The sequence below is a fragment of the Paenibacillus silvae genome, from assembly GCF_014639235.1.
Classification (GTDB): Bacteria; Bacillota; Bacilli; order Paenibacillales; family Paenibacillaceae; genus Paenibacillus; species Paenibacillus silvae.
Window position 1 is genome coordinate 1 of record NZ_BMFU01000009.1, and the last position, 57,671, is coordinate 57,671.

Sequence of the window (57,671 nt, forward strand, 5' to 3'; positions counted from 1 at the left end):
TGAGTCCCCTGATCATGCATCCCGCGCCTGCCCTCACCCGTTAGATTCGCCTCAACGCCCGGTTGAGTCCCCTGATCATGCATCCCGCGCCTGCCCTCACCCGTTAGATTCGTCCCAACGCCCGTTTGAGCCTCCTGATCATGCATCCCGCGCCTGCCCTCACCCGTTAGATTCGTCTCAACACCCGCCTGAGTTACCTGATCATTCTGATCACTCGTTCCACTTCCAGCCTGCATCTTTCCCGAAGCTTCTGCTGCGTCCCAGATGACTGCTTTGCCGCCGCCGTAGGGCAGACCTGCCATCGCATTTTTGTAGGTCATGCCCTTGGCCAGCTTAATTGCGTCACGAATGGCTTCCTCTTCGGATGTGTAGCTCCAGCAGCGGCATCCTCCCAAAGCCGGGCCAAGGGCTGTGTTGTGAATAGCGATAATTGCTTTGAGTCCACTGGAGGGATCATAGCAAAAGACAAGCTCCTCCATGCCCTCCCGCTCCATTTCCCGCCATATCTGCAAGGTAACCGCCTCCTTTAGGTGATCCTCCGGTCAACAACGCACTACACATACCGATCTTCTGCTTATCTCCTGCAAAGACGAGCATTGGCACGACATGTTCTCCTGAAACAACATAGCTCAACATTTTTTATTCTCATCGTTTTTCGCATATTGGATGTAGTTAAATACAGCATATTCAAGCTGCTTCTTATACGACCCTGGGACCTGAGCCGGGTTGAACATCCGCACAAACAATTCTATAATGGCAGTTCCGGCTTCCGTCAGTTCGGACAGAGGTCTGAAAATTCAGATTAGACCGTTTAAAAAGACGACATAACGTCCAATGATGGTGATAGAGGCCATTGCCTGAGCGATTAATAACGTTTCCATTAAACATCGTTCCATAACAGGTCTAAATAAAAGCTCGCCATGCAGCATGTAACAAAGGGCCTGATGTTCCCGTAAAAGGCCAGGAAAGAGGGATGTACCTTGCTTAAAATATTGTTATTTATTTTTCTGATTCAGATTGTATATGTATCGGCCTATACGCTTCGCATGATTCTGACGCTGAAAGGCCAGAAATACATCGCAGCCCTGATTAGCATGGGGGAGATTGTGATCTACGTGCTCGGTCTGAATCTTGTGCTTAACTATTTGAAACAACCGGAGGCGCTCATTGTTTACGCAGTAGGATATGGACTCGGGGTGCTGCTGGGCGCGTGGATTGAGGAGAAGATTGCACTCGGATATGTTACCGTCAAAGTCATCTGCAACCAGATGGATGGCAATGTCGCCAATTCGTTGCGGGACAAAGGATACGGCGTTACGGCTTGGGTAGGTAGTGGAAGAGACGGGGATCGGCTGGTGATGGAAATTTTGGCGAAACGCAAAAACCAGAAGCTGCTCTACCAGACCATTCTCGCGCTTGATCCAAAGGCATTTGTCATTACTGTCGAGCCGAAGCAGTTCCACGGGGGCTTCTGGACACGGTCGATTAAAAAGTAAAATGGAGCAGGTCTGCATTATATGCGGTCCTGTTCTTTTCAATTCATTTTTCCGCACACGCCTTGGACCTCGCATTGTTCCCTGATTCCTCCCGCAATCCTTGCATTACAAGTTAACTTCGGTCGATACCAGGTTGCTTGGGGCACAAAATCTGGACTTTCCCGCATTCATCCACAGATGTGATGTCAGGATTATTGTTGTAATCGCTTCCAACATGTACATTGTGAATATGTCATTTGCGACATGACATGCCGCAGAGGGACAGGCAGGATAAACCAACATTAACTTATCAGGAGGAATGCATTCGATGAAAAGAACAGTACGAAGCTTATGCAGCACGGCTCTGGCCCTTACACTGGGCTTCACCTTATTATCCGCACCTGCAGGTGTGCAGGCAGCGGGCAATGCAGATTACAATCTGACTGGCTTCTCTCAAGGCAATACGGGTGGAGGTGTAATCAGTGAGTCCAACACGGCTGTGTACAAAAAAGTGTATAATGCCACCGACCTGGCGCTGGCTTTGAAAAAGAACTCCGGTGTCAAGGTCGTCGAAATTATGAATGACCTCAATCTGGGATGGAACGAGATTCCAAGTGCTGCGCAGACCTCGCCTTTTGCCAAGCATAACGATGCGCTGACACATCCTGTATTAAAGCAGACGGGTGTCAGCAAAATTACGGTGGACGGCTTCAATGGCCTAACCATTTTTTCCGCGAACGGGTCCAAAATCAAACACGCTGCCATTTCCGTAAAACGCAGCTCCAATGTCATCATTCGCAATCTGGAGTTCGATGAGCTGTGGGAGTGGGATGAGTCCACCAAAGGAGACTATGACAAAAACGATTGGGATTACATTACACTTGAGGAAAGCAGCGGCGTATGGATTGACCACTGCACCTTCAATAAAGCCTACGACGGACTTGTGGATTCGAAAAAAGGAACCAGTGGCGTGACCATCTCTTGGTCCACCTTCAAAGGGGATGACGGCAGCTCGAACAGCTGGGTTACCCGCCAGATTAATGAAATGGAAGCAAACAAGGCTTCCTATCCAATGTACAACTACCTGCGCAGCAGTGCGGTCGGTTTAAGCAAAGAAGATATTATTGCCATCGCTGGATCGCAGAAAAAAGGGCATCTCGTCGGTGCGACCAGTCTGGAGTCGGCTAACGCCAATCTGTCGATCACACTGCATCACAACCTGTATAAAGACATTCAGGACCGGATGCCGCGACTGCGGGGCGGTAATGCACATGCCTACAACATCATCATGGATGCCACAAATGCCCGTGCAGCTCAAACACGTATTACAAGTGGTATGGCAGCAGCCATTGCTTCCAAAGGTTACAAATTCGGGATTACCAGCAACGGGGCTATTTCCACTGAAAGCGGTGCTGTGCTGGTTGAAAAATCGGTGATCAAGGATGTGCAGTACCCGGTGCGCAACAATCAGACGGATCCGACCAACGCTACGTACACAGGTAAAATTAGGGTAGCAGATACGATCTACTCGCTGGATGGAAGCTCCTTCCGTGGCAGCAGTGATACGGCGGGAAGCCCACTGGCTCCTGTTCCGGCTGCAATCAAACCGTTTTCATGGAACGGATTCTCCACACTTCCTTACAGCTATCAGCTGGATGATCCATCTACACTGAATGCACGCCTGACTGCTTCCAATGGTGCCGGGGCAGGAAAGCTGTCCTGGTCCAAGGATAACTGGCTGAAGACGAGCTATTAATTGGATCATACAGTAAGATAAAATAGACGAAAAAGCGAGCGACCCCGCAGCATGATCCGGGATCGCTCGCTTTCAATTGTACTTGCTCTATGCATGCTGCCTTGCCCGTAAGTCTAATTCCGGGCGGCTTCATGCTCCTCACCATCAAAATGTAAGTTCATTAGGGTTTCGTTTAAGTCAACACTTGAGATTTGGGCCCGGGCGCCACACTCACCGAATCACGATAGATGATGTTGCCCTTCACATGGACACGGCCGAAGCTGCGGCTTGGGTTATCAATCTTTTTGAGCATGGACTGAACCGCTGTACGAGCCATCTGTTCGATATCCACTTCAACCGTCGTGAGCTTGGGTTCGGACAGCATGGCATAAATATCGTTGTCGAATCCGACAACCGAACACTGAGTCGGCACGTGAATCCCCATTGAAGTCAGCTTCTGCACAAGCAGATGAGCGACCTGGTCACAGTTGCAGACAAATGCCGTTGGTAGCTGCTCCGGCAGATCGATTTCGATGAATGTTCCCCGATCATCCCGATCATTAAGCACAAGATCAGGATTCATCGGCATCCGGTGTTCCAGCAAGGACTTGTAATATCCGAGGAAACGGTCCTGAATGCTGCTGGTGGAATACAGATTTCCAACGTAAGCGATGCTGCGGTGCCCCTGCTGAATCAGATAGTTTGTCAGTTCATATGCGGCGTAGAAGTTGTCGGTTACGACAGAATCAATATCCGCATGCTCATCGTAGAAGTCGAGAAACATCTTAGGAACGTCCATGGATTGCACAAGTTCGATATAAGCCTTGCTAATCTGTCCAAGGACAATGAAACCATCCACTTTGCTGTCGCTGTAGAGCTTGGGCAGGGCCAGTTCCTCTTCGTCCTCACTATTCAGAATATGCAGGATACCATAGTATCCTTGATCCTCGAGATGCTTGGTGATGCGCTGGAATACACGTACATAGAACGACTGCGTTGGCCCCGTGAATCGTTCCGGGATAATTACGCCAACATTATGGGTTAAGCCTTCCTTCATTGAACGGGCTGTAGCGTTATAGCGATAACCCATCTGGACGGCAAGCTGTTTAATCTTTTCCTTTAATTCGCCACTGACGCCTTCTTTGTCATTCAATGCTTTTGAGACGGTCACACTGCTGACCCCGAGCCTGTCGGCGATATCCCGCATGGTGATATTATTTTTCAGCTTTGGTCGCCTCCTTCAAGCCGGTTTAAGTACAATGTGATGACATTATGATGAGTGCTTCTTTCAGCATAATAACAATCCATTTTAGTATACATCTTAACCCAATGGGAATAAAGCCATTCTGGGTTGCTTCGCTATTTTATAAAGTGCCTGGAAGCAGGGCACAGTTAGTTGATGTCAGGTCAATTGCTGCTGCAGCAACTGTTCATTCTGCTCAATCAACTCCCCGCGCTGGAGGGCACAATCGAGAGAGCGATAAGGGTCAGCCGGAGTATTAAATGTGTAATCCACCAGCTGCTCCAGCGTAGTTGTTGCCACATGACAGCGTGTATCACTGGATGCATAGTAGATAAAGACTTCACCCTTTTCATTCACTATAGCCCCGTTGCAAAAAATGACATTGGACACATCACCCACGCGTTCGTCATCATAAGGAGCAATGAAATGGCCACCCGGCTTTGCAATGATACGTGCCGGATCATTCAAATCGGTCGCGAAGGTATACAGCACGTACCTTAGTCCGGCAGCCGTGTTCCGTACACCGTGGGCAATATGAATCCAGCCGCGGTCTGTTTTCAGCGGGGCAGGTCCCTGACCATTTTTCACCTCATAAACCGTATGGTATTTCCGCTCATCTATAATGATCTCTTCTGAAATAACCGGATTCAGGATATCCTCGCACAAACCAAAGGCGATACCGCCGCCGCTTCCAGTGGAGATAAAGCCATCCTGCGGACGTGTATAGAAAGCGTATTTGCCATCGACAAACTCGGGATGCAGCACCACATTCCGCTGCTGAGGGGAGTTTGTTGTGATGTTCGGTAGACGCTCCCAACGGGTCAGGTCACGTGTCCGAACCAGACCCGCCTGTGCAACAGCACTGGAGGTGTCGAAGTCAGGAGCCTCCGGGTCTTTGCGTTCCGAACAGTAGATGCCATAGATCCAGCCATCCTCATGCTGAACCAGACGCATATCATATTGATTGGTTTCCTCTGCATCGATATCGTCCCAGACAAGCGGTTTACCGATAAAGCGGAAGCCGTCTATGCCATTGTCACTCTCGGCGAGTGCAAAGAATGATTTTCGATCCAATCCTTCCGTACGCACAACCATGATGTATTTTCCGTTGAAATAGATGGCTCCGGGGTTGAGCGCTGCGTTAATGCCCAGACGCTCCATGAAATGCGGATTCGTTGCTTCGTTTAGATCAAATCTCCAATGCAGTGGCACATGATGACGTGTAATGACCGGATACCGGTAACGCTGATATACGCCGTTGTAGAAGGAAGATTGCACCTCATTTTTCCGTGACAAAAGCTGCTCCTGCTGTTCCAGTAACGTTTTATATTTCGGGTGAATCATGCTTTATCCCATCCTCTCCATGAGTTCAATGCAAAACCGGCTGTTATGGTACGGACATTTCCACGGACCGGCTATTTCGTGCTGATCAGGCATACCATTTTCATCGACAGCCCAGTGCCATTCACCGCCTGCACGGGGATCAACGATGTGCTCAAGCGTGTATCTCCACAGTCGTTCAACCCTTTCCAAAAACACGGCATCACCCGTGCGCTGATAGGCGTTATAGAAACCAACCATTGCTTCCGCCTGAACCCACCAGATGCGTGTGGTATCCACATGCGTGCCTTCCTGTTCATTCATGAGTGAACCATCCGCCTGCACGGCTGTGTGCAGAATGTTATAGGCGATATCCGTGACCATTGCGCTGTATTGTGGATGATGTTCAAGCCCGAGCACACGGAGTGCATCATCGATCAGCCAGCTGGCTTCAATGTCATGTCCAAATGATCGCAGATCAATAATGGACTCCCACCTTTTGTTGAAAAATACCCCGAGGAACTTCGTGTTTTTGTCATATACCCGTTCATACAGAATCCCGAGCAGGCGTTCAAGCGCTGCCTTCACTTGCGGGTCCGGCCACACCCTGTACAGGGTGGTGTAGGCTTCGAGTACGTGGATGTGCGTATTCATCGTATAATCCGCGATCACCCCGTTTTCGCTCAGCATTTCATTAGGCTGTTCAGTCCAGTACCGATCAAATTGCTCTTTGTAAGCGGGCAGTGCCGCGTTAAGGCCTTTATCCTCGATCATTCCAAAAAGCGTTTTCGCAAGCTCCAGAGCCGAAGTATCACGGGTTGCGCGGTAGTACTCGCTGAGCGCATACACACCAAATGACTGCGTATATACATGTTTGCTTGTATCCAGCGGTTTACCGTGGCTATCTACCATCCAGTACATCCCGCCATGTTCTCTGTCCATGACGTGATCGGTGAGGAAACGATAGGCATGTTCAGCATGGTCCCGCCAGATTTCTTCTCCGGTCACCCGGTAAGCCGCAGCAAAAGACCAGAGTTGTCTTGCTGTGGCGATCCCGCCTTTGGGTGCCTGACGATGAATCTGCAGATCCTGATCTACCCAGCCATAGAAACCCCCATGGTCTTCGTCCTTCAGACTGGACCAGAACGGCAATATCTTTGTTTTCCAATGCTCCGCGATTTCCGATTGAAGCTGAACCATCCTTTGTGTCATTCAGAGCGCTCCTTCAGCCATGCAAAATAAAAATTGTTTGTGTAGGTTAAAATTAGGTTATCGTTAACTTTGCTATTAAATAATAATTCTATCAAACTACCTTGTCAATGAAGGGTCTCTTGACTGATTTTTCAAATTTAGAAATAATTCAATTGACAGGTAAGCGCTACCATAATAAAATCTAACTCGTAACCTTAACGATAACTTAACGAGATCAAGAAAGGGGTCGAAACAAATGAAAAAAAGTAAAGGTTGGATGCTGCTGCTGACGATGCTGCTCATCACTTCGCTGCTTGCTGCGTGTTCATCGGGAGGCGGGTCTTCGCAGGCGGGAGAAGAGATTAGCACAGACCCGGCGGATATCAAGGGGGAAATTACCGTTTTGACGCAGCGTACAGATATTGTGGATACCGTATTTAAGGATTACGCGGCCGAATTCAACAAGGAGTACCCGGATGTTAAAGTGAATTTTCAGGCTTTGGCTGATTATGAGGGTCAAGTAAAAATTCGAATGAGCACTAAAGACTACGGCGACGTGCTGATGATTCCAACAAGTGTTCCGATTGCCGATATCCCGGACTTTTTCGAGCCGCTGGGCACGTACGATGAGCTGAAAGACAAATACACTGCCATTGAAGAACGGATGGTGGATGGTCAGGTGTACGGCATACCAACCGTCATCACATTCTCAGGCATTATTTATAACAAACAAGTCTTCAAAGATGCGGGGATCACCGAGCTTCCCAAGACACCAGAGCAATTCCAGGCAGCACTTCAGAAAATAAAAGACAACACCAAGGCAATTCCGTTATATACGAACTATGCTTCCGGCTGGGCGCTTACCCAATGGGAGGCAGACCTGCCAACGGTTGCGGGGAGTGTAGATTATGTCAACGTGGATCAACCGAATACGGATGAAAACTTTGTACCAGGGAAGCCGCACTACGAGCTGTATAAAGTACTCTATGATGCAGCCAAAAACGGCCTGATCGAGAAAGATCCAACAACAACAGACTGGGAAAGCTCCAAGGCGGATCTGGCCAATGGCAAAATTGCAACGATGGCGCTTGGATCATGGGCAATCACACAGATTCAAGGCATGACAGATACACCGGACAATATTGGTTTCTTACCATTCCCGACCAATGCCAGCGATGTCATCGTACCGCTGTCTGCTGATTACAACATCGGAATGAATGTGAACAGCGAGAACAAACCTGCAGCGAAAGCCTGGATCAACTGGTTTCTGGCGAAATCCAACTATGCTGTTGAGCAGGGTGGAGGCATGAGTGCAGACAAGAGCGCAGAACTTCCTCCAATTCTGGATCAGTACAAGGATGTAACCTTCTCTACCTTGACTCCGGCTAAAGAGGGGCAAGAGGGCTTGATGGACAAAATCGACAACGAAGGCGAGATTGGTCTCTGGCAGCCTGACTTCAAGAAACGCATTATTGAAGCAGCGATCGGTAATCGGAGTGAATCATACGATGACATCATGAAAGACCTTAATGATAAATGGGTAAAAGCGCGTGCGGAAATCACGAAATAAAAGAAAAAACGAGAGCTCTTACAGCAGAGGCAAGCAGCAGATGTGAGCAGATGTAATGCGGGTGCCGGTAGTTGTCGGGTTTTAGGGCCGGGTTCGCAGCGTGTTAAGCCATTAGCAAATCAGTAATTAACTTTGGCAAGGACACCTGTTAAACATGGGTATTCACTTGGCCCACCCGCGATTACATCCGCGCATCCAATATGGAGCGTTTATACACAAGGCGGTTGAACCGCTTGGAGGTGTGGAGAGCATGAAATACTTGAGAATTTCAAACTGGAGTTACTCAGCACAACGCATATTTATTATCTGTGCCTTCTCGATGATTCCGCTGGCACTGCTATTTACGTTTGCATATTTGCCAGTGATCAACATGTTCAAATACAGCTTTACCGATTGGAATGGATACAGCAAAAGGTTCGATTATGTCGGATTTGAGAATTACACGCGGATTTTCAGTGATCCCGAATACTTCAAAGTGTTTATCGTCAGCTTGTATTATTTTGTTGCCACCTTTGTGCAGATGGGCCTGGCCCTCTATTTTGCCACGATTCTTAGCTTCAAAATCCGGGGCAAAAACTTTTTCAAAGGCATCCTGTTCTTTCCTTACCTGCTGAATGGCGTAGCCATCGGGTTTATTTTCCTCTTTTTCTTCAAACCGGACGGTACACTTGATACGCTGATGCAGGCTTTTGGACTTGGACAGTATACCCAGCTTTGGCTCGGAAACCCGAATATCATAAACGTATCCCTTGCGGGTGCATCCGTTTGGAGATATATGGGCTTTAACTTCATCATCTTCCTCGGTGCGATTTCTTCCATTCCTAAGGATGTATACGAAGCTTCCGATATAGACGGCGCCAACCGCTGGCAGCAATTCCGGCATATTATTCTGCCAAGCATTACCCGCATTCTGCAGCTTAACCTGATCCTGGCTATAAGCGGCGCCATCAGTGCGTTCGATATTCCATATATTATGACGGACGGCTCCAACGGCAGTATGACCTTTGTCATTCAGACGGTTCACCTTGCATTTAAATACGGCAAATTGGGACTCGCATCAGCGATGGCTGTTGTGCTGCTCCTGATCGTTATTCTTGTGACGCTTGTGCAGCGTGTCAGCATGAAAGGAGAGGAATGAACGTGAACCAATTCAAATATACCATCGCCAGCGTAATGAAGTATGCTTCTCTGATTCTGGCAGCGTTCATTGCACTTTTGCCCATCGTGGTGATCCTGTTTGCATCTCTGAAGACCAATGCCGAGTATGCCAATAGCAGTCCGCTTGCCCCACCGGCCAACTGGCTTAATTTTGCGAATTATGCCAAGGCGTTTGTGGATGGCAACATGCTCGTCGGTTTCAAAAACACCATTATTATTCTGATCATATCCATCGTTGGTGCAACGTTGACAGGTTCTATGATTGCTTATGTACTGGATCGCTTCAAGTTCAATGGCAAAAAAATCATGGTTGCCGCTTTCCTGCTGGCGACCCTGATTCCGAGTGTAACCACACAAGTTGCGACCTTCCAGATTATTAACGCGCTCGACCTGTTCAATACACGATGGGCAGCCATCGTCATGTATCTGGGAACCGATATTATCGCGGTGTACATCTTCCTGCAATTTCTCGGTTCGATCTCCAGTGCGCTTGACGAATCGGCCATGCTGGACGGTGCTTCATACTTCACGATCTACTGGAAAATTATATTGCCTTTGCTGAAACCGGCGATTGTCACAGTCATTATCGTTAAAGGTGTAAACATCTACAACGACTTCTACACGCCTTTCCTTTATATGCCCAAGACTGATCTACAGGTAATATCCACTGCCTTGTTCAAGTTCAAAGGTCCCTTCGGATCACAGTGGGAGGTTATCAGCGCCGGGATTATGATTGCCATTATTCCAACGATGATTATCTTCCTGTTGCTTCAGAAGTACATCTATAACGGCTTTGCTCAAGGCTCCGTGAAATAAACTCTTGAAATCATTCAATATCTAAAGAAGCGAAGTAAACATCACTGTTAAAGGGGAAATGAGATATGACTGTTGCAGAAACGAAACAGGTACACATTGTTGGAGAGGCCTTGCCCAACATGCCTTGGGAGGATAAGCCGGAAGGAACGGAAGGCCCGGTGTGGAGACACTCGGCTAACCCGGTCATTCCACGCAACCCTGTGAAGGGCGTTGGGCGTATTTTCAATAGTGCCGTCGTTCCATATGAGGGGAAATTCATCGGTGTATTCCGCGCCGAGACGGTCAATGGCCGTCCGCACCTGCACATGGGCTCTAGTGAAGATGGATTGTCATGGACGATTGAAGAAGAACGCATCGCTTTTGTAGATGAACAAGGCGAACCGTTTATGCCAAACTATGCGTATGATCCACGTCTCGTGAAAATTGAAGACACCTATTATATTATCTGGTGTACCGATTTTTACGGTGCCGCACTGGGCCTGGCTAAGACTGAGGATTTCAAAACGTTTGTCCGTCTTGAGAATCCGATGCTGCCATTCAACCGCAATGGCGTATTGTTTCCACGTAAAATTAACGATAACTATGTGATGCTGTCCAGACCAAGCGATAGCGGACATACCCCGTTCGGAGACATTTTCCTGAGTGAAAGCCCGGATCTGGTGTATTGGGGCAAACATCGTCATGTGATGAGCAAAGGCGGTCAAGGCTGGTGGCAATCCGTGAAAATTGGCGGTGGACCCGCTCCGATTGAGACGTCCGAAGGATGGTTGATGTTCTACCATGGTGTCACCGGGACGTGCAACGGTTTTGTCTACAGCATGGGTGCGGTGATTCTGGATCTCGATGAGCCTTCCAAAGTAAAATACCGTTCATCCAATTTTGTGCTGACGCCGGAGAAATGGTATGAGGAACAGGGCTTTGTGGATAATGTTGTTTTCCCTTGCGCCACTCTGCATGATGCCGATACGGGACGCATTGCCATCTATTATGGAGCAGCCGATACCTACGTCGGTGTAGCCTACACAACGGTTGAAGAGATCGTCAATTACGTTAAAGAGACGAATGAAGTGATCGCAGGAGACCGCGAGAACGGCAAACGATAATGAGCTTCTGCAACAGGAAAGATAGATAGCGTATGAATTTGAAATGCAGAGGATCATGCAGGAAATATGCTTATATTCTCATGGAAAGCCCGCCTCTCAGGAAAATCCTCGGAGGACGGGCTTTTTTTGCTATTTAATGGGCATGCATATGATGTCGATTTTTGTTGACAAAAGGGAAGCAGATTCATATTCTTAATGAATATGAGAATCATTATCATGGTCGTCATAGCCAAGTGAAGAATGAGAGAAAAGGGGTTTATGTCCATGTCAGTTCATCAACGCAAACGTTCTACCCTGATGATGGTGGCAGCACTGCTGCTGCTGTTATTTATCGTGGGTTGCAGTAATAAAGAGAGCGGTTCGGCATCATCCTCCGCATCTGGAGATCAGGCGGCTTCGGCGAAGTCGATTACGATGTCATGGCCGCGGGATATCGGTACGATGAATCCGCATACGTACAATCCGTCCCAATTGTTTGCTCAATCCATGATCTACGAGCCGCTGGTCAGTTATCAGAAGGATGGTAAGCTGGAGCCGGCACTGGCTGAGTCTTGGACCATCTCTAATGACGGCAAAGTATATACATTCAAGCTGCGCCAAGGGGTGAAATTTTCCGACGGCACACCGTTTAATGCCGAAATTGTGAAAAAGAATTTTGATGCCGTGATGAAAAATAAAAAAACACACAGCTGGCTTGGGATCGTCGGTGTGCTGGACAAAACCGAGGTGGTAGATGATCATACGTTCCGCATGACACTTACGGAGCCGTATTATCCTGTACTTCAAGACTTGTCCGTTGTTCGTCCGTTCCGTTTCCTGGGCGCGGCCGGATTCCCGGATGATGGGGATACGTCCAAAGGCATCAAAGAGCCGGTAGGTACGGGCCCGTGGATGCTGGCTGATTATAAGCAGGACGAGTATGCTGTTTTCAAACGCAACCCGAATTACTGGGGAACGGCGCCAGCGTTTGATCAGATTACCGTGAAAATCATTCCTGATGCAGAGACACGTGTGCTTGCTTTTGAAAAGGGCGATCTGGATTTGATCTACGGTGAAGGTGTAATCAGCTTGGATGCGTTCCAGCAGCTTCGTGACAACGATAAATATGTAAGCGAGCTGTCTGACCCTGTAGGTACACGTGATTTGCTGCTCAACTCCTCCAATCCGAAGCTGTCTGATGTAAGAGTACGGAAGGCACTTCAACAGGGCTTCAACAAAAAAGCGATGGTGGAAGGCGTCACGCTGGGTCTGGAGGAACCGGCCGATACAGCGTTGTCCAAAAACTATCCATATACCAATGTGGATCTGAAACCGATTGAATACAACGTGGAGCAATCCAAAGCGTTGCTGGATGAAGCAGGCTGGAAGCTGCCGGCAGGCGGAACCGTGCGTGAGAAAGACGGACAGAAGCTGGAATTTGAATTAATTTTTGATAAAACCGATCCGATTCAAAAAGCGATGGGCGAAACCATTCAGGCCGAATGGAGCGAGCTGGGCGTTAAAGTAAACCTTACCGGACTTGAATTGACAGTGCAGATCAAACGTCTGAAGGCCAATGATTTCGACCTGTACTTCTGGTACAATTACGGGGCTCCATATGACCCGCATTCCTTCATTAACGTTGTGGCAAGCCCCGGGTTCGGGATTTCCGAGACACTTAGCGCTTTGCCGATGAAAAAGGAACTGGACGCCGAGGTGCATGCAGCACTATCCTCTACAGACGAGAAGAAACGTCAGGAACTGTATACATCCATTCTGACGACATTACAGGAGCAATCGGCGATTGTACCGATCTCTTATGTGAAGAAAACAGCGGTTTACCAGAAGAAAATTGCCAAATTTGTCTTCCCGGCGAATCGCGATGAGAATCCATTTGTAGGCATGCAGTTAAGCAATCCGTAGAATCATAGTCTTGAAGAATATATTAATGAACACGTAACACATCAGGCAGCAAGAGCTTGTGTGGCAGGGGAAAAGGGAGGAAGGTTTGGTGATCGGTTATATTGGTAAACGAATGATCGCGATCATTCCTATCGTTTTTATCGCTACACTTGTCACTTTCGGACTGATTCATATTTCACCGGTTGATCCAGCCGAGGCATATCTGACAGCAGCTCATATCTATCCAACGCCAGAGCTGCTGGCAGAGAAGCGGCATGAATTTGGTCTGGATCGGCCTTTGCTCACTCAGTATGTGGATACGTTGAAGAGAATAGCCCAGCTGGATTTTGGTACCTCGTATCTCACGAATAAACCTGTTATCGATGAGGTCAAGGATAAGTTTCCGGCCACGGCAGAGCTGGCCTTGTGGAGCATTCTGTTCTCTACACTGGTGAGCATCCCTTTGGGGATTCTGGCGGCGGTATATAAAAATAGCTGGATTGACGTGGTCAGTCGCATCATCTCCTATGTTGGAGCGTCCATTCCGCAGTTCTGGCTCGGATATCTGCTTATTTTCTTTTTTGCAGTCAAACTGGACTGGCTGCCCGTTGAAGGGCGCGGCTCTTGGGAGAATCTGGTGCTGCCTACATTAACGCTTTCTATGGTCATGATTGCCCTGTATACCCGGATGCTGCGGACCAGTGTCCTGGAACAATTACAGGAAGCATACGTGCAGTACGCAAGAACACGCGGTGTACGTGAACGGGTCATCATGCTGAAGCATGTGCTCAAAATTGCAATCACTCCATTTATTACAGGAATGGGCATGACCATGGGCAGGCTGTTAACGGGAACGATTATCGTGGAACAGGTTTTTTCGTGGCCGGGCTTCGGACGTTATTTTGTGGAAGCGATATTTAACCGGGATATTCCCGTAATCCAATGTTATGTCTTTATTTCGGCATGTCTGTTCATCGTATGTAATCTGATCGTTGATCTGGTACAGCTGTATATGGACCCGCGGATTTCAGCGAAAGGACGGGCAGAGCATTGATGAACCGATGGCGTACAATGTTTCGAGGGCAAAAAATGATTTGGATTTGCTCTGCGATTATCATTCTTTTCTTCCTCCTTGCATTACTGGCTCCATGGATTGCGCCGCATGATCCTGTGAAGGTCAATTTGCTGCAGAAGCTGAAGGCTCCATCAGCAGAGCACTGGCTCGGCACAGATCATCTGGGAAGGGACAATCTCTCCAGACTTCTCTATGGAGCGCGGATTTCCCTTGGATTTGCAACGATGATCTTCCTGTCGTCTTTGGTTATCGGGCTGATCGTTGGATCGATCTCCGGTTATCTGGGCGGCTGGATTGACAATGTGCTGATGCGCTTGTGTGAAGGCATACTGGCATTTCCGCAGCTGGTGCTGGTGCTGGGCATCGTGGGGATTTTCGGTCCGGGTCTGATGCAGGTGCTGCTTGCGCTCATGATGGTGCAGTGGGTGCATTATGCACGCATATGCCGCAACATGGTCGTCAGCCTGAAGGAACGGAATTTTATTGCAGCGGCTCGAATCAGCGGGTCCTCCACCTGGACTATTATTCGCAAACATATCATTCCGAATGTGCAGCGTCCCATCGTGGTCATGGGTACACTGGAGATGGGATGGGCGATTATGGATATCTCCGCATTATCCTTCCTAGGACTTGGTATTCAGCCGCCAAATGCGGAGTGGGGAGCCATGATACACGAAGGTACAAGCTATATTCGCAGTCATCCGGAACTGATGATCTATCCGGGTGCGGCCATCCTGCTCGTTGTAATGGCGTTTAACCTTTTGGGGGAGGCATTATCCGACCGTTACGGTGTTTCCAGAAAGTAAGGGCTTGGTAGCAAAGAGAAGATAAGCTGAACAAGGGGGAACGTGACAATGGACGAGGCGGAGGTTGTACTTGAAGTTCGTGATCTGCAGGTGAAGCTCAAGACAGCAAAGGGATCGGTCCCGTTACTGGACCCTGTTCAGTTGACTTTGAAAAAGGGTCAGGTCTTTGGCCTTGTTGGCGAGAGCGGCTGCGGCAAAACGGTGACATGCAACGCGCTGCTGCGTTTGCTTCATCCGCGCAGGATGCAAGTATCCGGCAGTGTTCGTCTGAACGGACGGGAGCTTGGCATGTTGTCCGATGAGCAGATGCGGCACATCCGGGGCAAGGATATCGGATTTATTATGCAGAATCCGATGAATGCTTTTACCCCTGTGTATACGATCGGCTCGCAGTTTATTGAAACGCTGCGAGCCCATACGAAGCTGTCCAAAGCGGAGGCGCGGGAACAAGCTATTGCTGCGCTGGCCGATATGAATCTGCCTGATCCGGCGAAGCTGATGAAACGTTATCCATTCCAGCTCAGCGGCGGTCAGCTGCAGCGGGTGATGATTGCCGTATCGATGTGTCTGCGACCTGCTTTGGTCATTGCCGATGAGCCCACGACAGCACTGGATGTCGTGAATCAATTGAATGTGCTGAAGGAACTGGATCGGCTTCGCCAGGAGCACGGCACGTCTATTTTGCTCATCTCGCACGATCTGGGCGTCATCTCCCAGATGGCAGATGAAGTAGCCGTCATGCAGAAGGGTCGGATCATCGAGCAGGCAGACGTGTATCAATTGTTTGATCATCCGCAGCATGAGTATACTCGAATGCTGCTCAATGCTAGGCCAAGTATGACTCTTAGGCATTGAGAAGCTACGGACGGGAAGGATTAGATCTGGTTATTTTGCAAAAGGGAACTGGATGAGTTCCATAAAAATGAAGGAAGGAGGGTGACCAACCGAATGTTACAAGTACATGAAGTAAGTCATCGCTATGGCAAGCGGAGCTGGTTGGAGCGTTCGGGATCACGCCCTCCTGTTCTGGCAGATGTGTCACTTACAATTGAACAAGGCGTATGTCTTGGACTGCTCGGAACAAGCGGGGCAGGCAAGAGCACCTTGGGCAAGATTATTTTGGGGCTGGAACGACCAAGCCAGGGTCAGGTGTTATTCCAAGGTCAGGACATCTACCGAGCCGACAAAAAGGTGCTGCAGCGATTGCGTCGTGATCTGCAGGTCGTCTTTCAGGATTGTTACTCGGCTGTGAATCCGATGATGACAGCAGCGCAGATCATTGGCGAGCCGCTGGATAATTACGAGCGCCTGTCTGCGAAGGAACAGCAGCGCACCATTGAAAAGCTGCTCATCCAGGTTGGGCTCACACCGCAGGACGCGAGCAAGCTTCCCCAACAGTTCAGCGGCGGTCAGCTGCAGCGGGTCAACATCGCCAGAGCTATCGCGCTCAAGCCGAAGTTAATTGTGCTGGATGAGTCGATCAGTAGCCTTGATATGGTGCACCAGACACAAATTCTGTCCCTGCTGGCAGAGCTGCGAGCATCGTATGGGCTATCCTACCTGTTTATCACCCATGACATCCGTGCCGCACTGACAATCTGCGACAGCATCGCCGTTATGGATCAGGGAAGGCTGGTCTATACCGGCGATGCCACGGATTCCATCTTGGAGTCGGGTCAGCCTGCTGTCCGGCAGTTGGTATCCTCCATTTTGCCAGACCATCCTTCGGGCCGGATTATGTTTAACGGATAGAGAGAAATGCAGTAAACCTGCGAGTGTGGAAACAAGATTACACCAATGATCAAAAAGTAGCAGAATTCAAGACTCAGGCCAAGGCGGGAAATAACAGCTTGGCCTTTTTGATATATGATCTTTGTGGTATGAGATGATTTGATATGTTATAAGTTGTTCGTGATTCTGTTAATTCGCAGGAGTATCATTCATCATTGTGGTCGTTTGTCTTGTCAGATGTGCATGCTGATAGGATGATGCAATCACTTCTACATAACTATCATACCCAACGACAAGGTAATGCTTCAGATCAAGCCGATTCCGGGGATCAAATAGCTTTCCTTTTTGGTCTAAAATGGGTGAATTCATCACCTGATAAAAGCCTGGGTCGGGAGGATAGCCGTTTGTCTCCCAGAAGCTGAGAATATCCTCGGAGTAAGGAATGCCTGCAACCTGCTCTGCATGCAGATCGAAGAAATTGATTGTGATGCATCGCATTTCAGCAACGGTGCCAAAAGTGAGCTCTACTTCTCGGTATTGATCCAGAGGCAAGTCCACGCGTGTTTGTACATCTATATGTAAAGTGGCACCGCCCGATTCAGTATAAGTGGCCTTCAGATCGGTTGTGGAGACGCGGAAATCTACTTTTTCAGGCATTAGTATAATGCTCATGGTCGTTCCTCCTGTAGATATTCAGGTTGATAGATTTTATCAAGTATTAAGAAGCCGCAGACTTTATTCGTCAATTATACCATGATCTTTAAAAGGGAACGAAAAGAGATGAATGCATTTGTATGAGGAGTCTTGTCATTGCAAGAGCATGTTTGGAACGAGGCTTTGTCCCACGGTAAGAAACACTACTTGCAGCCCACCTACCCACAACGTATGATGAATAGAAATCCTGTACGGAACGGTTAGATAGAAGGGAGGGTAAGGTTATGAAGAACAGCGGGAAAACAGAGAGCTGGGTGACCTCCGAAGGCATACTAGATGAACAGCAGATCATAGGGAGGCAGAAGCTATACCAAGGGTTGAACGGAAGGCATGTGGAGCGGTTTACTGCTCAATCCGGTCAGACGTATATTTTCAAACCATTGACGAATCCTGCCCAGTATGGACGGGAACGCTGGATGTACGAGCATGTGATGCCGCAATTACCTCCGGTGTATCCGCAGCTCATCGCGGCTTCGGATCAGGAAGCCGCTTCAGAGCAGAGCTGGATGATCTACGAGGATATGGGCCAGCTGGAGCACTTCTTATGCGAATCGACCATGATGCTTGCTGCTGCTCACATGGCGGAGTGGCATACGCTGCCCATTACAGCGTGGCAACAACTGCCGCGGGTGGGTCATAAGCCAGCCATTCGAGATATGCTGCATGAACTGGAGAGGCACAGGTCAGCGATAGCTGAGCTGTTAACCAAGCTACATGTGACCTGGTCTGCATCGGACTGGGACAGGCTCATCACGCTGCTTCTCACAGCAGAGGAAGAGCTGCCGCTGGTGCTGTGCCATGGTGATTTGCACCCCGGCAACGTGGCAGAAGTGGAGGGCAGGCTGGTTATTCTCGACTGGGAGCATGCTCACCTGAATACGCCATTGTGGGACGTATACCATCTGCTCGACCTGTCACATCCGCTCTTCCCTCGTACGATGACGCCCGAGCTGCGTGCACGGGTCATGAAGGTGTATCTGGACAAGCTGGAGAGCCTTGGCGTGCAGGTTGAACGGGTTTCTTTTGCAAAATGGTACGATGCTTATACGATTGTATTCTCACTCTGGATGCTGCGTCTGATCGACGGTGATCTGAGGAATCCGGACTGTATATGGCCGCAGGAGCAGCTGCGCAATCAATGGCATGAGACGGCTGCGACGCTGGAGCAGTGCATAAAGCATATGAACGGGTATTAGAAATGAAAAGGTGCAAATGAAGAATGGAAGTAAGGGGTGACAGGTTTGCATAAAGTTGGACTGGTGATGCGTAAAATTCAATTCACAGAGGCTCAGGGACCGCGGGTGTTTGCGGATCGACTGAAGCAGATCGGTCTGGAGCTGGGCGTGGACATCGTGTTCATTTCGCCGGAGCGGCATGTCAGCGGTTACGATTGGCTGCCGGGGTACGAGCATGAGAAGGGTGATCTGGTGAACTATGATATCGTGCTGGACCAGATTCATAGTCAACATATCGAGCATGTGATCTATACGGTGTCGGGATTTACGTTTTTGAAAATGTTTCTGCCAAAGAGTGTGCTGTTTCCGCACAGCTTCCCCGACCCGGCACTGACGGGGTATGAGATGATGAAGCCCTTCTATACGATGGTGGATAAAGCGATTGTGCAGACGGAGTTTTTGAAAAGAGAGCTGGGGCGCAATTTCGGTGTGCATGACGTGAACGTCATTCCGATTGGCTTTAATGAAGAGCTGGCGCATCGCCATTATGACCCGAGTCAGGTCGTGCATAATCGCGTGCTCTGGATCGGGCGGGATGAGGCGAACCGCCGTCCCGACCTGGTGCTGGAATATGCCCGTCAGAACCCGGACAAGGAAGTGTATATGGTGTTTGGCGGTGTGCGTTATAAGGAGAGCATGAAAAAGTATGACATCCCGCATAACGTCAAGCTGAAGTTTGCACTGACCCAGGATGAGATATTTGCGCTGATGAACTCAGCCAAGGTGTACTGGAGCTGCTCGGCGTTTGATACGTTTGCGATGCCGCTGACGGAAGCGATGGCGATGGGGAAAATGGTCGTGAAGCCAGAGCATCCGTGCTACGGCCACATAAAGTCCACGCATGCCTTTGCCGGCAATGAGCATAACTGGTTTGAACTGCTGAACATGGCTGCGGCTGCGCCTCGCAGTGTATCGGAAGACAACCGTGAGTATGCGTTTGGGGCCTTTTCGCGAACCGTGATGAAGGAAGGGTATCGGAACTTTTTTGCAGAATGGTTGAAGTAAGCAGTTGAACTTTCCATTTGTGAGGAGGAGAACGTTATGGAAGTACTCATCTTGTGGACGCTAGGGATGTGGGGAGTCCAGCTGTTAATCGAATGGGTCGTGTATCGGTTGCAGGGACGCCGAATGACGTGGCTTCAGTCGATCCTGCCATGTCTGACGCTGCTTGGCGGGGCTGTTGTTATTATGATCAGCATGGATATGGATAGCTGGAACGGAATTGGCTATGCACTGCTTGGTTTTACCTTGGGTACATCGGGGCTTCTGACGTTGATTACGGTAGCGGTTACAGCTCTGGTGCTGCGGCGGCGTGGAAGGCATTAGACTTCAGGCCGAGATGTAGCCGAGCACTGCGCGCGCGTGGAGCTGCTCGGCAACGGGTCGCGGCTGCTTGACACAAGGGAAAGGGGCATGTGATGAACAGCATAGTTTTGGAACATTGGTCTGCCGAGCAGCGTGAGCTGCCTGGCATGAATTGCATTGCTTTTGCAGATGGAACAGTCATTATTTTAGATATCCGTAAATACGATGATCCGAACAGCGGTGAGCGAACCGTGTACTGTTCTCCCCTGTGTGATACCACGGTGGAGAGCGTGGAGAAGTACACCCCCGATTGCTGGACGATGGTGGATGCATGGACGAGTGTTGATTATCAAGGCGGGAAAATCGTTGGCGGGGACGGGGCTATGGGGAATGAAGGCTTCATTGCCTGTACTGATGCAGAAGACCGTTTAGTGTGGGGCGTGTTTTTCGAGGATACGAATCCGATTAAACAAATAAGTGTGAACGGCACTACATTAATCGCGATCAATGAACATGGAGAGCTGTGTATTGAGATTAACCTGCATAATATGGTCGATATCAAGATATCCTGTTTGCGGTAATTCCAGCTTACGCTTATCCCCGGATTTTCTCCATTGAAAAAGGGAAGCAAAAATATCTGGGGATACCAGCGATTGGAAGGGTGTTCTGTCATCGAAGTGTCCATGTAAACCATCTTTAGTTCAATTTATATAGTAGTATGAATGTGGGGATGCTTATGAAGGATTTCCATGATAGACGTGGGCATGGGTACATCCGGTGGTTGCAGAGAAACAGTCCGCTGTGCTATATTAACAGTACTTATGACAAAGGGAGGTGAAGACAGGTGAATCACAACATGCTTAACAACCGTATTAGCCAGCTGCCAATTGCTATGGCTGGCATTGTTCACACTTTTCCGAACAACGGGAGAAGTCTGTCCAATTTTGAATATACGGAAATTAACATGTGTGAGAAGATGCCTGCCTTGACCTCATTCGGACGATAAGCATATTTGCTTTATTGCTTTCTGAAGGGCCGCGGAGCTAACCTCCTGCGGCTCTTTTTGTGTTGCGGTCAGGCTCTTCCAACTATAGGAGGAACCTTATTATGATGATCATTAGCGCGCAACAGCTGAAACAATATCACGGAGCACATCTGGTGCTGGACGGCATTACATTTGAAATTATGGAAGGGGATAAGGTTGCCCTCATCGGCCGCAACGGAAGCGGCAAAACAACCTTGATGCGTCTCATGGCCCGGTTAAGCCAGCCGGATGAAGGCCAGTTAATGCTGAAAAAAGACACAAGAGTCGGATATGTAGCGCAAGTTCCCGAAGGGCTGGATGACCATACTGTACTGGATGTACTGGGACTTGGATTTCAGGAGCTGATCGCTTGTCGTACACAGATGAAGGAACTGGAACAGCAGATGTCTGATCCGGCCTGTGCGGCCGATCCGGAGCAGCTGGAGCGTCTGCTCAAACGGTATGCCGCGCTGCAGGAGCGATTCGAGCGCGAAGGCGGTTATGAGATGGATGCACGGATTGACCAGGTCGCGGACGGACTGGATATTGCGAAGACTCATTATAGCTGGCGTTTCGGCTCTCTATCCGGTGGTGAGCAGACTCGGGTGGTGCTGGCTTCACAGCTCATTGTGAGTCCAGATCTGCTGCTGCTGGATGAGCCAACAAACCATCTGGATCTGGAGCGGGTGGAGTGGCTGGAAGGTTTTTTACGTGAATACAACGGCACGGTTGTTCTCATCTCGCATGACCGCTATTTCCTGGATCGGGTGGTGACACGCACGCTGGAGCTGGAGGATGGGGAGGCCGAAACCGCTGCAGGTGGATATACCGAATATATGAAGGTGAAGGAGCAGCGGCTGCTGAAGCAGTTTGAGGAATTCAAGGAGCAGCAGAAGGTTATCAAAAAAATGAAGGAAACGATTCGCCAGCTGGAGGAATGGGGCCGTGTTGGCGGCAATGAAAAGTTTTTCCGGCGGGCGGCCTCCATGCGTAAAGCGCTGGAGCGGATGGAGCAGGTGAAGCGACCTGTGCTGGAGCGCCGTCATGCGGATTTTGATGTGCGTCCTACAGATCGCACGGGTAAACGTGTGGCGGTGCTGGAGGATGTGGAGAAGCGGTACGGCGACCGGGATATTTTACGAGGTGTATCTGCTCTGCTGGAATATGGCGACAAAACGGCTTTGATCGGCCGCAACGGTTCGGGTAAAACAACGTTGTTCAGACTATTGCTCGGTGAGGAGCAGCCTGATGCAGGCAAGCTGGAGTGGGGTGCACGTGCAGATGTCGGTTATCTTGCCCAACAGGAGGAGCCGTTGAACCCCAAGCTCAGCGTGCTGGAGCACTTCCGTCTGGAAGCAGGTGTGGAGGAAGGAGAGGCGCGTGGCATATTGGCTCGATATCTGTTCTATGGTGCAGATGTTTTTCGCTCGGTCGGACAGCTGTCCGGGGGAGAGTGGACCCGTCTGAGGCTGGCGCTGCTGGTGCAGCGCAAACCGAATGTACTTTTACTGGATGAGCCGACCAACCATCTCGATATTGCTTCAAGAGAGGCGCTGGAGGATTCGCTTGCTGATTTTGAAGGGACTGTGCTTGCGATCTCGCATGATCGTTACTTTGTGAATCGCCTTGCTTCCCGAGTATGGGAGCTGGAGGAGGGTCAGCTGACAACGTACCTTGGGGATTACGAGGCGTATCGGGAGAAGAAGCTTGAATTGCAGAATCGAGTAGCGAAAGATATATCACGGGATCGGGGAACAAGCGAAGTCGGAAATGGATCGAAAACCGGGAGAAGGACTGAGGGGACAGACGGGAGCAGAACGGCGCAGGAGTCTGGACCGAAAGCAGGGGGCCGCGGACGGGGAAACGTATATGCAGGCGAAGAGACTGCCCTGGGGCAATTTCAAGTTCATGCTGAGCATGATGCTGGACAGGTAAAAACGGATCAAGGGAACGACAACGGAAGTAGCAACAGGAGTGGCAGTCGCAACCGAGACAGCAGCAGAAATGGGCAACAAGGATCTGTACAAAAGTTGGAGCAGGCGATGGCTCGAATAGAAGTTCAGATTCAGGAGCTTGATCGGCAGCTTGAGGCGTTAGCCAATGATTCGGCAGCTCTGGAGCAAACGTGGAACGAGCGAGAGCAGTTATCCGCAGCGTACGATGAGCTGTTAGCTCAATGGGCCGAGATGTGAGAATAACTACAAGCGCAGCACAACGGTTGCACGTCAAAAGCATGAATGATTTAGGGTAACTAGAGGAAAAGGACTTAAAGAACGTATAGGATTGTCTCACCATTGATATGCACTTGGTATGCATGGATGGATATGAGGCAGTCCCTTTTTTTGTGTTTCGGTAGATTGTTTCAAATGCCGAATAAGGTCTGTGGCAATCGTTAGCGCGGCTGGAGCATACGATAGAAAATTCCATGTTTCTTTTTACATGTCATAGCGAATAGTGTAACTTTTTTCCTCCTCATGCGTTTAATACGTTTGTGTGTATTGAAACGGCTCACCTACGAGCTCGCAGAGAGGGAGGAGACAGCAATCTATTATTCATTGACGTATCGCAGCTGGTCGGAGGATAAGCAGGCAGAGACGGGTGTACTGGAACAGACTTCGGTTACACGGGATGAATTGTTCATGCGCAAGCTGGTGGACGCAACTCTGATGAAAAACAAATTATGGGCCCATCTGTCCAATGAATGTCAGGATCGGCGGGAGCACGCCATCTATGTGACAGCTTATGATCAGCAGATGCCGGAAGGGCACGGTGCTGCTATTGCGGATGCGGCGCTGGGCATGTGTAAAATGTCCTCCATGTACAGCCCGGAGTATATGCTGTGGAATGGGCGATCCTTTGAGGAACTGGAGCTGATGGAGTCCGCTGGCTACACGATGGAGCTGGCTGAGCAGCTCCTGGACCATTACATGGTTCGGGCGGGCAGGACGTATGAGATTCTGTATTCCGTGCTGGATACGGATCGCAAGAAAGTGCTGTTTTTCGTGAAAGAGGTGGATCTGTAATGAAGGAAGAAGAGATGCAAAAGTCTTTATCTATACAGGAGGCTGGAGTGGCTGAAAACATCAACGAGAATAAATCCTCCTCCCATTCAGGAGTTGAATCCATGCAGGGATTCGAGCCTGTACCGGGATTGAAGCATGAAACGGGGACTGATTCTACGCCCGGCTCTGAGCCAGCGACGGTATCTGTTTCCCCAGAAGGTTCGAAATCAGCATCAGGTTCTAAACCGGGCTCCAAGGCCAAGCTGGTGGCCTTCTCGCTTATGCTTGCTGTGCCTGCGGTGATTGCAGGATGTGGCAGTAATGACGAATGTGATCCTCAGTATGATGAAGGATGCGAGTACGATTCCAGCAGTGGTCATTACTATTATGGCGGATACGGCGGATCATCCTATCGCAGCAGCAAGGACGGCAGCAGTTCATATAAAAGCTCTTCCAAATCCAAATCGAGCGGTTTCGGCAGCTTTTTCCGCAGCTCGGGAGGTTAATTGCATGGGGCAAGGGGAAATCAGCACCAGTCTACAATGGGGCAGAAGGAGGATGGCTGCATGAGAACCGTTTTCCCGCTTCCATTCAGTCACGATGAGGTTTTCTCAGGGGAAGCCGGAGAGAAGATTCCGTATCATCGCATGTATGGCAAGCAGTATTGTGTGCCATCACTGACGGTTTATACACCGGAGGAGCTGAATGAACTGCGTACTGCGGCCGAGGCAGTGGACGCTATTTACAGTAAAGTCATGCGTTTTATCCAGCGATATATGCCGGATTCGTTTCTGGAGGGACCGCTTGGCATTCATCCGGGGCTGATTGCGGCAGCTCGGTTGGAGAGCGTTGCAGGCGGGATTACTCGTCAGGACTGGATCATAAGTGAAGCTGGTTTGAAGTGTATTGAAAATAATACCGATACGCCTACGGGCATACCCGAATCAGCGGCACTTGAAAGCCTTCTGATCGGACTCGCGGCCGACCAGACATGGACTGCACCCTCGGCTCATATGGATGAGCGTATTCGGGAATGCTTCCGCTCCTGGCTAACGTTCTATGCCGAGCAGGGTCTGGAGGGGCCGGTTACATTTACTTCATATGGCGAGCATGTTGAGGATCGAACCAATACCATCTACTTGATGGAGCGTTGTCGTGAAGCCGGATATGATGTGCTGTATGCACCGCTTGAGGAGCTTGAGATTGTACCGAGAGAAGGACTGTATCATCAGGGACGCGAAATCCGTCTTTTATATCGTCTGTATCCGCTGGAATATCTGATTGGGGATCGGGACGAGACGACGGGTGTGGACATTGGTGCTGCATTGATTGAGCTGGTACATGAAGGAAAGCTGGGGCTGATGAATCCGGTGCAGCATGTTCTGATGCAGAGCAAAGGCTTTATGGCCGCGATCTGGTCGCTGTATGAGCGGAATGAGCAGACGCCCGAGTACTGCGGGTTTACGCTTTTTGATGAGACTGAGATGCAGGTGATCTCGCGCTATCTGCTGCCAACGTACTTTACTGCGGCGCCGTTTGAGCAGAGCGCTGTGCCTTATGCAGCCAAGAGCTATTGGGGACGCGAGGGGCGCGGAACTCTTTTGCTGGATCAGGAAGAAGTTCTGGGAACGATGGAGATGAACACGGAAATTCAGTTGCAGTCTGCAACGCAGGATAAAGATGAAAAAGACGATGCAGATGAAGAGATTGAAGCGTATTATGCGAATCAACCCAAGGTATATCAGCAGCTGGTGCCGATGGAGCAGGCGTCAATTCAGACGGAGGATGGTCCATACAGCGGTTATCTGTTGACGGGTGTATTTGTAATTGGAGGACGGTTCGCTGGCATGCTGCCGCGGGTCGGAGAGAAGGTCACTGGTGACATGGCCTATTATTGCGCAGCAACGGTGCGTGAAGGGATGAATGATGAGGAGGAGAAGGAATGGAGAAGCTGGGATTAAACCTGTTAAATGTAGCGCTAGGTATGGGGATTTTACTGGTGGTGCTGGTGTGTGGGTACTTTGCTTTCAGCAAATTGACCCGGTATAACGATAGTGAGCAAATTGCAAAAGGCAATGAAGCGGCAGGTATGTATATGGGCAGCAAGCTGCTGGGACTGTGTATTATTGTGGGGATGGTATCCTTCTCGACGCATGCGTGGCTGGATATGCTGCTGTGGTCAGCACTGGGTATTATTATTCTGTGCCTGGTCTATATTATATTTGATTTCCTGACGCCGAAGATGCGGGTGTGTGAGGAAATTGCGCGTGGTAATATGGCGGTGGCACAGCTGCTTCGATCCATCATCATCGGTGTTTCCATCGTCATCGGTACGTTTTTGATGTAAAATAAACCCTGACGTTTTGCATAGATATATCCGTTGAATGAACTTGCTGATGTACATTCGATCGATAATTGTTTAACGGATGTAGAACGAATTTTATATGGAAGAAGGAGCGCGGCAGCATGAGAAGAGTCATCATTGATACGGATACGGCAGGAGACGATACAATTGCGATCCTGACGGCATTGCATCACTTTCAGGTGGAGGGCATCACGATTACTGGCGGCAACGTGCAGTTTGACCAGGAGGTTGAAAATGCACTGTACACCGTACAGGTTGCCGGACACGGCGGCAAGGTCCCGGTATACAAAGGCTGCGAACGGCCGCTCATGGCCTATGGTCAGGCCCAGCACCGCACGGTCGAAGATGTGCACGGCGATGACGGCATGGGCGGTGCACATTTCCCGAAAGCCGATCAGCGCCCCGAGAGCGGGCATGCGGTTGATTTTATTATTGATAAGGTGCATGCAAACCCGGGGGCGATTGAACTGCTGGCGATTGCACCGCTAACCAACATTGCGATGGCGATTCAGAAAGATCCAACGATTATCCCTGAGATTGCCCATCTGTACATTATGGGTGGAACGAACAATGCGCTGGGTAATATCACTCCGGCAGCGGAGTACAACTTCTATGTGGACCCGGAGGCTGCCAAAATTGTTCTGCATGCAGGCATCCCCACTACGATGGTTGGCTGGGAGATGTGTACCCAATACTCAGTGATGGATGATGATGATCATGCCGAGATTGCAGCGCTGGGCACATCGGGTGCGGACTTTTTCACGGCAATCAATAAGGTGGTTATGCAGTTTAACAAATCCGTACATAAACTGAACGGAACAACTCACCCGGATACACTGCTGATGGCCGTGGCGGCTGATGAGTCGCTCATGACCAAGTCCGGACATTATTATGTCGATGTGGAAGCGGCTGGAGAACTGACTCGTGGATACAGTGTGGTTGATATCAACGGACGTTTCGGCAAAGCGCCGAATGTACGGGTGTGCGAGGCGATTGATCGACCGAAGTTCAAGTCCATGCTGCTGGATGTGCTATCTACGATTAAGTAATCCAGGTTGCGTAAATGATGAGTGTGACAGTAGCTCGGCAGAGCTACTCGGTGAAATTTAAATAAACATCCATTATGCAAAAGGATGTACTGTTCTAATCCGTACCTTTAACCAGGTGCGGATTTTTATTTTGCCTATTTTCAAACGAACTACTTCATCTGTCGTAGTAACTGTGCTATACTCAATCTACTACGACAGATGGAGTAATGAGGGGGAATACCTTTTGTGATCAGCAGTGATGTCATACGTGGCTATAATGATACGCTCATTCTTTACATGCTGCTTGAAGGTGAATCGTATGGATACGAGATATCCAAGAACATTCGGCAGCTAACAGACGAAAAGTATGTCATGAAGGAGACTACACTTTATTCAGCCTTCACCCGTTTGGAGAAAAACGGTTATATCGAATCCTTTTATCAGGATGAAAGTAGTCTGGGCAAACGCCGCACCTATTACCGGATCACGCCAGCTGGCCTGGGCTATTACAGGGAGAAGTGTGAGGAATGGAAGGTTACGCAAGAGGTTGTTAATCTGTTTATCAGGGAGCTGTGACGGGATATGGAGACAATTATGGTGTATCTGGACAATATGTTTGCGGGGTTACCAAGAACTCCTGAGGTGGAGCGTATGAAGCAGGAGCTTCTTTCAGGTATGGAGGATAAGTATCTGGAGTTAAAGCAGGAGGGCAGATCGGAGAACGAAGCGGTTGGCATTGTTATCTCCGAATTTGGCAACATTGAGGAATTGATGGCGGAGCTTGGTATTCAGCCGGATGATATGCAGGAGATTGTGCCGACGCTGACGGAGGAAGAGGCTCATGCCTATATTGCGGCCAAGCGAAGTGCAGGCTTCTGGACAGGGCTGGGTGTGTGGCTGTCTGCAATAGGTGTAGCCTTTATGATTTTGATAAATACACTGTTCGAGAGCTTGGGGAGTTCCACAGAGCAAGACTCACTCGGCATTGGATCTGTGCTGGGGATGAGCGGGCTGTTCGTGCTGGTTGCTATTGCGGTGGGCATGTTTATCTACAGCGGTATGAAACTGGGCCGGTTCGATTATATCGAAAAAGAGTTTCAGCTTCCCCGTACCCTTCTCATGACTCTTCAGCGGAGCAAGGCTAGTTTTGCACTGACGTATCGGGTTGCCCTCATTACGGGCGTATGCTTGTGTATCCTGTCTCCTGTATTTGTTTTTGCAGGCGCTTATTTGAATGATACGTATGCAGTTTATGGAACGTCTGCTCTCTTGGCTACGGCGGGTATTGGTGTGTTTTTGTTTATCTATTACGGTAATATTCAGGGTGCATATACTAAACTGCTGGAGTATCAGCATCTGAATGCAGCCAAGAGGGAGGAGGCACGAGTAGAACGAGCTGTCGGAGCGATTGTGTGGCCGCTGGCGACAGCGTTCTTTCTGTTTACTGGTTTCGTGTATCAACGCTGGGATATCAACTGGGCCATCTTCCCGATTGTCGGCATTCTCTCCGGCAGCTTCAGCAATGTGTACCACCTTGTGAAGGATAAAAAATCATCCTGATTTTTGTATCATATTACGGCTTCGGAAATGGTTGAAGCATGCGCTGACCCGCCTTATGAAATACGATAAGGCGGGTTTTATGTATAATACGTCCAAAAACGTAGCTGTGAGTATGTGTTACGCCTTCAAAAACGAGCGAAGGCCTGCAGTAACGAGGTCATGGTCCTCCTCATCAGGCAATGCCGGATATCTTGATGGTACCGACCTGTCCTGCCCGCGGCAAAGGGTGGATTTTATCGCATGTTATAAGAGAAGCGAGGCTGTCTCATTTGGAGGCGCCATAATTGCTGTGGTAAAGTAAGAGGATCATGATGCAGGGTGCGCTTCGCTTGAACTTATAAGTGCAGCTTAAAGCAGGCAGGAGGGAAGGGCAATGCTGTTTTACTTTGTCGCGCTGCTGGTTACGCTGGTGGACCAGGGTACCAAAATTGCGGTTCGAATGTATATGGAGGTTGGCGAGGTGATGCGGCTTGGTGATTCGGGGATGCAGCTGCAGCATTATGAAAATAGCGGTATGGCGGGAAGCATGTTTCAAGGTAATGCACGTCTATTTGGAATAATCGCTGTATTGTTTATCGCAGGCATGCTCTATTATCGGCGCAAAGGCGAGATACGGGGATTCTGGATGCAGGCAGGGGCAGGCTTTATGGTCGGCGGTGCTCTCGGCAACGCGATAGATCGGTTTGTTTATGCACGGGTGACGGATTTTCTGGTGTTTCCGTCGGGACGAGGCATATTGAATCTGGCAGATGTGGCCATTAACATCGGTGTGGTGCTGCTGATCATCGGCATGTTGATTCGTGTATATCAAGGATATCGGGAGAAGCGTATGCGTAATGCGTTACCGAAAGCATAATTATTGTATAAAGAACCATGAGTGTGGAAGTTCTGCTATGGCACGGGATGAGTTCGTTATTGATTAACAACTCAAACTGTGCTATTTTGAATTCGGTTAGTTTAATCAATAAACTAAGTGGAGCTTTGCTAAAAAAATAGTAAATTCAAAGGGAAAGCTTTGCAAGCGCTTCAATGATTAGAACAGCATACACAGACGAATCCGGCATCGAGTATATCCCGTCATCCAGAATACGGGCGTGAGATGGTGGTTTCTTTTACATGCAGAAAGAGGGGATTTCGGAAGGTGCAGCGGCAAATCAGACCTTTTAACTCACTTCGTAATCAGATCTTTGTCGGTTTTGTGATGGTGATGCTCGTAGTTCTGCTCATCGCAGGTATTTCGGCGTATGACCGTGTAGCGTCTCTGCTGAAAAGCAATGCCGAGAAGCATATCCAGCAGACGGCCGTACAGGCCAGCGGCAGGCTGGACGCGCTTATTGCGCAGGTCAATTCTTTAACGGCCCAGGTTGCAGATGATACCTATCTTCAGCGCTTGTTATATGAGGAGAAGCAGGGGAAAAAGGCCACCTTTAATCAGCGGCAGGCACTCCTGCAGATCGCGGGCAGCTATCAATCTTTCATTAATGGTGCACAGAGCATGGAAATTTACACGACGAATTACAGCCGGATATTTCCGATGGATGACCGTTCATTAAGTCACAGGCTGGATCGAGACTGGATTGCTCAAGCCGATGAAGGCAAAGGGCGACTGGTATGGGCCGGCTCCGATCCCGATGATCCAAGCATTCTTCTGGCCATTCGGCGAATAAACTTGCTGGATCGTTCTTTTGAGCATGGCGGTTATGTAGTTGTGCGTATGCAGCGCAGTTTTTTTCAACTCAATGATTTAGAGAGTTCGGACGGCTCTCAGGATTCAATCATGCTGCTGGACGGCGGCGGAGAGGTTGTGACCTCCAATCTGGATGTGCACCTTGACCCTCAAGCCGTAATGGATAGTGAGTCTGTCGTGCAGAACGGCAAGGAGTCGTATATCGTGGTGAAGCAGCGATCCGAGCTAACGGGCTGGACGCTTGCCGTGCTGACTCCGCTGCGGGAAACGACCGAAGGGGTGTCCATCCTGAGAACGGCTTTATTTGTATCGGGCATAATCGGCGTTGTGCTTTTTCTGGTGATGTCCTTTTTTCTGTCTACGATGATTACTCGTCCGTTAATTCGCCTGATGCGGGCAATGCGGGGAGCACAGCCGGGGGCGATGAGGCCCAATCTCATGGTTAGCTCCACTTCGGAGATCAATGAGCTGAATGAGGTGTATAACCAGATGGTCTACAGGCAAAATGAGCTGGCACAGGTGGTGCATGACAAGGAAGTCATGCAATCCCGCGCAGAGCTGAAGGCGCTGCAATCGCAGATTAACCCTCATTTTCTGTTCAATACACTGGAAGCCTTCTATTGGTCACTGGAGGACAAGGGGGAGGAGGAAATGGCTCGAATGGTTATCGCGATGTCCCGATTGTTTCGTTATATCATCACCAGCCCGCATCAGGATGAATGGGTGACGATTGCGGACGAGCTTGAGCATGTAGAGCGGTATCTGAACATTATGCAGATGCGGCTTGGCAACAGGATGCAATGGGAGATCCGGCTGAGTGAAGAGCTGCGCACAGTACCGATGCCCAAGCTGCTGATCCAGCCACTGGTGGAAAATGCCGTGTTGTACGGTGTGGAGAGCACCCTGAAGCCAGGAAAGATAGAGATCAACGTGTATCCGTCATCCATCACAGGTCTGGTATGTGTGGAGGTGCGTGATGATGGGCCAGGTATAGAGGCAGAGCGTCTCCAGACGATCCAGCAAGCATTAAAGGGCGGTGATCCGCTGGCCCCTGGCAGAGGGACCGGTGTAGGGCTGGTCAACGTCCATCAGCGTCTTCAATTGTACTTTGGCGGCAGCCCGCTTGGTGATTATGCAAGACTTGCGGTAGACAGTGAAGCGGGAGCCGGAACGGTAATTCGTTTTTATATTCCAAGGGGATCGGAGGCTTCATATGATTCATGAAAAAACGATTCTGATTGTGGACGACGAACCTCGCACAAGAGAAGGCATCCGTAAAACACTGGAGGCATGGTATGCCGGAAAGAACCGGATACAGACAGCGGCTAGCGGTGTTGAGGCCAGAGAATGGCTCGCGAGCCAGCCTGCCGACCTGCTGATCACGGATGTGCGTATGCCGGAATTTTCCGGCTTGTCCCTGGTGGAAGCGATTCAGCATTTTCCTAGTAAACCTGCGGTTCTCATTATGTCAGGGTATGCGGACTTCACGTATGCACAGCAGGCGATCAAACTGGGCGTGGTGGATTATTTGTTGAAACCTATTGAGAAGCAGCAACTGCTCCAGACGGTAGAAAAAGCACTTCATGTTCATGAGCAGCAGCGGCGCATCCAGGCCATGCAGGAGATCGTTGATCCCAAGCTGGTGGATATCCGGGAGCGGAGGGATCAGCAGGGTGATACCCCGATTGGAGAAGCCTTGTCCTATATTGAGGCACATCTGGGCGAGCCCATAACGATGCGGGAGCTTGCCGACTCCGTGCACCTGAACTCCAGTTATTTTAGCGTATTGTTCAAAGAGCAGGTTGGGTTGAATTTCAGCGAATATCTGATGCGCAAACGTGTTCAGCGGGCAAAGGAATTACTGGTGCAGACTGCCTTGCCTATATCGGAAATTGCCGGGAGAGTGGGCTACCAGACGGATAAGTATTTTATCAAAGTGTTCAAAAGCCTGGAGGGCATCAGTCCAAGCAAATACCGCCATACCGTAAATGAGAAGAGTTAGTAAGCGTATATGCATGATATAGAAAAAACCTCTTAAAATAGTGGAGTTTTACCAAATCATCCTATCCTTATGAGGTAGGAGAGCCCGTGCTACAATTTTATTAAAGCGGTTACAACAACCGTAATTCCACTATTGGGGGTTGGAAATATGAATAAAAAGACACTGGCCATGCTGCTGTCATGGACACTGATTCTGGCTGTCATTTTGTCCGGATGTAACAGTGCAGGTTCTGGTACAGGCAGCGAATCCGGCAGTAATGCAAGTGGTGGTGACCAAGGCGCAGACGGCAAGGTTACGTTGAAATTCATGCATCTCTGGCCTGCTGGCAGTTCGGCACAACAGAACAAGCTGGTCAATGATATTATCCAGCAGTATCAGACCGATAACCCAAATGTGACGATCAAGCAGGAAGTGCTGGAGAATGAACAATACAAGAACAAGTTGAAGATTCTGTCTGCTTCCAATGAACTTCCGGATGTCGGTGTAACCTGGGCTGCGGGCTTCCTTGAGCCTTACGTAAAGGGTAATCTGTTTGCACCGCTGGATGAGCTCCTGAATGGTTCGCTGGGCGAGAAGTTTATTGCGGGCACAACGGAGGCTTATGCAGTTGACGGGAAAACGTATGCGCTCCCAATCGAGCTGAACATCTCTCCGATCTATTACAATAAGGCGATTTTTGCAAGATATAATTTGCAGCCGCCAGCCACCTATGATGAATTCCTGAATGTGGTAAAGACGCTGACCGACAATGGTGAAGTGCCGATTGCACTGGGCAATAAGGACCGCTGGACCGGCTCACTCTGGTATATGTATCTGGCAAATCGTGTAGGCGGGGATGCGTTGGAGAAAGCCATTAACGGCTCCGGCAAGTTCGATGATCCGGCTCTGACGCAGGCTGCGGCTGAAGTGCAGAAGCTGGTGGATATGAATGCATTTAACAAAGGCTTTAACGGCTTGTCCAATGATGAGGGTAAATCTGAATTCATGAACGAAAAGGCTGCTATGTACCTGATGGGAACATGGGAATTGCCGAACTTTACAACGAATCCCGACATTCCGCAGGAGTTCAAGGATAAGGTTGGATTTTTCAAATTCCCGACGATTGACGGCGGCAAGGGTGATATCAATAGCTGGGTCGGTGGACCAGGTGTAGGCCTGTTTGCGGCTCAGAACTCGAAAGTGAAGGACGAGGCACAGAAATTTATTCAATACTTTGTGGAAAAATGGGGCGAAAGCTCGGTTACCGAGGCAGGGGTCATTCCCGCAACCAAAGTCGATACCGCTGCCGTACAGCTGCCACAGCTTTATATTGATCTGCTCAATGAGCTGAACCAGGCGAGCAGCTTGACGCTCTTTGCCGATGTGCAGATGAAGCCGGCTGCTGCTCAGGCGCATCTCGATATGATTCAGGCGTTGTTTGGCAAAGCAGTCACACCGGAGGACTTTGTGAAGAATCATCAGGCGGCCATCGACAAGGGCAACTAATATGCCCTGCTGCTTATACTGATGGCTAATACACACCTCACCTGCACCATCTGAATGCTTGAACGCTCGAAGGGAGGACCCAGTCTTGGACAAAGTCATGTCGAACCGTCTGGTGGCTGCGCTGTATGTGCTTCCTGCACTGCTTTTGCTGCTGGTTCTGGTCTACATCCCGATTGTGCTTACCGGATATTACGGTTTGATGCAGTGGGACGGGATCGGGGCAATGACGTTTATTGGTCTGGACAATTACACCGCACTGCTGCAGGATGGCACGTTCTGGCAGAGTGCAAATCATACCTTTTTGTTAGCCTTGTTCTCTGCGCTGAGTCTCATCGGATATTTGATGATTGCACTGGTGCTATCAGGCAAGATCAAGGGTGCCAATTTTTTTCGCAAAATATATCTCATTCCGATGCTGTTATCTTCCGTTGCTATCGCTCAGTTATGGCTCAAAATCTACCATCCCAGTAACGGTGTACTGAACACGTTTCTGGAAGCAATCGGTTTCAGCAATCCGCCAGCCTGGCTGGCGGAGCCATCACTGGTGCTGTATGCCCTGTTCGTACCGATTCTGTGGCAGTATGCAGGTTTTTATATTTTGATCTATTATGCTGCACTCAAAAATATCCCGGAATCACTCATTGAGGCTGCCCGCATTGATGGTGCGAACCCGTGGCAGATTGCATTCCGCATCAAGCTGCCGCTGATTACGGAAGTGATCAAGGTGACCGTGGTGCTGGCTGTGGTCGGCTCGCTGAAATATTTTGATCTGATCTATGTCATGACAGATGGTGGTCCGAATGGTTCCAGTGAAGTGATGGCCTCCTACATGTATCGTCAAGCATTTCGCAGTTTTGACTTTGGATACGGCAGCGCAGTAGGTTTCTTCCTGCTGTTGATCTGTCTGGTCGTGACCTGGCTGCTTCGCAAGGCCACAGCCTCCAAGGATACGATTCAATATTCCTGACGCATACGCAAAACGAAAGGAGGTCATCCCGTTGAAGACGGAGCCAGCTGTTCGGCTGCCAGTGGGCCCGCAGGCAGGTCATAGCCCTGTATGGACGAAAAGACTAGGATATGTCCTGCTCTATGTGCTGCTGTCCCTGGTAGCTTTGCTTCAAATCCTGCCATTAGTGTGGCTGATGTTATTTTCGCTCAAAAATAATCAGGAAGTATTCGACATGGCACCTTTTGCGCTTCCGGCTACGCCGCGTTGGGAGAACTATGTCAAGGTATGGACGGAAGGCAATATCAGCTTGTATTTTTTTAACAGTGTATGGATTACGGTGGTTTCTGTCGTGTTTACAGTGCTGTTTGCCAGTCTCGTCACGTTTGCCATTACACGGATGCGCTGGAAGGGACGTTCGCTGGTGCTCGGATTATTCATGGTGGGACTGATGATTCCAGTGCATTCCACTCTGATCCCGCTGTTCAGCCTGTTTTTGAAGCTGCATCTTACAGACCATCCGTTATCGGTCATTCTCTCTTACATTGCATTTAATATGCCGATCACGATTATGATCCTGCTCGGGTTCTATTATGCACTTCCGAGAGAGGTGGAAGAGGCGGCGGTGATGGATGGATGTTCTGTCAATCGGATATTCTTCCGGATCGTGCTGCCGATGACCGCTTCCGTGCTTGCTACGACAGCGATCATTAATATGATCTATGACTGGAATGAATTTATTTTCGTTAACACCTTCATTAGCTCAGATACGTATAAAACGCTGACGGTCGGGGTGCAAAACTTTATTGGACAGTATACAACCGATTGGGGTGCGATTGGTGCTACGCTGATGATCAGCATCCTGCCTATTCTGATCGCGTTTCTGGTATTGAGTGAACGAATTGTCGAAGGCATCGCGGCCGGTTCGGTTAAAGGATGATTGCCTGCCAGTGCTTTTGTTATTTTAAAATGTAACAGATTTAATGCCCTTCCATTAATCACGTAGTATGCGTGGTGGAAGGGCTTTGTTATGTCTTGGAGTCGTCACAGAGCACTATGCGGAACTGGTAGACGGACAGGTTTTATGAAAACGGTATAATACCTATTTCTGGAATTTCAAAAAACTTTCAATTATTTTCGTAAAACTACTGCATTTTCAAACCACCTGTGCTAACATACCCTATGAAATCAAGCCCACGTTGGAAAGGTGAGAAAATGACAGCAATATCCTCCACCAAAGAGTCCCTCCGTTCAGATGCCAAGGATTTGAAATTAATTCGGCTGACCTGGCCTATATTCCTGGAACTCTTCTTGTTTATGTTGATGGGGAGCGTAGATACGCTCATGCTTAGTTCTGTATCGGATAATGCCGTCTCCGGGGTGGGTGCGGCCAACCAGATTATCTCGATTGCAATTCTTGTACTCGAAGTCATTGGACATGGTGCTGCGATTGTTGTAGCCCAATATATCGGTTCGAAAAAGCTGACAGAAGCAGCACAGGTTACAGGCAATGCCATCACGCTTAACCTGGCGGTTGGATTGATCCTGAGTGTGATATTCCTGGTGTTTGGCGGACATTTGCTGTCGCTTTTAAATATACAAGGTGAAATTTATGATTATGCTCGTTCCTATATCAGCATTGTCGGGGGCGGAATTTTTTTGCAGGCCCTCATTAATGCACTGGCTGCAACGATTCGTACACACGGCTATACCAAGGAAACGATGTATGTGTCTGTATTTATGAATGTGATTCACGTTGTTGGCAACTATGCTCTGATCTTTGGACATTTCGGCCTGCCGAAGCTGGGTGTGGAAGGGGCAGCGATCTCGACGGTGGGAAGCCGTTTCATCTGCCTGCTGATCTTCTTCTGGCTGCTGTATCGGGTAAGTGAGGTTCGTGTAGATTTCGAATATTATATCAAGCTGTCCAAACATTTTATTGGCAAAATACTGCGAATCGGTATTCCGTCTGCGATGGAATCGATGGTTTATCACTCCTGCCAGCTCGTATTTACGCTGTACGTGACTTATCTGGGTGCAGAAGCGATGGCAACGAAGCAATATGCAGGTAACATTTCAAGCTACATTTATCTGTTCAGTATGGCCATTGGCATGGGAACGTCTATCATTGTTGGACGGCTAGTAGGTGCGCGCCGTAAGGATGATGCGTATAAACGTGTCTTTGACAGTGTAAAATGGGCCCTTCTGGCCACGATTGTGATTGACTTGATCATTATTATTTTCCGCGTGCCGTTGATGGGCATTTTCACAGATAATCCGGAGATTATTCGGCTGGGCGCCCAGGTACTGCTGCTCAGTCTGTTGCTTGAAACCGGGCGTACCTGCAACATTGTCATCATCGGTTCGCTGCGTGCGGCAGGGGATGCGAAGTTCCCGGTATACATGGGGCTGATTTCCATGGTGTGCATGAGTCTGCCTCTTGGATATTTGCTGGTATTCCAGTTGAATCTGGGACTCGCAGGTGTATGGCTTGCCATTGCGGCGGACGAGTGGACGCGTGCGGTCATTATGTACTTCCGCTGGAAGAGCCGCGCTTGGGAGAAGCATGAACTGGTGGAGCATGATGAGGATGAGGCGGGTGCACAGCCGGTTCCGGCTGTCTGACGTGCTGTCACTTGCGCGTGAAGCCAGTTCACAATAGATATAGTAGAATCATCCTTAGAGTTAAGCAGAACCAGTCAAGGACAGTTATTGTCCCTGACTGGTTCTGCTTTTTTATTTTTCGCAAAAATGATCAAAACGGCTCGTTTGTGAACACGTATAGTAAGGATATGGAAGGGGGGACATCCTCAATTGAGCCGATATCAGGAGATGATTCAGCACAGCTTGTTCTACATCGAGAACCATCTGCACGAAGAAATTGGACTGGAGGACGTGGCTTCTCAGGCCTTGTTATCGCCGTACCATTATCACCGGGTATTCCGGGAAGAGGTGGGTATGACGGTGGTTGATTACATTCGCCATCGGCGGATGAGCCTGGCGTCTATCGCACTTCGCTCCACAGATGCAGGTATATTGGACATTTCACTTGCCTGTGGCTTTGAAAGTCAGGAAGCGTTCACTCGTGCCTTTCGCAAAATGTATGGCATGCCGCCTGGACGTTTTCGCAAATTATTTGATCTGAAACTATTCACTGGAAAAACCAGAGGAGGAGAAATAGAGATGAATGCTGCAGCAGCAATCAAAGGTTGGATGTTAACGGGGAGTCACCCGCAAAACTATGAGATGGGTATTGATCCTGCCGAGGTACATCAAGGGAAGGCCTCGGGGTATTTGAAGGCCGTTACACCGATGGAGCCGAATGAGTTTGCGACGATGATGCAGCAGTTCCGGGCAGATAAATATGTAGGTAAACGGATGAAGCTGTCCGGGTTTGTCAAAACCGATCATGTGGATGCATTCTGCGGACTATGGATGCGTGTGGATAACCACGTACATGATGTGCTGCAGTTTGATAATATGCACGACAGGCCGATCACGGGTACACAGCCCTGGAATCAGTACAGCATTGTGCTGGATGTACCGGCAGAGAGTGCGGTGATCTCGTTTGGGGTGATCCTGAATGGCAAAGGAAAAGTATGGGTGGACAGTTTCCGCTTCGAGGAAGTGGATCTGAACACACCTGTGACCCATATGGAGACGGAATATGAGATGTCGGACGAGCCGTTAAATCTATCGTTTGAGGAATAGGAAATCAAATGGTGCGCGGGTTATTTTTAAACGGAAGAAGGGATGGGAATTATGGTATAATGCTGGTGAAGAATGGAGCTGATGATGTGTGACGGAACTGCTTGATCCACGGGTAGATTTTGTGTTCAAACGCATTTTTGGAAGTGAGCAAAATAAAGATGTTTTGTTGGCTTTTCTGAACAGCACGTTTATTGAAACTGGCGAAGCTCCCTTGACGGAGATTACGGTTATTAACACTTACACGGATAAAGATAGTCCAGAGGATAAACAGTCGATTCTGGATATTAAGGCGAAGACGGTGGAGGGCAAGCTCATTAATATTGAGATGCAGTTGTTCAACCCGTACCATATGGAGAAGCGCACGCTGTTCTATTGGAGCGAGATGTATTTCCACCAGATTAAAAAAGGTGAAAACTACAACCTGCTTAAAAAGTGCGTAACTATTAACATTTTGAATTATTCCTGTTTGGATAATGAACGTTACCACAATGTATTTCATTTGCGGGAAGACCATACAGGGATTAGTCTGACGGACGACATCGAAATCCATGTGATGGAGTTAACGAAGCTGGAGCAGCACGCTGTTCCGCTGGAACAAGGCGGGCTTGTGAATTGGCTGTTATTCCTGAAAGGGATCGACACATCAAACTGGGAGGTGCTGGCGATGAATGAACCGATGTTAAAGAAAGCGATGGATACGCTGGAGTTTCTGAGTCATGATGCTGCCACCCGCATGGCGTATGATGCCCGGATGAAGGCGTTGAGCGATGAAAAGTCGATGATTGAGGGCGCGCGGGCAGAAGGCTTACGGGAAGGTAAAATGGAAGGTAAAAAGGAAGGCTTACGGGAAGGCAAAGAAGAAATGGCTCGTGAGTTGCTAGCCCTTGGTGTGGACATGTCGGCCATTGTGAAGGCCTCGGGCCTTTCCGAAGAGGAAATCCGGAAGTTGCTGCCGTAGTTTAATTTATTGAGGATCAGAATAACATGGGCCAATCCATCTGTGGAATGGCTCTTTTTGCTGTCTTTGGGGTATAAAAAGAAAAAGGGCAGCGTACCTGCTGCGAGATATCCAGAGGCTAATGAAACGACTAAAGTTTCATGGCGTAATATTCGCGATCTTGTTAACATAAACCCATAACTTATGACAGAGAAAAAAAGGATGAATCCGATGAATAGAAAAGTGCTTGTTGTAGATGACGAATCCAGCATCGTCAGTGCCATTGCATATGCCCTTCGGCGTGAAGGGTATGAAGTGGAGACGGCAAACGATGGTGAAGAAGCTTTAGTCAAGGTAGCCTCGTTTCATCCGCAGGTTATGATTCTGGATGTTATGATGCCGAAGCTGGATGGATATGGCGTCTGCCGCAGGCTGGAGGATCGGGAGGATATCGGCATTATTTTGCTGACCGTCAAAAATGAACTCGTTGATAAAATTGTCGGCCTTGAAATGGGTGCGGATGACTATATGACCAAGCCATTTGAAATCCGCGAGCTTCTGGCCCGCGTAAAGGCGCTAATGCGTCGTGTAGAGAAAAAGAGCCAGCCGCCGCAGGACAATACCCAAAGTCAGGCTATTGTGAACGGGGCACTGCGTATTCATGTCGCACACCGTACGGTGATGGTGGGTGAAGAGAAGCTGGATTTAACACCGAAGGAATTCGACCTGCTGACCATTCTGATGTCCAATCCGGAACGGGTGTACACACGAGATGATCTTCTTGATCGGGTATGGGGCATGGAGTACGCGGGCGGCACACGGACAGTAGATATTCATATCCAGCGATTGCGCAAAAAAATCGGGGATACCGACCAGCAAATGCTGCAAACGGTATACGGCATTGGGTACAAGGCTGCCGCCACTGAAACAGGCGGGCATCTATGAGAGTCAGCATTAAGCTGAAGTTCAGTGTATTCCTGGCGGCGCTGCTTATTCTCACCGTAGTTGTTCTGAGCTCCCTCGTGCTGCGAGGGATTGAACTGAATCAGCAATCACAGGTTGAAGGCATTCTGGCGCAGCAGACGCGGCTGGTTAATCTGAATGTTCGCCAAGCGTATTATACAGAGGCGGTGCGTCTGGAGCCGGAAGTGTTCCTGCAGCAGAATGGGCGCAGATTGGCGAAGGCTCTTGCCGACTCGACGGGTCTGCCTATTGCATTGTATGACATGAGCGGCAAACAGGTAGGAGCATCCTTTGCTCCGGGTGAAAGCGAACTTCTACAGGAAACACTGAATTATGCATTACAAAATAAAATAGCCTACCATGAGCAAGGGGATACCCTGCTTTATGCCGCGCCGCTGGATGGTCCCGAAGGACAGATTGGTGCGGTGTGGATTCAATACTCTGTGCAGAGTTATCAGGAATTCTACGCACGCATCCTTCAGCTGTTTATATGGGCAGGCATTGCTGTTGTTGCACTCAGCTTCATTCTGGGTTATCTATTCTTCAACCGTTTTGCTGTAGCGATTACCCGGTTGAAAAAATCAGCGGCCTCCATTCAAGAAGGGAACTATATTACCGAATCCCCGGTCAAACGTAAGGATGAACTGGGAGAGCTGGGCCAAGGCATTTATTATATGAGCACGTCCATTCGGCAGAATATTACGGCGATGCATGCCGAGCAGCAGAAGCTGGAGCAGGCGATTGAGAAGCTGCAGGCACTGGAGCAGCAGCAGAAACAATATATCGGCAATATCAGCCATGAGTTCAAGACACCACTGACCTCCATTAAGGCATATGTGGAGCTGCTGAACATGTACAAGGATGATCCCCAGCTGCTGGATGATGCCACGAATAACATCGGGAAAGAAACCGAGCGGTTATATGAAATGGTAGAGAAGGTGCTGCATCTGTCTGCGCTTGAAAAGTATGATTTCGAGAATCAGGCAGAGGACGTGGAGATCGGCGCATTGCTGGAGGATGCTTGCGGGCGAATGCGAGGTAAGGTGGAGAAGTTTGCATTAAATATGGAGCTGCATCTGGAGCCTGCCGTCATTCACAGTGACCGGGAGAGTCTGATGCACATTTTCATCAACCTGCTGGACAACGCGATCAAATATAACGTACCGGGAGGCATCATCCGGGTCGAAAACGAATTGCGGATGAACGAGCGACAGGTGGTCATTCGCATCTATAACTCAGGTACGCCAATTCCCGAAGAGGCACAGAAGAAGATTTTCGAACCCTTTTACACTGTCAACAAAGATCGAGCCCGCAAAACAGGCGGAACCGGACTCGGTCTGTCCCTCGTCAAGCAGTTTGTTGAGAAGCAGGGTGGAACAATTACACTGTTGCCCACTGACCAACAGCATCAAGAAGGCGTAACATTCCAACTCATATTTCCACTTGTAAATTAAGATAGAGATACAAGTTTACAAGTTGGAAACAAGTCTGAATAACTTTGGAAGTATGCCAGCCTTATGATTGGTCTATACACATTAGAAATCAAGGGGGACCATGACATGATAAATTGGAGGAAAGCGGCATTTGGTGCACTGGGAGCAGCCGTCCTGCTGACAACCGTTGCTTGTGGAAACACAACAGAGCCATCTGGCAATACACAAGGTGCGAAACCAGCTACGGATATTACCGTGAAAGACAACACCAATACGTCTGTATACCAGAATTTCAAGCTTGAGAAAATAGATAAACTGCCCAATATGCGGGGAGTTGCTTGGTTAAGCGGGGACTCCATCGTTACAGATAAAGAAAATACGTCCATGAAACCCGTTAGCGTCGAGGGGGAGGAACGGTATCCACATAACCTGTACATGTATGATCTGACGAAAGGCACAGATACACCGCTCAAAGAGAGCGAGGTCAATCTGGGAGCGCCGCAGGTTTCGCCGGATGGGCAGCACCTTTTCTACTGGGAGACAGAGGAAACGACAGGCTGGCCTTTCATTCTGGACTTGCAAAGTGGAGAAGCGATAGCGGCTGGCAAACAGGATGGATTCATTCAGGAGGGAGCATGGCTGGACAATGAACATGTCGTTTTTTCGAATATGAAAGGAGAACTGGTCTCGGCTGCACTGGACGGCACAACAAAAGTATTGGTAGAGACGGGCAATTTTAATGTGCGCAGCATCAAGGTGTCAAACAACGTGATCTATTACATCACAGGAGAAGACGGACAGCTGAATGCCTATGACGCCAAAACAGGTGAAGTTAGACAGGTGCTCAAAAGCGTAGAGTGGGTCATTCCTTCAAACGACGGAACAAGGCTTGCGATTGTAAAAAGAACAGCGGATACCAAACGGGCGCTGGTGCTCACCGATCTGGAAGGCAATGAAAAGGCCACACTTGCCAGAGGCACGCAAATTTTTGGCACAAGCTGGTCAGGCGACGACTCCAAAATCGCTTATACGATTCAATCCGATAACAACAACGAAAAGGGATTATTCGTATCCAACACGGAATCTGCAGAGCAATTCCAGCTCTCCGCTGATATGGATGAAGTGGCTGATGCATTAGCCTGGAGCCCGCAGGGGAACAAAATTTTGCTATCCCAATCCGTGATGGAAAATGAAAAGGTGCACTTTGTAACCTCAATCATTACTATTTCTGAATAGGGACCCGAATATAGAGATAGTGGCGGGATAGAAGGGCTGTTCCATATCTTTCATGCCTTTCTATACATTTATATTGACTAAGTCCTTGCGCTTCCGATAAACTAGTATGCAGGAATATATAGTCGAATGGTGGACAGCAGTTCGAGACGGTGTTTCGAGCGGCTGTTTCTTTTCTTTTTTTGCAAGCCAGGGCGCAACGTAGGAGGCTCGCCGGAGGAACCGGCCAACAACATGGAAGAGGAACAGGTGATATACATGTGTAACAGCGCGTATCGCGTGCTTTTATATTATAAGTTCGTGAAGATTGAAGACCCCGAGACGTTTACGCAGGAGCATCTGCAATACTGTAAGGACCTAGGGGTGAAGGGCCGTATTCTGATCGCCTCTGAAGGCATCAACGGTACGGTTTCAGGAACACCTGAACAGACGGAGCAGTATATGAAGGACATGCATGCCAATCCGCTGTTTAAGGACATGGTGTTCAAGATTGATGATGTGGAAGAGCATGCGTTCAAAAAAATCTTTGTACGTCACAAAGCAGAGCTCGTGACGTTCCGCGTAGACGAAGAGCTTGATCCGAATGAGATCAGCGGTAAGCGCCTTTCGCCGAAGGAGTTCCACGAGCATCTACAGCGTGATGATGTCATCGTCATTGATGGTCGCAACGACTATGAATACGAGATTGGTCATTTCCGTGGAGCCATTCGTCCAGATGTAGAATCATTCCGTGAGTTTCCAGAATGGATTCGAGAGAATCTCGGCGATATGAAGGACAAGAAGATCATTACGTACTGCACGGGCGGTATTCGTTGCGAGAAGCTGACCGGCTTTATGATCAAGGAAGGTTTCCAGGATGTTGCCCAACTGGAAGGCGGAATTGTAACTTACGGGAAAGACCCTGAGGTACAGGGACGTCTGTTTGATGGCAAATGTTACGTATTTGACGAGCGCATCTCGGTGCCAATCAACCGTACGGATGAGGATATTGTCATCGCCAGCTGTTATCACTGTGGCACGACACATGACCGATATATTAACTGTCCGACCTGCAACCTGCAGCATGTCTGCTGTGAGGCTTGTGAAGAGACGCATAACCGCTTTTGCTCGGATGCTTGCCGGGAGGCAGCGCCCGTACACGCATAAGCAGGAGAGCAGGTGCTGAATGTGAAGCGTGAAGAAGAACGTACAACGCGTGAACGGATTTTGTTTATGCTGAAGCAGCAAGGAACGATGACGGCCCGCGAGATCACAGCGGAGCTGGGGCTGACGGGTATGGCGATTCGTCGCCATCTGACAGCGCTGGAGCAGGATGGCTGGATTGAGGTGCGAGAAGCCCGGGCAACCGCAGGGCGCCCATCCTCGGTATATCATCTGACCGATCGCGGGGACGGTTATTTTCCGAAGTCGTACTCCTCTCTGACACTGGAGCTACTGGAAGAATTGTCTGATACGGCAGGCAGTGGTGTCGTGGATGCTCTCTTCGAGGGTCGCCGTGACAAGCTGCTTCGCAGCGGCTTGCCGCAGATGGAAGGCCATGACCTTGCCGGACGTGTGGAGGAACTGGCACGTATCCAGAATGCCAATGGTTATATGGCAGATGCGTCCAGAGAAGAGGATGGCACCTATGTCATCACTGAGCTGAACTGTCCGATCGTACAAGTTGCGAGTGTATATAAACAGGCCTGCCGCTGTGAGCTGGAACTGTTTCGCACGCTGCTGCAGGCAGATGTAGAGCGCACCGAATGCTACGCCGATGGCGGCAAGAAGTGCAAGTATCAGATTCGCGAAGCTTCGAGGAACTGAATGAGACGAGTGGACGTTTGAATATATGACATAAAGAGATGGTCTCTATTTGTGGAGGCTGTCTTTTTTTGTTACGGAATTACGTTTTTGCGAGTGAATAAATCGGAATTGCGTATTTAAATTGGACTATACGTGTTATAATAGTGCTCACATCCAAGTGCAATTCGTTCGCTGGTAGTTCTTTTTGAAATGAATAACCTAATCTAAATCAGTTGAACTATATACATTTACACAGAAACGGAGAGGACAGAAAAAACTGGAAAAGCGAAGCGTTCGCCTTTATCACAAGATTTTTCCCTTTATAATGGGAATCAAAAAAATCTGGGGATAACAGCGATTGAAAGTTGTTCTGTCATCGGAGTGCTCCGTGTAAACATCTTTCTTTTTTAACTGATCTAGGTGGGAGGCGTTTATGATGCATGAGCTGGAACCTGCTTTGAAAAAAGCCATGAGTGTGCTCGAGTTTCTAAGTCAGGATGAACAGGCGCGTCAGGAATACGAGGCACGGCAAAAGTTTCTACGAGATGAGGCCTCAATGATTGAGGGGGCTCGAGAAGAGGGGCTTAAAAAAGGCCTTGAGGAAGGGCTTAAAGAGGGAATTAAAGAAGGTATTAAAGAGGGCGAAGCTGAGAGCAAACGCAAAATTGCACAAAATATGCTGACTCTGGGACTTGATGAAGAGATTATTATGAAAGCGACAGGTCTGAGTTCTTCTGAACTGAAAAATATCCAACAAAATAAATAATCTCAGTAGGTTAGTTCTCTTACATGATTCAATAGAAAGGCAATTCGTACATTCTACGAGTTGCCTTTTTTGATGCTATGTAAAGTAATCTATCATATTATTCCTTCCGATTGAAATTGGAAGCGTTTCAACCATTGACGGAAGCCGGGATGCACTTTAATATTAGGAAAACAATAGAACAGCAACACGGCATGGACTTCAGTCGCATGCCCAAAGTCTAGATTTGTCTGCTTTTGTCGATCAAAGCAACAATGCGTTGAAGCGTTCGTTTTTGTCGGGCTCTGTCGTTCCTGAGGGGACGCGTATTAGAGCGCATGGGGAAGGTCAAATTTTAAAAGATGGAGAGGGGTATTTTACAGATGAAAAAGAAGTTTTGGATGTCACTGATGATGGCTGCTTCGATGATCGTAGCGGCAGGTTGCGGAAATAACAGCGGTTCAGGCTCGGAGTCAAAAGGGGCAGACAGTACAACAGGCGGAGGCAGCGCAGAAAAATCCTATCAGATCGCCATCTCCCAGATTGTTGAACATCCATCGCTAGATGCTACACGTGAAGGTTTCATCGCAGCCCTGAAGGATGCGGGTATTGAAGAGAATAAAAACCTCAAGATTGACTACAACAATGCCCAAGGGGATTCTACGAACAACCTGTCCATTGCCCAGAAAATCGCGGGTGATTCCAAAAATGACCTCGTACTCGGCATTGCGACTCCATCTGCACTCGCTCTTGCACAGCAAGTCAAGGACAAGCCACTTCTATTTGCAGCTGTAACGGACCCTCTCGGAGCCAAGCTGGTGAGTGACATGGACAAGCCAGGTGGTAACGTTACGGGTGCATCAGATACCAATCCAGAGGCTATCGTGCAGTTGGCTGACTTTATCGCCAAATATATGCCGGATGTGAAGACGGTAGGACTGGTCATTAATGAAGGTGAACCGAATGCAGTTGTTATGGCTAACAATGCCGAGAATGCTCTGGCAACACACAACATCAAGCTGGTCAAAGCACCAGTGACCAATACATCGGAAGTTAAACAAGCAACCGACTCGCTGGTTGGAAAAGTCGATGCGTTCTACATTACACTCGACAACTCCGTTGTAAGTGCGGTCGATACGATCATTCAGACGGCGAACAGCAACAAGATTCCATTCTTCTCCAGTGACCGTGATACGGTAGAGAAGGGCGCTTTTGCAACAGTAGGCTTCAAATATTATGATCATGGCTACCAAGTAGGAGAGATGGCTGCGGACATTCTGAAAAATGGAACAAAACCAGGCGACATGAAGGTGACCGTGCCGGACAAGCTGGATCTGATCCTGAATCTGAAGGCAGCTGAAGCTCAAGGCATTACGGTAACAGATGAAATGAAGGCTGAAGTAAAAGATCAGGCTAACAACATTATTCAATAATAGAGATGGGTAACTTGTTTCAATAATTGAGATTGGTAACCTGACGAATGACAATATTCCGATAGATGGATGCGAGGCGAACGTGCAGGCGGGTTCGCCTCATTCTTTTCGGATAGAGAAAGACAGGGAGGAAGCAGTGTGAGTATAAGTTGGAATTCCATTGAAGGGGCAATTGAGCTTGGACTGTTATATGCACTGATGGCACTGGGTGTGTATATTACATTCCGCATTCTTGATTTTCCCGATCTTACCGTAGACGGAAGTTTTACCACAGGGGGCGCTATTGCGGCGGTCATGATCTCCAATGATTACTCTCCTTGGCTGGCCTGCTTGGCAGCAATGGCTGGCGGCATGATCGCTGGAGCTCTCACGGGTCTGCTGCATACCAAGGGCAAAATTAACGGACTATTGTCCGGTATTCTGATGATGATTGCCCTGTATTCGATCAACATGCGTATTCTTGGCGCACCGAATAAATCGATTATGGGTGCAGAAACACCTTTTTCGGGTGAGCATGTCATGATCATTATTATTATTGTAGTGCTGGTATTTAAAATCATGCTGGATCTGTTTATGAAAACAGATATCGGTCTCGCCCTTCGTGCCACTGGGGATAACAAACGAATGATTCGCAGCTTTGGTGCGAATACGGATGTGACGACCATTATTGGTGTCAGCTTGTCCAATGGACTCGTGGCCTTGTCAGGAGCATTTATTGCCCAGCAATCCGGGTTTGCTGATATTACGATGGGCATTGGTATGATCGTTATCGGCCTGGCTTCAGTCATTATCGGTGAAGCGATTCTTGGCGCCAGAACGGTATTCTGGGCGACGCTGGCAGCTGTTGTCGGATCAATTATTTACCGGATTGTGGTCGCACTGGCCTTGCAGGTGGAATGGTTTGATACATCCGATCTGAAGCTGATCACCGCCGTAATCGTTATTATCGCACTTGTGTTTCCGACAATGCAGCGTTCCATGAAACAGCGCAGTCTCGCTCGCAAACGAACCGAAGAGCTGATGCGCTCGGGTGGTCAACAGGCGAAGGGGGGCATGTAGTATGCTGGAGATTACGCAAGTCACCAAACTGTTCAATCCGGGCACGACCGATGAGAAGACGGCGCTGGTTGGTGTGAATCTGACCATGAATCCGGGCGATTTTGTGACGGTCATTGGCAGTAACGGAGCAGGGAAATCGACCTTGATGAATATTATTTCAGGTGTGATGAAACCGGATATGGGCGATGTGCTGATCAACGACCGTTCGATTAAAAACTTGCCAGAGCATAAACGAAGCAGCTGGATTGGTCGTGTCTTTCAGGACCCGATGGCCGGAACGGCACCGCATATGTCCATTGAGGAGAACATGGCGATGGCTTACAAACGTGGCAAGGGACGCGGACTTGGCTTTGGTGTGACACGCGCCAGACGTGAAATTTTCAATGCACAGCTGGAGAAGCTTGGCATTGGACTGGAGAAACGTCCAAATGCCAAGGTGGGTCTCTTGTCTGGTGGAGAGCGTCAGGCGCTCAGCCTGCTGATGTCAACCTTTACCCAGCCACAGATTTTGCTGCTGGATGAGCATACGGCGGCACTTGATCCAGCCCGTGCAGAGCTGATCACCGAGCTGACAGAGACACTTGTCCGTGAGATGAGACTTACAACACTCATGGTTACGCACAATATGGAGCAGGCCATCCGTCTCGGCAATCGTCTGATCATGATGGATAAGGGACGCATCATTCTTGATGTCAGTGAGGAACGCAAACGCACACTCACGGTACCTGAACTGCTTGGGGAATTTGAGCGGATTAGCGGTAAGAAGATGGCAGATGACCGTGTTGTGCTTGGATAAGCACCAAGGCGCAGAGATTTTTTCGGAAAAATAAAATTCACTTGCTTACCCCAAAATGGGTGTAATCCATATTAGGTCAGATTCATGCATATTGTTAAAACCAGGGCTCTTTGCTTTATTGCAAAGGGCTTTTTTATGGTATGTTGAAAGAGGTCCACAAGGGAGGAACGAGCTTGTCTCTGCAATTTGATGAGGGGAGCTATACGGTATCTCAGCGATTGGATTCCATCCGCCTGCTGGCGAAGGAGTTTGCGCTTTTGCATTTTCTGTACGAAAACAAAGATAAGGCCTTTACGCGCAGTCAGCTGCTGGATCGGGTATGGCCATTGGAATATCCGGTGGAGCGCACCGTAGATGATCACATCTATCGTTTGCGCAAGAAGCTGAAGCGCTGGGAAGAAATCAGTCTGGATACGGTCCGTGGTTATGGTTATCGGCTTGCTCTAAGGGAAAACAGGGCCGTCCTGCCCCCAAATCCATCTATCCATGATCCCGAGATGCAGGAGGTTGTGCATGGATTGCTTCGCAAATATCATCTGTTCGGCCAGGGAAATTCAATCCAGACGCTGGTTCGTCAACAGGAGGCGCTTGGCGTACGAATAGAACCGTACTACCAGCTGTATCTGCATTTTATACAGGGAGATCTGGAGTGGCTGATGAACACAGCGCAGTTTCCTTTAGAGGAGCGTTTGTACTGGCTGCTGATTTATGTACATGCTCTCGTTGAACCTGCGGAAAGTCTGGCGTTATACAAACAAGCGATTCATTCATCTGTTCTGCCTGCAGAGCATCGCCAGGAACTGAGGATTCTGAATATCATCGATATCTATGCCGAAACGGGTCAGTATCAGGAGGCCAGGAGGCAGCTGGAAGAAACGTATCGGGTGATGGAAGCAAAACAGTTAATCTATTTCAAGTTACCGGTGAGTATTGCCGCATTGTCTGTTGAACTGTGGGGTGGGAGCGGTGAGGCTGTTGAGGAACAGATTGCCGTTCTGCGTACACAATTAAAAGACGCACCCTATCTGCGAGAAATCGGCCGTTTTCAGGTGCTGGAGGGCTGCTGGCTGCTGCGGCAGGGACGGGTGCGAGAAGCGGAGTTGCGAATGGATGACGGTCTGGAAGTATTGAAAATGTCACTCAATGCACCGCTTTATCTGAATTCAGCCTATCAAATTCTTTTGTTTATGGATCACCATCGAGTTGAAGGCAGACTCCGCAGTAAATATCAACAAATCTATGAGGGGATTCGTAAATCATACGGCGCTTCCATCTATGGGCAGCAGATTGTGGATACGGTTCACCGTTTTTTATCTGCTGAATCCATATCCTCTGATCTTCCTCTGACATAAGCCTCCTAAGATTACAGTCAAGGACATCAAGTTCGCAAAACCGCTGTAATCAAGGGAGGAAGTAAATGTATGACAGGTAATTCATCAAGAAACGACTTTTCCGATTCGTCTAAGCCAGGTGATTCATCTGATGAAGCTGCTGCAAAAGCCCCCAAACGCCTGTGGAAGAATCTCAGGTTTGTGCGTCTGTTTATGGCTTACGCGCTTGCTACCTTTGGCGATTGGTTCGATACGTTGGCCGTGCAGGTCATGGTGGCTTACCGCTGGGGTGCTGACCCGTTGATCATCGCACTAATCCCGGTCTTCATGGCAGTGCCGGGTATTCTTTTTGGCTCAGTGGCTGGTGCTCTGGCAGACAGGCTGCATAAGGTGAAAATTATGCTGCTTTGTGACGGAATCACCGTAGCACTCACAGTTGGTATTTTATTGGCACCAAGCCCGGCATGGCTGCTTCCACTCCTGGCACTGCGTGCGATGATGAGTGTATTTCATGTTCCTGCCCAGCAGGCGTTGACGCGCCAGATCGTAACCGAGGAGCAGCTGTTTCAGGCCTCATCGCTGAACGGGTTTGTGAATCAGTGTGCCAAGATAGCAGGACCTCTTCTGGGAGCTGTTGTATTGGCCTTTTTTTCTCCGCAAATCTGCATTCTGATCAATGCGTTTGCTCGCTTGCTGTCAGGTGCATTCCTTTGGCCTTTACGACGCTTTTCAGAGAAAAAAGAAGTTGGTGTAGCCGATGAGCAAGATGATGAGCAAAATCAGAAGGGAACGGCGACCTTCTTCACGCAGTGGCAGCAAGGCTGGAAGTATTTACGCCGCAACCGTACGGTGAGGAATACCATTGTGTTTGGTTGTTTAGGCCTGATGTCTATTCTGATGATCGAATATCAATTTGCGACCTTATTTCGGGAGATCAAGCCAGGGAATGAATCCATGCTTGGCTGGCTCGGTTCATCGGTTGGGGCGGGAGCCGTTCTTATCATTCTGCTGTTAAACCGATTGCCAAGAATAGGATACGGATGGGGCCTTGGCGGTGGATATTTCCTCATTGGCGCCGGCATTGCATCACTGGGCTTGATCGGCCCGGATACATCAACAGCATGGGTCATTGTCGTGGGCCTGTGTACTGGTCTGGGGAATGGAATGTTTATGGTCACGATGAATTATTTGCTGCAAAAAGAGACCTCTCCTGACTATGTAGGACGTGTATTTGGTATTCAAAACTCGTTATTCAGCGTTGTGCTGGTTGCTGCGCCGCTGACAGGAGGTGCAATCATTCGTTTTGCCGGGCCTAGCTCGACCTTTCAAATGATCGGTTTGGCCACGCTTGCGATTGGTCTTGGCGGAATGATACTGCAGCGCATGCTGTGGAATGTGGGGAGAACATGCACGTCAACAGACAAGGCATCAGCCGTTTCATAGCGCATCTGATCTATGCCTGAGACAATAATAGCCACTTTCGGTGCTCATCCGAAGGTGGCTTTTGGTTTGGATATATCTCGAGCGTGTTCAACCTTGATGATAAGAAGTCAATTTTCCCACCAGGTGAAATAGGTTGTGCAGGCTAACAGTCCAGCTACAGACAGCGATCCAGTTACGGACAGATTAATCGCCTGCCCTGGAGAGATCACATATCTGCCCGACTCATCGGATTGAAAGGGGCCTGCCTGAAGCGGCATGGCAATCAGAGTTGCAGCACCCGACGGAGCAGATGTGGAGAATCGAACTACTGCAATACTTGTGTTGCTGCTGGATAGATTACTGTTGACTGCAGTGAGTGTGCTGGGGGAGGAAAGGGTGCCGTTGGCACTCAGGGTCATGGTGCCGCTGAATGAAGATAACAGGCTGAGCGCCACTGTAATGCCGCCAGACAATCGGGAAACATAAATGTTCTTTCCACTGCCTGCTGGATTGGCGAGCTGGAGCGTTGCTGTCACACTCCCTCCAAGTATCCCGAGGGTGGTGGAGTTGGTGGAACCTGCAGTGTACAGATTACCTGTGCTGCCGGCATTATTTTCAGGCGGGGCAATGATGCCGGGAGAAGTATACGAGTTGGTGCTCGATGTATAGACGGGCTGATTCAATGGGTTAAATACATTATTGTTTGGCACGATATGTACCCCCCTTTTTAACAAATTTCGCCTTAAAATTCCCACCATAGCAGATTAATCGAGCCGACCTGACTTCCCGTACCCAAGCTGATGGACAAGGACTGCCCTGGAGGAACAACGATGGAGCCGTTTAAATCCAGTGAGTATATCCCAGCAGTTAGCGGAATGCTGATGAGACTGGTAAAGGTACCGCCAAGCGTGCCTGTATTTTGTCTTGTTGTGGCGATGCTGGCATTTGAGCTGCCAAGCAGTGTATTGCTTGGTGTTGGCGTTGTGCCAACGGTAACGGTTCCGCCGGAGTAGATGACAAGGGTAGCGGCTGCTGTAGTGCCCCCCATCAGACTGGATAGACGTATCGTTCTGCCACTTCCAGCAGCATTAACAATCTGCAGCAGCAAGTTCTGGCTGGAAGGAATAGAGACATTATTCGTGGTCAAGGCAAAAAAACTACCCACCGCTGCAGCCCCTGTGTCTGGCGGAGCTTCAATCCCCGGGGCCGCAAATGTATTGGTTAATTGGGTGAATAAAGGTCCATTAGATTGGTTGAATACATTTGCATTAGTCATTGTGCAGCGCCTCCTTTGGAAAGAATGAACCCAATAAACGTCAAACGTAGCCTTGTTTTTTCGCATGTCCCTATTACCTCATTGTATGTGAAAGAAAGAGTCGACGTTTGGGATTCATTGTAATTTTCCAAATAACGGCATGTGCCGTGCCCGTAGTCCTGGGCCGGGCATACGATGCCTAAGCACATTGTTTAAGGGGAAATCGAGATGAGTCGAACAGCAAAGCAAAGCAAGAAAAAAACAAAGCAGACAACCAAATATGTTAGTCGCCGCTCATCCCGTTGTTCTCGCCGCGCGAAACTGCTGAAGCCCCCCTGCTCCCGGATTACCCGTCCCCGGTTCAAGCAGGGTGCTTTCTCACGCACGAAACTCCCTGGTGCTGCTTACTGTTTTACAGAGCATACCTATCCTGGAGCGGACACGGCCCGAGGCGAAGTTGCACTTCCGCCACAGGATACCTCAACACTAAGCATGTACAGCTATGGTGTGGTGAATCGGGGGAAACATCCGGCGCTTGTACAGATTCAGATCAGCCCGAATGCTGTAGATTACGCAGTGGATAGTCAAGAGGTGGTCGAGGGAGGACAGACCAAGGCGCTTGTCCCATTGCGATTTCTGCATTATACCCGGCTTGTGATTCTGCCAGTGAAGCCCGGTGAACCAACCCGGCTTGATGTTTATTTTCAGGCTCAGCGTATGCCGTAAGGTAGCTTTATTACCCAGATTGTCCAGGGAGGAGGACGAGGCTCATGCCTAACTTTACAACGTTTAATACGAATCCGGATAACTTGAGAACACTTATTTTTGGTCAGGATAGTACGGGCACTGCCCAACCCGTCAGAACGGATACAAGTGGAAATGTTGTTGGCATCATTCTGGACGGGACAATCAGCAACATATCTGGTCTGACTACAGTCACCATTAATGCGGGCACAATTACCAACATTCTGAACGGTACAATTACCAGCGTACTTGGAGCCACGATTACAGCTGGAACGATCACAAGTGTGCTAGGTGCCACGGTGACAGCCGGTACATTAACGAACCTGTTAGACGGTACAATTACCAATGTGCTCGGAGCGACCATTACAGCGGGAACATTAACGAACTTGCTGAACGGAACCATCACAAGTGTACTTGGGGCGACGATTACAGCCGGTACGATTACAAGTGTGCTAGGAGCCACGGTGACAGCCGGTACATTAACGAACCTGTTGAACGGTACGATTACCAGCGTACTTGGAGCCACGATTACGGCGGGGACCATCACAAGTGTGCTAGGTGCAACCGTAACCGCAGGTACATTAACGAATTTATTGAATGGAACTATTACCAGCGTACTTGGAGCCACAGTAACGGCCGGGACACTGACAAACCTGTTAAATGGTACGATCACGAATGTGTTAGGAGCAACCATCACGGCAGGTACATTAACAAACTTGCTGAACGGAACGATCACAAGCGTACTCGGAGCGACGATTACAGCGGGAACGATCACGAGTGTGCTGGGCGCAACCGTAACGGCCGGGACGCTTACGAACCTGTTGAATGGTACGATCACGAATGTGCTCGGAGCGACCATCACAGCGGGAACATTAACGAATTTACTGAATGGAACGATCACCAGCGTCCTGGGTGCCACGGTGACCGCTGGAACGCTGACCAATCTGTTGAACGGAACCATTACAAGTGTACTTGGGGCCACAATCACAGCCGGGACATTGACCAATCTATTAAATGGAACGATCACAAGTGTGCTTGGAGCGACCATTACCGCCGGAACACTCAGCAGCGTAACATCCATCTCGCAGAAAAGCTTTCAGGAAAACCAGCTCATTGCTACGCCGACAGCTAACACGTTTACACCGCTTCCTGCTGTGACAACCAGCGTCTTCGGTACTTACTCCTTCTTTGTATATAACAGGGGACCAGGAATAAACAGGGTAGATGCTCAGGTGGAGATCAGTGCTAACGGAACCAACTGGTATACGGATGTGGCTACGGTAACCGGTATCCTGTCCGGTTCGGTAGACGTTCTGGTTCCGCAGCGATTTTTGAAATATACCCGTCTCTCTTATCGTTCAAGCCTCATTGGAGCACCTAGCACAATTGACGTGTTCTTCAATGGACAAGGCACATAACCAGCTTTGCTGTCATATAGGTACATGAAGTCCGCTTGACGGGACTCATGTACCTTTTTTTCGTATTGGAGGTGACTGTGGATGCAGAACCGTTTACTTGGCATTCATATGATTGTGCAAAATGAAGAGGAACACCTGCCGCGCTGTCTGAACAGCTTGAGGCATAAAAATCTGGAATGCTTCATTACGGATACAGGCTCGTCCGATCGGACAGCAGCTCTGGCCAGAGCTTACGGTGCAATGGTGCTGCACGCTCGCTGGGAGGATCATTTTGCTCAAGCCAGAAATATCAGCCTTCCCTTGGCAACGACAGAATGGATTCTCTGTCTGGATGCTGACGAGTATGTGATTGAAGGTTTGGAAGAATTAATGGAGTTTTTGCCTGACGTCCATAAGAGCATAACCAGATTGCGTATAACGATAGAAAATCAGTTCGGTGAAGGGGCGGAGGACAAGGTCATGTCCTATCCAGTAAGACTTTTTCGTGCACATCATGGGTATCGATTCACGGGACGTATCCATGAACAGTTGATTCGTGCAAAGGATCATGAGCAGAACTGTACTGTGATACCGAAGAGTAATACAAGTGATGTTAACGAAGCTGTAGATTCATCTAATGCAAACGAAGAAGAGACATTCGTTGATATAGAGCCGCTTGCACCTCTGCGTCTGGGGCATGATGGTTATCTGGTATCCGTGATTGCCTCTGGAGAGAAACCGAAACGGAACTTACGCCTTATTCAGAAGGAACTGGAGGATCACCCGGGTCAACCGTTTCATCTGTACAATCTGGGTGTAGCCCGATGCCAGCTGGGTGATTTGGTGCAGGCGGTCAATGCATTCCGTGAATCACTAAGGCTTGCTCATTTGCAGGCTCCTTATCGCCCGACACTTGTGAAGGATCTGGCTAAAGTGCTTGGTTCGCTGGAGTGTTATGAAGAAGCACATACACTGCTTGCCCTTGAACGTCAGCGTTATCCTGAATATCCGGACCTGCATCTGTTATATGGTGGTATTCTGGAACGGCAAGGTCTGGAGGAGCGAGCGTATCAATGCTATGCACGGGCAAGCACCTGCAGTGTCAAGCCATATGATCAGATGAAAGATCACAACGGTGAGTTTGAACCCTTCTACGTCAGCGAAGCGGGATCTGGCAGCTACCGGGCCTATACCTCCATGGCAAGGCTTGCCGAAAAGCGGGGGTTTGGGGAAGAGGCGATTCGTCTATACATGTTGGCATTGGAGCATCTGTTCACTTATCAACCAGCATGGACGGGGTTAGCGGAAACGCTGCAGCAGCAGGGGCATTCAGATGAGCATATTGCAGAAAGACTGCTGGAGCAGTTCAAACGTTTAGGCCAGAAACAGCAGCAGTCTAATCAATCTGGAGATATAAACAGTTCTTCGAATACTCGCAATGAGGAAGCGAGTCCTCTTCCAATTGTCTATGCTCTCGCCGCTTGTGGAGCATACAAGCAGGCACTACTCTTGTTCGATGATCAGGCATGTCCTATTTGTATTCCTGCAGGTGATCTTATTCAATGGCTGCTGTGCGCTGACCGTATCACAGATGCATGGCATCTTGCTGAGAAGAGCTGGGGGGTACAAAATCAGCGGGACAGCGAACAGATGCCGGACTTATCGGTCAGCGGATCAGAAATCCAAAAGGATCGTCAGATAACACTGCGACCTGATGAAAGAAGTGACTGGGCTCTGGCTTGTTGGGCGAGCGGACAGCATTTATCAGCGTCCTTTCTCTCACGAACTTCCCCACTGGAAAGGGATATGTGGAGGGTTGCAGATCGTTTGTTGTTGGATTACAGGCTCAGTCCATCTGCCTGTAATCCTGGATCGGAAACAGCAGATGAGCAGCTGCTGCATTGGAGTGAAGCTGCGGAGTTGGCAGCAAATCAGGTTGTAACCCGTGCCGTGCAAAACGGTCAGTTGGTTAT

The 57,671-nt window shown here is 49.1% G+C and carries 54 protein-coding genes (1 of these 54 running past the window's edge); 47 read left to right on the plus strand and 7 right to left on the minus strand.

Annotation, left to right across the window (positions count from 1 at the left end; translation table 11 throughout):
- Window positions 1–494 (minus strand): Glu/Leu/Phe/Val dehydrogenase dimerization domain-containing protein (locus IEW26_RS22900; protein WP_373288544.1); only part of this gene is annotated, 494 nt, incomplete at its 3' end.
- A 486-nt stretch (window positions 495–980) separates the two neighbouring features.
- Between IEW26_RS22900 and IEW26_RS22905 the strand changes: the two genes are divergently transcribed.
- Entirely contained in the window at window positions 981–1,496 is a 516-nt protein-coding gene (locus IEW26_RS22905; RefSeq protein WP_145404728.1) for a DUF2179 domain-containing protein, read from the plus strand.
- Between the two features lie 307 nt (window positions 1,497–1,803).
- Window positions 1,804–3,231: a pectate lyase family protein gene (locus IEW26_RS22910; RefSeq protein WP_188594048.1), complete on the plus strand. Its 1,428-nt coding sequence runs from the start codon at window positions 1,804–1,806 to the stop codon at window positions 3,229–3,231.
- A 172-nt stretch (window positions 3,232–3,403) separates the two neighbouring features.
- Here IEW26_RS22910 and IEW26_RS22915 read toward each other — a convergent pair whose 3' ends face one another.
- From IEW26_RS22915 to IEW26_RS22925, 3 genes are all read right to left on the minus strand, one after another.
- Window positions 3,404–4,381: a substrate-binding domain-containing protein gene (locus IEW26_RS22915; RefSeq protein WP_229729982.1), complete on the minus strand. Its 978-nt coding sequence runs from the start codon at window positions 4,379–4,381 to the stop codon at window positions 3,404–3,406.
- 231 nt (window positions 4,382–4,612) lie between these two features.
- Window positions 4,613–5,797 (minus strand): glycoside hydrolase family 130 protein, encoded by a 1,185-nt coding sequence (locus IEW26_RS22920; RefSeq protein WP_188594050.1) that lies wholly within the window; start codon window positions 5,795–5,797, stop codon window positions 4,613–4,615.
- Window positions 5,798–5,800: 3 nt separating this feature from the next.
- The gene (locus tag IEW26_RS22925) at window positions 5,801–6,973 is read right to left on the minus strand and encodes an AGE family epimerase/isomerase (protein ID WP_188594169.1); all 1,173 of its coding nucleotides are present in this window, start codon (window positions 6,971–6,973) and stop codon (window positions 5,801–5,803) included.
- Window positions 6,974–7,220: 247 nt separating this feature from the next.
- Between IEW26_RS22925 and IEW26_RS22930 the strand changes: the two genes are divergently transcribed.
- The 9 genes from IEW26_RS22930 (at window position 7,221) to nikE (ending at window position 17,125) form a co-directional block, all read left to right on the plus strand.
- Window positions 7,221–8,534, plus strand: a complete 1,314-nt coding sequence (locus IEW26_RS22930; protein ID WP_188594051.1) for an ABC transporter substrate-binding protein — start codon at window positions 7,221–7,223, stop codon at window positions 8,532–8,534.
- 250 nt (window positions 8,535–8,784) lie between these two features.
- Entirely contained in the window at window positions 8,785–9,672 is an 888-nt protein-coding gene (locus IEW26_RS22935) for a carbohydrate ABC transporter permease (RefSeq protein WP_145404720.1), read from the plus strand.
- Window positions 9,669–10,508 (plus strand): carbohydrate ABC transporter permease, encoded by an 840-nt coding sequence (locus IEW26_RS22940; RefSeq protein WP_188594052.1) that lies wholly within the window; start codon window positions 9,669–9,671, stop codon window positions 10,506–10,508. Before IEW26_RS22935 ends, IEW26_RS22940 begins: the two co-directional genes overlap by 4 nt.
- 65 nt (window positions 10,509–10,573) lie before the next feature.
- The gene (locus IEW26_RS22945) at window positions 10,574–11,611 is read left to right on the plus strand and encodes a glycoside hydrolase family 130 protein (RefSeq protein ID WP_188594053.1); all 1,038 of its coding nucleotides are present in this window, start codon (window positions 10,574–10,576) and stop codon (window positions 11,609–11,611) included.
- Window positions 11,612–11,875: 264 nt separating this feature from the next.
- Complete coding sequence (nikA, locus tag IEW26_RS22950) at window positions 11,876–13,513, plus strand: nickel ABC transporter substrate-binding protein (RefSeq protein WP_188594054.1); 1,638 nt, start codon at window positions 11,876–11,878, stop codon at window positions 13,511–13,513.
- An 88-nt stretch (window positions 13,514–13,601) separates the two neighbouring features.
- On the plus strand, window positions 13,602–14,546 hold the full coding sequence (gene nikB / locus IEW26_RS22955; protein ID WP_188594055.1) for a nickel ABC transporter permease subunit NikB: 945 nt from the start codon (window positions 13,602–13,604) through the stop codon (window positions 14,544–14,546).
- Complete coding sequence (gene nikC / locus IEW26_RS22960) at window positions 14,546–15,373, plus strand: nickel ABC transporter permease subunit NikC (RefSeq protein ID WP_373288546.1); 828 nt, start codon at window positions 14,546–14,548, stop codon at window positions 15,371–15,373. The genes nikB and nikC overlap by 1 nt, the downstream gene beginning before the upstream one ends.
- A gap of 48 nt (window positions 15,374–15,421) precedes the next feature.
- Window positions 15,422–16,228, plus strand: coding sequence for an ABC transporter ATP-binding protein (locus tag IEW26_RS22965; protein ID WP_188594057.1), 807 nt, complete (start codon window positions 15,422–15,424; stop codon window positions 16,226–16,228).
- Window positions 16,229–16,321: 93 nt separating this feature from the next.
- Complete coding sequence (gene nikE, locus IEW26_RS22970; protein ID WP_188594058.1) at window positions 16,322–17,125, plus strand: nickel import ATP-binding protein NikE; 804 nt, start codon at window positions 16,322–16,324, stop codon at window positions 17,123–17,125.
- Between the two features lie 168 nt (window positions 17,126–17,293).
- Here the strand turns inward: nikE and IEW26_RS22975 are convergent, their stop codons facing one another.
- Window positions 17,294–17,776, minus strand: coding sequence for a hypothetical protein (locus tag IEW26_RS22975; RefSeq protein WP_188594059.1), 483 nt, complete (start codon window positions 17,774–17,776; stop codon window positions 17,294–17,296).
- A gap of 266 nt (window positions 17,777–18,042) precedes the next feature.
- Here IEW26_RS22975 and IEW26_RS22980 point away from each other — a divergent pair, with 266 nt between their 5' ends.
- The 33 genes from IEW26_RS22980 to IEW26_RS23140 all read left to right on the plus strand — a co-directional run bounded on the left by IEW26_RS22980 (window position 18,043) and on the right by IEW26_RS23140 (window position 52,323).
- Window positions 18,043–19,014 (plus strand): phosphotransferase family protein, encoded by a 972-nt coding sequence (locus tag IEW26_RS22980; RefSeq protein WP_188594060.1) that lies wholly within the window; start codon window positions 18,043–18,045, stop codon window positions 19,012–19,014.
- Between the two features lie 45 nt (window positions 19,015–19,059).
- Complete coding sequence (locus IEW26_RS22985; RefSeq protein WP_145404687.1) at window positions 19,060–20,058, plus strand: glycosyltransferase; 999 nt, start codon at window positions 19,060–19,062, stop codon at window positions 20,056–20,058.
- A 36-nt stretch (window positions 20,059–20,094) separates the two neighbouring features.
- The gene (locus tag IEW26_RS22990; RefSeq protein WP_145404685.1) at window positions 20,095–20,379 is read left to right on the plus strand and encodes a YesK family protein; all 285 of its coding nucleotides are present in this window, start codon (window positions 20,095–20,097) and stop codon (window positions 20,377–20,379) included.
- Window positions 20,380–20,471: 92 nt separating this feature from the next.
- The gene (locus IEW26_RS22995) at window positions 20,472–20,939 is read left to right on the plus strand and encodes a hypothetical protein (RefSeq protein WP_188594061.1); all 468 of its coding nucleotides are present in this window, start codon (window positions 20,472–20,474) and stop codon (window positions 20,937–20,939) included.
- Window positions 20,940–21,202: 263 nt separating this feature from the next.
- Complete coding sequence (locus IEW26_RS23000) at window positions 21,203–21,364, plus strand: hypothetical protein (RefSeq protein ID WP_167433997.1); 162 nt, start codon at window positions 21,203–21,205, stop codon at window positions 21,362–21,364.
- 101 nt (window positions 21,365–21,465) lie between these two features.
- A complete protein-coding gene (gene abc-f, locus IEW26_RS23005; protein WP_188594062.1) occupies window positions 21,466–23,574 on the plus strand; it encodes a ribosomal protection-like ABC-F family protein in 2,109 nt (702 codons plus the stop codon).
- 297 nt (window positions 23,575–23,871) lie between these two features.
- Window positions 23,872–24,405 (plus strand): hypothetical protein, encoded by a 534-nt coding sequence (locus IEW26_RS23010; RefSeq protein WP_229729984.1) that lies wholly within the window; start codon window positions 23,872–23,874, stop codon window positions 24,403–24,405.
- The gene (locus tag IEW26_RS30660; RefSeq protein WP_308423563.1) at window positions 24,405–24,890 is read left to right on the plus strand and encodes a hypothetical protein; all 486 of its coding nucleotides are present in this window, start codon (window positions 24,405–24,407) and stop codon (window positions 24,888–24,890) included. Before IEW26_RS23010 ends, IEW26_RS30660 begins: the two co-directional genes overlap by 1 nt.
- 60 nt (window positions 24,891–24,950) lie before the next feature.
- A complete protein-coding gene (locus tag IEW26_RS23020; RefSeq protein WP_188594063.1) occupies window positions 24,951–26,345 on the plus strand; it encodes a glutathionylspermidine synthase family protein in 1,395 nt (464 codons plus the stop codon).
- The gene (locus tag IEW26_RS23025; RefSeq protein WP_188594064.1) at window positions 26,327–26,731 is read left to right on the plus strand and encodes a DUF350 domain-containing protein; all 405 of its coding nucleotides are present in this window, start codon (window positions 26,327–26,329) and stop codon (window positions 26,729–26,731) included. The genes IEW26_RS23020 and IEW26_RS23025 overlap by 19 nt, the downstream gene beginning before the upstream one ends.
- Before the next feature lie 119 nt (window positions 26,732–26,850).
- A complete protein-coding gene (locus tag IEW26_RS23030; RefSeq protein ID WP_145404676.1) occupies window positions 26,851–27,798 on the plus strand; it encodes a nucleoside hydrolase in 948 nt (315 codons plus the stop codon).
- Between the two features lie 225 nt (window positions 27,799–28,023).
- Window positions 28,024–28,353 (plus strand): PadR family transcriptional regulator, encoded by a 330-nt coding sequence (locus IEW26_RS23035; protein WP_188594065.1) that lies wholly within the window; start codon window positions 28,024–28,026, stop codon window positions 28,351–28,353.
- Between the two features lie 6 nt (window positions 28,354–28,359).
- On the plus strand, window positions 28,360–29,337 hold the full coding sequence (locus IEW26_RS23040) for a permease prefix domain 1-containing protein (RefSeq protein WP_188594066.1): 978 nt from the start codon (window positions 28,360–28,362) through the stop codon (window positions 29,335–29,337).
- Between the two features lie 373 nt (window positions 29,338–29,710).
- On the plus strand, window positions 29,711–30,193 hold the full coding sequence (gene lspA, locus IEW26_RS23045) for a signal peptidase II (RefSeq protein WP_111270349.1): 483 nt from the start codon (window positions 29,711–29,713) through the stop codon (window positions 30,191–30,193).
- Between the two features lie 285 nt (window positions 30,194–30,478).
- A complete protein-coding gene (locus tag IEW26_RS23050; protein WP_229729985.1) occupies window positions 30,479–32,248 on the plus strand; it encodes a cache domain-containing sensor histidine kinase in 1,770 nt (589 codons plus the stop codon).
- Window positions 32,238–33,026, plus strand: a complete 789-nt coding sequence (locus IEW26_RS23055) for a response regulator (RefSeq protein ID WP_188594068.1) — start codon at window positions 32,238–32,240, stop codon at window positions 33,024–33,026. Before IEW26_RS23050 ends, IEW26_RS23055 begins: the two co-directional genes overlap by 11 nt.
- A 147-nt stretch (window positions 33,027–33,173) precedes the next feature.
- Entirely contained in the window at window positions 33,174–34,511 is a 1,338-nt protein-coding gene (locus IEW26_RS23060) for an extracellular solute-binding protein (RefSeq protein WP_188594069.1), read from the plus strand.
- A gap of 85 nt (window positions 34,512–34,596) precedes the next feature.
- Window positions 34,597–35,478: a carbohydrate ABC transporter permease gene (locus IEW26_RS23065; RefSeq protein ID WP_188594070.1), complete on the plus strand. Its 882-nt coding sequence runs from the start codon at window positions 34,597–34,599 to the stop codon at window positions 35,476–35,478.
- Window positions 35,479–35,509: 31 nt separating this feature from the next.
- Window positions 35,510–36,397, plus strand: a complete 888-nt coding sequence (locus IEW26_RS23070; RefSeq protein WP_188594071.1) for a carbohydrate ABC transporter permease — start codon at window positions 35,510–35,512, stop codon at window positions 36,395–36,397.
- Window positions 36,398–36,672: 275 nt separating this feature from the next.
- Window positions 36,673–38,082 (plus strand): MATE family efflux transporter, encoded by a 1,410-nt coding sequence (locus IEW26_RS23075; RefSeq protein ID WP_188594171.1) that lies wholly within the window; start codon window positions 36,673–36,675, stop codon window positions 38,080–38,082.
- 207 nt (window positions 38,083–38,289) lie between these two features.
- Complete coding sequence (locus IEW26_RS23080) at window positions 38,290–39,168, plus strand: helix-turn-helix transcriptional regulator (protein ID WP_188594172.1); 879 nt, start codon at window positions 38,290–38,292, stop codon at window positions 39,166–39,168.
- 88 nt (window positions 39,169–39,256) lie between these two features.
- Window positions 39,257–40,126: an Rpn family recombination-promoting nuclease/putative transposase gene (locus tag IEW26_RS23085; protein ID WP_188594072.1), complete on the plus strand. Its 870-nt coding sequence runs from the start codon at window positions 39,257–39,259 to the stop codon at window positions 40,124–40,126.
- A 210-nt stretch (window positions 40,127–40,336) separates the two neighbouring features.
- Window positions 40,337–41,050 (plus strand): response regulator transcription factor, encoded by a 714-nt coding sequence (locus IEW26_RS23090; protein ID WP_145404664.1) that lies wholly within the window; start codon window positions 40,337–40,339, stop codon window positions 41,048–41,050.
- Window positions 41,047–42,522: a sensor histidine kinase gene (locus IEW26_RS23095; protein WP_188594073.1), complete on the plus strand. Its 1,476-nt coding sequence runs from the start codon at window positions 41,047–41,049 to the stop codon at window positions 42,520–42,522. Before IEW26_RS23090 ends, IEW26_RS23095 begins: the two co-directional genes overlap by 4 nt.
- A gap of 105 nt (window positions 42,523–42,627) precedes the next feature.
- The gene (locus tag IEW26_RS23100) at window positions 42,628–43,737 is read left to right on the plus strand and encodes a hypothetical protein (RefSeq protein ID WP_188594074.1); all 1,110 of its coding nucleotides are present in this window, start codon (window positions 42,628–42,630) and stop codon (window positions 43,735–43,737) included.
- Between the two features lie 255 nt (window positions 43,738–43,992).
- On the plus strand, window positions 43,993–44,880 hold the full coding sequence (gene trhO / locus IEW26_RS23105) for an oxygen-dependent tRNA uridine(34) hydroxylase TrhO (protein ID WP_111270371.1): 888 nt from the start codon (window positions 43,993–43,995) through the stop codon (window positions 44,878–44,880).
- A gap of 12 nt (window positions 44,881–44,892) precedes the next feature.
- Window positions 44,893–45,540: a helix-turn-helix transcriptional regulator gene (locus tag IEW26_RS23110; RefSeq protein ID WP_188594075.1), complete on the plus strand. Its 648-nt coding sequence runs from the start codon at window positions 44,893–44,895 to the stop codon at window positions 45,538–45,540.
- A 412-nt stretch (window positions 45,541–45,952) separates the two neighbouring features.
- Window positions 45,953–46,285 (plus strand): Rpn/YhgA-type helix-turn-helix domain-containing protein, encoded by a 333-nt coding sequence (locus IEW26_RS23115; RefSeq protein ID WP_229729986.1) that lies wholly within the window; start codon window positions 45,953–45,955, stop codon window positions 46,283–46,285.
- Between the two features lie 359 nt (window positions 46,286–46,644).
- Window positions 46,645–47,694, plus strand: a complete 1,050-nt coding sequence (locus tag IEW26_RS23120) for an ABC transporter substrate-binding protein (RefSeq protein ID WP_188594077.1) — start codon at window positions 46,645–46,647, stop codon at window positions 47,692–47,694.
- Window positions 47,695–47,892: 198 nt separating this feature from the next.
- On the plus strand, window positions 47,893–48,753 hold the full coding sequence (locus IEW26_RS23125; RefSeq protein ID WP_229729998.1) for an ABC transporter permease: 861 nt from the start codon (window positions 47,893–47,895) through the stop codon (window positions 48,751–48,753).
- Between the two features lies 1 nt (window position 48,754).
- The gene (locus tag IEW26_RS23130) at window positions 48,755–49,549 is read left to right on the plus strand and encodes an ABC transporter ATP-binding protein (protein ID WP_111270362.1); all 795 of its coding nucleotides are present in this window, start codon (window positions 48,755–48,757) and stop codon (window positions 49,547–49,549) included.
- Window positions 49,550–49,722: 173 nt separating this feature from the next.
- Window positions 49,723–50,901: a winged helix-turn-helix domain-containing protein gene (locus IEW26_RS23135; protein WP_188594078.1), complete on the plus strand. Its 1,179-nt coding sequence runs from the start codon at window positions 49,723–49,725 to the stop codon at window positions 50,899–50,901.
- Window positions 50,902–50,970: 69 nt separating this feature from the next.
- Complete coding sequence (locus IEW26_RS23140; RefSeq protein ID WP_188594079.1) at window positions 50,971–52,323, plus strand: MFS transporter; 1,353 nt, start codon at window positions 50,971–50,973, stop codon at window positions 52,321–52,323.
- Between the two features lie 107 nt (window positions 52,324–52,430).
- Here IEW26_RS23140 and IEW26_RS23145 read toward each other — a convergent pair whose 3' ends face one another.
- Together IEW26_RS23145 and IEW26_RS23150 are read right to left on the minus strand one after the other, a co-directional pair.
- A complete protein-coding gene (locus tag IEW26_RS23145; protein WP_188594080.1) occupies window positions 52,431–53,012 on the minus strand; it encodes a hypothetical protein in 582 nt (193 codons plus the stop codon).
- A 32-nt stretch (window positions 53,013–53,044) separates the two neighbouring features.
- Entirely contained in the window at window positions 53,045–53,578 is a 534-nt protein-coding gene (locus IEW26_RS23150; protein ID WP_111270366.1) for a hypothetical protein, read from the minus strand.
- Between the two features lie 207 nt (window positions 53,579–53,785).
- On the opposite strand from IEW26_RS23150, the gene IEW26_RS23155 reads away from it, so the two are divergent.
- The 3 genes from IEW26_RS23155 to IEW26_RS23165 form a co-directional block, all read left to right on the plus strand.
- Window positions 53,786–54,283, plus strand: coding sequence for a DUF6385 domain-containing protein (locus IEW26_RS23155; protein WP_188594081.1), 498 nt, complete (start codon window positions 53,786–53,788; stop codon window positions 54,281–54,283).
- A 44-nt stretch (window positions 54,284–54,327) separates the two neighbouring features.
- Window positions 54,328–55,719: a DUF6385 domain-containing protein gene (locus IEW26_RS23160; protein ID WP_229729987.1), complete on the plus strand. Its 1,392-nt coding sequence runs from the start codon at window positions 54,328–54,330 to the stop codon at window positions 55,717–55,719.
- Between the two features lie 81 nt (window positions 55,720–55,800).
- Window positions 55,801–57,671: the 5' portion of a glycosyltransferase gene (locus tag IEW26_RS23165; protein ID WP_188594082.1), read on the plus strand. The gene runs 523 nt beyond the window's last position; only the first 1,871 of its 2,394 coding nucleotides appear in the window; the start codon lies at window positions 55,801–55,803; its stop codon lies off the right edge, out of view.

What these genes read in the sequence shown, in the direction of transcription:
- IEW26_RS22910 (WP_188594048.1), top strand. Translation starts at nt 1,804, where the DNA reads ATGAAAAGAACAGTACGAAGCTTATGCAGCACGGCTCTGGCCCTTACA.
- IEW26_RS22975 (WP_188594059.1), bottom strand. Translation starts at nt 17,776, where the DNA reads ATGAGCATTATACTAATGCCTGAAAAAGTAGATTTCCGCGTCTCCACA.
- IEW26_RS23150 (WP_111270366.1), bottom strand. Translation starts at nt 53,578, where the DNA reads ATGACTAATGCAAATGTATTCAACCAATCTAATGGACCTTTATTCACC.
- IEW26_RS23160 (WP_229729987.1), top strand. Translation starts at nt 54,328, where the DNA reads ATGCCTAACTTTACAACGTTTAATACGAATCCGGATAACTTGAGAACA.
- IEW26_RS23080 (WP_188594172.1), top strand. Translation starts at nt 38,290, where the DNA reads ATGATTCAGCACAGCTTGTTCTACATCGAGAACCATCTGCACGAAGAA.
- IEW26_RS23055 (WP_188594068.1), top strand. Translation starts at nt 32,238, where the DNA reads ATGATTCATGAAAAAACGATTCTGATTGTGGACGACGAACCTCGCACA.
- IEW26_RS23075 (WP_188594171.1), top strand. Translation starts at nt 36,673, where the DNA reads ATGACAGCAATATCCTCCACCAAAGAGTCCCTCCGTTCAGATGCCAAG.
- IEW26_RS23120 (WP_188594077.1), top strand. Translation starts at nt 46,645, where the DNA reads ATGAAAAAGAAGTTTTGGATGTCACTGATGATGGCTGCTTCGATGATC.
- IEW26_RS23030 (WP_145404676.1), top strand. Translation starts at nt 26,851, where the DNA reads ATGAGAAGAGTCATCATTGATACGGATACGGCAGGAGACGATACAATT.
- IEW26_RS22935 (WP_145404720.1), top strand. Translation starts at nt 8,785, where the DNA reads ATGAAATACTTGAGAATTTCAAACTGGAGTTACTCAGCACAACGCATA.
- IEW26_RS22995 (WP_188594061.1), top strand. Translation starts at nt 20,472, where the DNA reads ATGAACAGCATAGTTTTGGAACATTGGTCTGCCGAGCAGCGTGAGCTG.
- IEW26_RS23125 (WP_229729998.1), top strand. Translation starts at nt 47,893, where the DNA reads ATGGCACTGGGTGTGTATATTACATTCCGCATTCTTGATTTTCCCGAT.
- IEW26_RS22965 (WP_188594057.1), top strand. Translation starts at nt 15,422, where the DNA reads ATGGACGAGGCGGAGGTTGTACTTGAAGTTCGTGATCTGCAGGTGAAG.
- nikC (WP_373288546.1), top strand. Translation starts at nt 14,546, where the DNA reads ATGAACCGATGGCGTACAATGTTTCGAGGGCAAAAAATGATTTGGATT.
- trhO (WP_111270371.1), top strand. Translation starts at nt 43,993, where the DNA reads ATGTGTAACAGCGCGTATCGCGTGCTTTTATATTATAAGTTCGTGAAG.
- abc-f (WP_188594062.1), top strand. Translation starts at nt 21,466, where the DNA reads ATGATGATCATTAGCGCGCAACAGCTGAAACAATATCACGGAGCACAT.
- IEW26_RS23155 (WP_188594081.1), top strand. Translation starts at nt 53,786, where the DNA reads ATGAGTCGAACAGCAAAGCAAAGCAAGAAAAAAACAAAGCAGACAACC.
- IEW26_RS22925 (WP_188594169.1), bottom strand. Translation starts at nt 6,973, where the DNA reads ATGGTTCAGCTTCAATCGGAAATCGCGGAGCATTGGAAAACAAAGATA.
- nikA (WP_188594054.1), top strand. Translation starts at nt 11,876, where the DNA reads ATGTCAGTTCATCAACGCAAACGTTCTACCCTGATGATGGTGGCAGCA.
- IEW26_RS22940 (WP_188594052.1), top strand. Translation starts at nt 9,669, where the DNA reads ATGAACGTGAACCAATTCAAATATACCATCGCCAGCGTAATGAAGTAT.
- IEW26_RS23130 (WP_111270362.1), top strand. Translation starts at nt 48,755, where the DNA reads ATGCTGGAGATTACGCAAGTCACCAAACTGTTCAATCCGGGCACGACC.
- IEW26_RS23100 (WP_188594074.1), top strand. Translation starts at nt 42,628, where the DNA reads ATGATAAATTGGAGGAAAGCGGCATTTGGTGCACTGGGAGCAGCCGTC.
- IEW26_RS23140 (WP_188594079.1), top strand. Translation starts at nt 50,971, where the DNA reads ATGACAGGTAATTCATCAAGAAACGACTTTTCCGATTCGTCTAAGCCA.
- IEW26_RS22990 (WP_145404685.1), top strand. Translation starts at nt 20,095, where the DNA reads ATGGAAGTACTCATCTTGTGGACGCTAGGGATGTGGGGAGTCCAGCTG.
- lspA (WP_111270349.1), top strand. Translation starts at nt 29,711, where the DNA reads ATGCTGTTTTACTTTGTCGCGCTGCTGGTTACGCTGGTGGACCAGGGT.
- IEW26_RS22945 (WP_188594053.1), top strand. Translation starts at nt 10,574, where the DNA reads ATGACTGTTGCAGAAACGAAACAGGTACACATTGTTGGAGAGGCCTTG.
- IEW26_RS23060 (WP_188594069.1), top strand. Translation starts at nt 33,174, where the DNA reads ATGAATAAAAAGACACTGGCCATGCTGCTGTCATGGACACTGATTCTG.
- nikE (WP_188594058.1), top strand. Translation starts at nt 16,322, where the DNA reads ATGTTACAAGTACATGAAGTAAGTCATCGCTATGGCAAGCGGAGCTGG.
- IEW26_RS22930 (WP_188594051.1), top strand. Translation starts at nt 7,221, where the DNA reads ATGAAAAAAAGTAAAGGTTGGATGCTGCTGCTGACGATGCTGCTCATC.
- IEW26_RS23020 (WP_188594063.1), top strand. Translation starts at nt 24,951, where the DNA reads ATGAGAACCGTTTTCCCGCTTCCATTCAGTCACGATGAGGTTTTCTCA.
- IEW26_RS23025 (WP_188594064.1), top strand. Translation starts at nt 26,327, where the DNA reads ATGGAGAAGCTGGGATTAAACCTGTTAAATGTAGCGCTAGGTATGGGG.
- IEW26_RS22920 (WP_188594050.1), bottom strand. Translation starts at nt 5,797, where the DNA reads ATGATTCACCCGAAATATAAAACGTTACTGGAACAGCAGGAGCAGCTT.
- IEW26_RS23040 (WP_188594066.1), top strand. Translation starts at nt 28,360, where the DNA reads ATGGAGACAATTATGGTGTATCTGGACAATATGTTTGCGGGGTTACCA.
- IEW26_RS23115 (WP_229729986.1), top strand. Translation starts at nt 45,953, where the DNA reads ATGATGCATGAGCTGGAACCTGCTTTGAAAAAAGCCATGAGTGTGCTC.
- IEW26_RS23090 (WP_145404664.1), top strand. Translation starts at nt 40,337, where the DNA reads ATGAATAGAAAAGTGCTTGTTGTAGATGACGAATCCAGCATCGTCAGT.
- IEW26_RS30660 (WP_308423563.1), top strand. Translation starts at nt 24,405, where the DNA reads ATGAAGGAAGAAGAGATGCAAAAGTCTTTATCTATACAGGAGGCTGGA.
- IEW26_RS22980 (WP_188594060.1), top strand. Translation starts at nt 18,043, where the DNA reads ATGAAGAACAGCGGGAAAACAGAGAGCTGGGTGACCTCCGAAGGCATA.
- IEW26_RS23095 (WP_188594073.1), top strand. Translation starts at nt 41,047, where the DNA reads ATGAGAGTCAGCATTAAGCTGAAGTTCAGTGTATTCCTGGCGGCGCTG.